Genomic DNA, 57,671 nt, shown 5'->3' with positions numbered 1-57,671 from the left:
CTCGTCGGCGTCGCCGCCGCGCCCCATGCGACGCACGGCGCGGTGCTGCTCGCGGCGGGTGCCGCGACAGTCGGCGGCGCCCTGTCGATGGCGGCGGGCGAATATGTCTCGGTCAGTTCCCAATCCGACACCGAACAGGCGGATCTGGCGCGCGAGCATCGCGAATTGCTGCGTGCGCCGGAACAGGAGACGGCGGAACTCGCCGCGATCTACGAGACCCGCGGCGTCGCGCCCGCCCTGGCGCGGCAGGTCGCCGAACAGATGATGGCGCATGACGCGCTCGGCGCCCACGCCCGCGACGAACTGGGTCTGAGCGACGATCTTGCCGCGCGACCGATCCAGGCGGCACTGTCCTCCGCTGCCGCCTTCACCGCCGGCGCGATCGTGCCGCTGGTGGTGGCGGTCACCACGCCGCGCTCGGCCGTCGCGTTGACGGTTTCGCTCGGTGCGCTGCTGGCGCTGGCCATCCTCGGCGCGATCGGGGCGCGGGTCGGCGGGGCGCGGCTGCTGCCAGCGGTGGTCCGCGTCACGTTATGGGGCGCGATCGCCATGGGCGTGACCGCCATGATCGGACGGCTGCTCGGCGCGAGCGTCTGATCGCCACTTCCGTACCCAAACTAACCTAAAGCAAATTTTAGGAAACGCAGCGCCCCCCGCCACGTTCTGGCTTGATGTGGATCAGGTTCGCCTGTCGCATGCCGGGTCGTCCGCATCGTCCGGCTGCGCGCCTGTTCCGCGCCATGAGCGATGCCGGAGCGTGCCTCAATGAATGATTACAAGGATGTCCTCGCCGGTAAGTGCCCGTTCGGCGGCGACCGCATCGGCGGGGCGCAGACCAGCAAGCCGACGTTGCAGGACTGGTACCCGAACCGGCTGCGGGTCGAGCAGCTCCACCGCAACGGCCCGCGCGCCAATCCGCTGGGTGAGGACTTTGACTATAAGGCGGCGTTCGAGGCGATCGACCTCCAAGCGCTGAAGGCGGAGATCAAGGCGTTCCTGACCAGTTCGGTGGCCTGGTGGCCGTCCGACTATGGCAATTACGGGCCGCAGATGATCCGCATGGCGTGGCATTCCGCCGGCACCTATCGCATCGCCGACGGCCGCGGCGGCGCCGGCGAGGCGATGCAGCGCTTTGCCCCGATCGACAGCTGGTGGGACAATGGCAACACCGACAAGTCGCGCCGGCTGATCTGGCCGATCAAGCAGAAATATGGCGCTGCCCTGTCCTGGGCAGACCTGATGGTGCTGACCGGCAATTGCGCGCTGGAGATCATGGGCTTCCCCACCTACGGCTTCGCCGGCGGCCGCCACGACGCCTGGGAAGCGGACGACGCGACCTATTGGGGGCCCGAACATGTCGACATGACGACGGTGAAGTCGTTCGATGAGATGGTGAACCGCGACAAGCGCTGGCGCGGGCGGAACGGCGATGCCGACTATGACTTGGAACAGCCACTCGCCGCGACGCACCAGGCGCTGATCTACGTCAATCCGGAAGGACCCTATGCCAGCGGCGACCCGATGGCATCGGCGCGCGACATCCGCGTCGCCTTCACCCGCATGGCGATGAACGATGAGGAAACCGTCGCGCTGATCGCCGGCGGCCATGCGTTCGGCAAGAGCCACGGGATGGTCAAGGCCGACCGCATCGGCGCGCCGCCGGAGATGGCGCCGATCGAGCAGATGGGCCTCGGCTGGCACAATCCGGAGGGCACCGGCGCCGGCGAATTCACCATGACCAACGGCATCGAGGGCAGTTGGACGCCGGATCCGACGACCTGGGACAACAGCTATCTGGAAAACTTGTTCAGGTTCGAATGGGAGCAGACGCGCAGCCCCGCCGGCGCGCTGCAGTGGACGCCGGTCGACAAGGATGCGCCACACACCCCCGACGCGCATATTGCGGGCAAGACGCATCCGCTGATGATGATGACCAGCGACATCGCGTTGAAGGTCGACCCGGTCTATCGCCCGATCTGTGAGCGGTTCCTGCATGATTTCGACTATTTCACCGAGCAATTCTCCAAGGCCTGGTACAAGCTGACGCACCGCGACATGGGCCCCAAGGAGCGCTACCTGGGCGAGGAACGGACGATCGAGGACGACCTGCTGTGGCAGGACCCGATCCCGCCGGTGAACCACCCGCTGATCGGCGACGCCGACATCGCGGCGCTGAAGCAGGCGATCTGGGCGGCCGGCCATTCGGTGTCGGACCTGGCCTATACCGCCTTCTCCGCCGCCTCGACCTTCCGCCACAGCGACAAGCGCGGCGGCGCCAACGGTGCACGCATCGCGCTGGCGCCGCAGAAGGATTGGGCGATCAACGCGCGCACCCGGCCGGTGATCGACAGCCTGAAGGCGATCGCCGCGGACTTCGCCGATCGCGCCGGCGGCGGCAAGGCGGTGTCGCTCGCCGACCTGATCGTGCTGGCCGGTTGCGCCGCGGTGGAGAAGGCGGCATCGGATGCCGGGAACAGCGTTGCGGTGCCGTTCGTGCCGGGCCGCATGGACACGACCGATGCGCTGACCGACGCCGACAGCTTCGAGTGGCTGCGGCCGGTGGTCGACGGCTTCCGCAACTATGTCGATCCCGCCTTCGACGAGGTCAACGTCGCCCATCTGTCGCCCGAGCAACTGTTCCTCGACCGCGCCGATTTGCTGTCGCTATCGGCCCCCGAATGGGTCGTGCTGACCGGCGGTCTTCGGGCGTTGGGCCTGAATTGGGACGGCTCGCGCCGCGGGCAGTTCACCGACCGGGTCGGCACATTGACCAACGATTTCTTCACCGTGCTGACCAGCATGGATTACGATTGGAAGAAGGCGGACGAGGGCGGCACGACCTTCCATCTGATCGCCCGCGACGGTGGCGAGACCCGGTTCGAGGCAAGCCGCTGCGACCTTATCTTCGGCGCCAACTCGCAATTGCGTGCGGTCGCGGAAGTCTATGCCGCGGCGGACGGTCAGGCCCGCTTCGTTCTCGACTTCGTCAAAGTGTGGGACAAGGTGATGATGCTCGATCGCTACGACGTCCATCAGTGATCGCCGCAGGCCGATCGGGGTCAGTACGGTTTAGTACAGGGCCCGAAGCGGTTTTATTAATCGCTTCGGGACCATCGGTGTGACGGCATCCCAGGCGGAGCTGGCCGGTCGTCGACCGCGCCGGCCGCTGCCGGCGATCGGGTTGTCGTGTACGAGGTGGCAAAGTGTCTCGCGAGTTCTATGACATTGCGTTCGACGAGCCGGCGGCGCTGCTGACCATCACGGCACGCGGCTTCTGGACGATCCCGGTGGTCAGCAAGTTCACTGCCGAGGTGTTGGCGCGGGGGACCGCGCTGCGGCTGCGCCATGGCGCATTCTGCACCCTCGCCGACCTGCGCCAGTCTACGGTGCACACCGGCCCGGTCGTCGACCTGCTGACTCTGTTCATGCCCAAGGCGATGAAGGTCACGTCCGCCCCGGTCGCAGCGGTGGCATCGTCCAGCCTCGCGAAGCTGCAGACCGAACGGTATTTGATCGGCGACAATTGCCGCACCTTCCTGTCGATCGACGAGGCCAGGGCGTGGATGCAGCAACGCTGGGCCGACCGGTGACGGCCATGATCGGACACTACGGCACCGCGGCGATGGACGCGGCGGCACAGCTTGCGGCCGTCATGGCGCATATCCGCCAGGGTGTCGTCGTCTATGACGGCGACGAGACGATCCTGCTGATCAATCCGCACGTCAGTGGCATATTCGGCTTCGCCGACGACGCGATCGCGGCTGGATCGACGCTGCCCGAATATATCGCCTGCGTCGGTCGCGCGGTCGGTTGGCCTCCGGAACGGATCATGCGTGTGCTCGCCAACCATCGCGCCTGGGCGGCCGAGGGGGCGGCGCAGCGGCTGGACCATCATTTCGACGACGGCAAGGTGTTCGAGATCACCTTCGATCCGCTAGCGTCGGGCGGTGCGGTGCTCACCTTCCTCGACGTCACCGACCAGCGGACGATGCAGCGGATCGGCGAGCGGCGTGACACGCTGATCCGGCAGTCGGGCGCGATGCTCGCCTCCGTGGGGAAGATCGCGACCGAGACGCGCATCCTCGCCTTCAATGCAAGCATCGAGGCCGCCAGATTGGGAGAGGCGGGCAGGGGCTTTGCGGTGATCGCCGAGGAGGTGCGCAACCTGTCCCGCCAAACATCGGCGGTGCTGGTCGATCTGGCCAGGGCGAATGAGGACTCGCTCAGCCTGATATGACGCCGGGTCGCGGTTGCGCGACATTATCGCACGATTGGTTGACTTGGTCGACGCCGTGCCGGACAAGGCGAGATACCTCACGATCGCACCGCGCACGGCGCTGCTCCGATCCGCCACGGCGACCGGCCCCGGTTTTCGGGAACTTCCATCAATGATCGACGTTATCGGCCTAACGGCCGGCGCTTCGGGGCATGCCTTTCTCTAGCGCCTGGATCCCATTTGGCCGACGCAACACCCGAAACCCCCCGAGGGGGGCCTCCGCCTCATCTGTCCGGGGCGGCGAATCACGACATGTCGGACGACAGCAACAGCATCTTCTTCGCGGCGGTGAAGACGACGCGCATGCCGATGATTGTCACCGATCCCAACTTGCCCGACAATCCGATCGTCTTCGCCAATCCCGCTTTCATGAACATGACCGGATATGGCTGGGACGAACTGATCGGCCGCAACTGCCGGCTGTTGCAGGGTCGGGATACCGATCCGGACACGATCAACGAATTGCGCCGCTCGATCGCGCAGCGCCGCGAAACCGCGGTGGAGATCCTCAATTACAAGAAGAACGGCGCTGCCTTCTGGAACGCGCTGTTCATGTCGCCGGTCTTCGACAGCAACGGCAAGCTGATCTATTATTTCGGCTCCCAGCTGGATGTGACACGGCGGCGCGACGCGGAAGAGGGGCTGCGCCAGGCGCAGAAGATGGAGGCGGTCGGCCAGCTGACCGGCGGCATCGCGCACGACTTCAATAATCTGCTCACCGTCATCCAGGGGTTCGCCGACGTCGTCCTCAATAACATGGAGCGCAGCGGCAGCGATTTCGACCGGCAGAAGGGCGCCAAGTCGATGCGCGCCATCCTGCAGGCGTCGGAACGCGGCGCGACGCTGACCCAGCAGCTGCTCGCCTTTTCGCGCAAGCAGAAGCTGCAGGGCCGGATCGTCAACCTCGTCGACATGGTCGACGATCTGCGCCCGCTGATCGAGCGCACGGCGGGTGGCCGCGTCGCGGTGCGCATCGTCCATCAGGAAACGACCTGCAATGCGCGGATAGATCCAACCCAGGCCGAACTGGCCATCATCAACATCCTGATCAACGCGCGCGACGCGATGCCCGACGGTGGCAAGGTGACGATCGAGGTGAGCAATCGCTCGGTCGAGGGCGGCGACAAGGGGTTCGGCGAGCTGGAACCCGGCAGCTACGTCATGGTGACCATCTCCGACGAGGGCACCGGCATGTCGCCGGAAGTGCTGGCGCGGGTGACCGAGCCCTTCTTCACGACCAAGGACCAGGGCAAGGGCACGGGCCTCGGCCTGTCGATGGTCTATGGCTTCATGAAGCAATCCGGCGGCGCGCTGCGCATCTATTCGGAAGAGGGGCATGGCACCACGGTGCGGATGCTCTTCCCCTGCGACAATGCCGCAGTCGAGCCGCAGGGGTCGCAGCCGTCGCGTCCGCTGGCCGCCGACAAGCGCGGCAATGAGACGGTGCTGGTGGTCGAGGATCAGGTCGACGTCGGCGACTATGCCGAGACCGTGCTGACCGAATTCGGCTACACCGTGTTGCGGGCCGAGAATGCCAGCGAGGCACTGGAGCTGCTCGACGGCGCGGGCAAGATCGACCTGCTGTTCAGCGACCTGATCATGCCGGGCGGCATGAACGGCGTGATGCTGGCGCGCGAGGTGAAGCGCCGGCGGCCGAACATGAATGTGCTGCTCACCACCGGTTACGCCGAATCCTCGATCGAGCGGGTCGACGCGCGCGGGGCGGAATTCGAACTGATCCAGAAGCCGTACAAGCGCACCGAGCTGGCGACCAAGGTCCGGCTGGTGATCGACGGCCCGACCGGCGTCGGCACGCACGGCGCCTAACGACGACGAGGGGACCATGGAAAGCTATTATCGCGATCAAGCGGCGAGCTGCGCCGCACAGGCGGACGCCGCGACGCTGCCCAATGTCGAGGCGCGGTTGCGCCGGTCGGAGGCGGTGTGGACGGCGATGGCCGACCGGGCCGCCCGCCACGCCGAGATCAAGACGACCGGGCGGGCGTGATCCGCGCCGGTTTGAATTTGTGATCCAGATCAATTAGCGTGTTCCCGCTTTGGACCGTGCTGCTGTAGATTCCCATCCCGTCCGCTCGTTCGTGCCGTCGCCGGAGGTTCAGGCGGCGATCGACGGCTATGCGCGCGGCCTCGACGCATGCGATCCGATGCAGGTCGGGTTCAACATGACGCCGGTGGCGATGGTGGTCAGCGATCCGACGCTGCCGGACTGCCCGCTGATCTACGTCAACGCCGCGTTCGAACGGCTGACCGGCTTTCCGGCGAGCGAGATCCTGGGGCGCAACTGCCGTTTCATGCAGGGGCCGCTGACCGATCCCGACGATGTCGCCCGGCTGCGTGCGGCGATCGCGCGACGCGAGCCGATCCAGCTCGACCTGCTCAACCACCGCCGCGACGGCACGCCGTTCTGGAACCGGCTGATGGTGGCGCCGGTGTTCTGCGACGACGGCGCGCTGCGCTATTTCGTCGCCTCGCAGATCGACGTGACGGTCGAACGGCATCGCGTCACTCAGCTCGAGCGCGACCGCGAGGCGCTGGCGTCGGAGATCGCCCAGCGCGACGCCGATCTCGCCACTAACAATGCGCGGCTGCAACTGGCGCTGCGGGCCGGCTCGCTCGGCATGTGGTCGGTGGACCTGCCCGATCTCACGCTTCACGCCTCGGCTGGCTGCAAGCGTATCTTCGGCCGCCCGCCAAGCGAGGATTTCACCTATGAGGCCTTGCTCGACGCCATCCATCCCGACGATCTGCCGCGAATGCAGGCGGCGTTGCGCCGCTCGCTCGACACGGGCGAATTCTATCAGCTCGAATATCGCATCCTCACCCCCGACGGGGAGCAGCGCTGGGTCGCGATTCAGGGCGAGATGCAATATCGCGCCGACGGGTCGCCGCTGTCGATGACCGGCTTCTCCACCGACATCTCGCAACGCAAGTTCGCCGAGGAACATCGGGCCGTGCTCGCTCGCGAGCTGACCCACCGCGTCAAGAATTCGCTCGCGACGGTCAATGCCGTGGTCAGCCAGACGTTGCGCGACGCGACCTCGCTGGCGGATGCGGCGGCCAGCGTGTCGGGGCGGATCGCCAGCCTCGGCGCGGCGCAGGAACTGCTGATCCAGGACGAGGTCGAGGGGGCGGCGATCGACGACATCGTGCGGCGCGCCCTGCTGCCGTTCATGGACCGCGACGGCAGCCGCTTTGCGATCGCGGGGCCATCGGTGCGGCTGTCGCCCGAGATCACGCTGGCGCTGAGCATGGCGCTGCACGAGCTCGCCACCAATGCGGTCAAATATGGCGCGCTGTCGGTGCCGGACGGCAAGGTGAGCATCGCCTGGGCGATCGAGACGGCTGACGGCGAACGGCGCCTGTGCTTCCGCTGGCAGGAGCAGGGCGGCCCGCCGGTGACGCCGCCGACGCGCACCGGTTTCGGCACGCGGATGATCGAGCGGATGCTACACCGGCATGTCCGCGGCGGCGCCGTGATCCGCTACCCCGCGACCGGCGTGTTGTTCGAGATCGAGACCACGATCTAGCGCAGGCGCGCATGGGTTGCGGCGATCGGGACCTTCGCGGCTCGCCGACGTTGTGAGGGTATGGCGCGGGCGCTGAAGGTCTTTCGTACGCCGATCGGCTTCCACGACGCCTATGTCGCGGCGACCAGCCGCAAGGCCGCACTGGCGGCCTGGGGGGCCGACGTCGACCTGTTCGCACGTGGCGCGGCGGAACAGGTCACCGATCCCGACCTGATCCGCGAGCCGCTCGCTCAGCCGGGGGTGGTGATCCGCAAGCTGCGCGGTTCGGTCGATGACCATCTCGCCGCCCTGCCGGACACGCCGCGCCGCCCAGCCGCCGCCAAGAAGGTCGGCGAGGAGGGGGCGCCAGCGAAAGCGAACGCCCAGCCGAAACCGAACCGCAAGCCGAAACCCAAGCCGCGTCCGAGTCGCGCCGACCTCGACGCGGCGGAGCAGGCGATCGCCGACGCCGACGCGCGCTTCGAGGCGGCGCGGCAGGACATCGCCGCCCGCGAGGCGGCGCTGGCGCGGGAGCGCCGCGCGCTCGACGCCAACCGTGAGCGGGAACGAGCGGCGCTGGAGTCACGGCGCCACGACCAGGAGGTCGCCTATCGCGAGGCGCTGGCGCGATGGCGGGCGGATCAGGATTGATCGCACCGGCCACGGAGCCAGCGTCCGATCGACCGGTCACGGAACCCGATCGCCGGTCGCGGGTCGAGCAGGGATGAACGCCAGCACCGCAACCCTCACCATCAGCCGGGTCATGCGGCCGGGCCACGAAGCGCAATATGATCCGTGGATCGAGCGGCTGATCCGCGATGCGACCGCTGCCCATGGTTACCGGTCCGCCATCCGCCTCGATCAGGCCGGCGGCCTGCATCACAGCGTGCTGCAATTCGATGACCGGCAGTCACTCGACGATTGGCGCGGCAGCAACGCCTTTAGCGGGCTTGCCGCCGAAGCCGACTCCTTCTCCGTCGCCCTTGCGCAGAGTAAGACGGGCGCGGAGGTCGGCTTCAGCCTGCCGAGCGAAGCGGCGGCGAAGAAGTGGAAGACGGCGATCGTCACCTGGGTCGGGGTGGTGCCGACGCTGCTCGCGGTCAGCGGGCTGGTTGGCTGGGCGCTACCGTCGTTGCCCCGCGTGGTGCAGCAGATCGTGTCGTCGGTCCTGCTGACCAGCGCGCTGACCTGGCTGATCCTGCCGCGTGTGCGATCATGGTCGCGCTTCTGGATGCTGCAGGATTCGGACGGTCGTCTGCGCAAGGCGGACGGCTGACCCGCTATTCGGAGGTCTTGCCCAGCGCGAGCAGGATCTGCCGCTCTTCGAGGTCCAACTCTTCGGTCAGCGTCATCAGTGTCTCGCCGTCGATCGCGTCGCGGCGGCTGCGCAGATCCTCGCGCGCCGCCTGGATACGCGCGAGTTTGTCCTGCAGCGTCGTGGCGAGCGGGATCGCGGACGGGCGGGTGCCTCGCTGCCTGGCGCGATCCTCCTGATGCTGCATCGCCTGCACTGGATGGCGTGCTGCGTCGGGCTGGCTCGGCCCCACGCCGGCGATCGCCGCCGCGACGATCTCGCGGGCGGTCTGGGTTGCGGGCGTGACCTCGTGGATCTGCGGATCGTCGATGTTGACCCAGCGGATCAGCAGCTTCAGCGTCGTGCCCTGCACCACCAGCGTGGTGAAGATCGCGCAGAAGGCGAGGAAGATGATCAGGTCGCGGCCCGGAAAGGACAGCGGCAGCGCCAGCGCCGCCGCCAGGCTGACGACGCCGCGCATCCCCGACCAGGAGATGATCGTCGGATAGCTGGGCGGCGGGGTGAACGATCCGCCGCGGATCACCGCCATGATCGCCGAGGCGGGGTAGAAGGTGGCGAATACCCAGAGGAAGCGCGACACGATCAGCACCAGCGACACGATCCCGCCCAGCATCAGCAGCTCGCCCGGCTGATAATGCGCGATCCGCGACAGGATGCCGCGCAGTTGCAAACCGACCAGCAGGAAGACGAGGCTCGACAGGGTAAATTCGACTAATTCCCAGGCGCTATTGGTTTCCAGGCGGGTCTGCGCGGAAAGCTTGAGCTGCGCCCGCCCGATCAGGCCGCCGCAGACCACCGCGGCCAGCACGCCCGACCCGTCGACCTGCTCCGCCGCGAGATAGCTCAGGAAGGCGGCGAGGAAGGAGGTGACGATTTCGAGGAACCGGTCGTTCAGACGGCGCATCAGCCAGTTGGTCACGATGCCGAACGCCGCACCGATCGCCACGCCGGAAAGCGCCGGGACGACGATCGCGCCGAACAGGCCCTTGGCGGGAACGGTACCGGCGATCGTCGCGGCGACGCCGACCCGATACAGGACCAGCGCCGAAGCGTCGTTGATCAGGCTCTCGCCCTCCAGCACCGCGAGGATCCGTTTGGGCAGGCGGAAGCGCTTGAGCACCGAAGCGGCGGCGACCGCATCGGGCGGGGCGACGATCGCACCCAAAGTGATGGCCGCCGCCCAGCTCAATTCGGGCAGCAGCTGCCGCGCCGCCACCGCCACGACCCCGGCGGTGAACAGCACCGCGCCGAAGGCGAGCAGACCGATGAACAGGATGTTCTCGCGAAAGGCGTTCCAGTCGGTGCGCAAGGCGCTCGCCTGCAGCAGCGGCGGCAGGAACAGCGCCAGCGCGAAGGTCGGCTCCAATTCGACGGTCGGCAGGCCGGGTAGAAAGGCGAGGACCATGCCGCCCAGGACGAGCAGCACCGCCGAGGGCAGTTGCAGGCGATTGGCGAGCAGGGTCAGGGCAAGCGATGCCGCCACCAGCAGCAGGATTAGTTCAAGCGTCTGCAATCGCCACCACGTCCTCTCCCACTTCGGCATCAAAGACGCGGCAGAAACGATTTCGTTCATATTACTGGTTTTACGACCGCTTCCTCGAGCCGATTCGATAAAGGACAGTGATACTGCGACACAATCATGCCGCTCGTCGATGTCGATCGGCGTCAGCATAAGACACAACCTGTTAGGTCAATGTGGTTGCTATATACATGCCGGCTTTGTCTCTTCACGCGTGACGAAAAGGCTGATTATCGCCTGATATACCAGACGCCGTAGTGCATCGATACTAGGATACATTGATCGGCGTTACGGTTGATCCTCGACATTCAGGGGAAAGACCATGATGAGGGCTAGATATCTCGTTGCGCCGTTGCTGGCGGCCTGTGCCGTGTCGGGCTGCGTCAATCCGTCGGCGCGGATCGCGTCGTCGCTGGAGGGCTATGGCTTCCAGCCGGCGCAATCGCAGTGCGTCGGCGATCGGCTGGAGGCGAATCTGTCGATCGGCCAGCTGCAGCAGCTGGGCCGCGCTGCCCGCGCCGCCCGCGAGGGCGACACCACGCCGGGTCGCCTGACCGCGAGCGATTTCGTCCGTGTCGCAGGACAGGTGAAGGATCCGAAGGTGGCGGTCGAGGTCGCCCGCGCCGCCGCCGGCTGCGGCATCCTTACCGAGATTCCCGCCGCGCTCTGACCCGCGGGCTTTCCCGATCCTGCGTAAAGGACCCGTATCTTCATGAATGACGTGACTTATGCCGGCGACACCGTGGTGTCGAACGGCCGCGAATTCGGCACGCAATTGCTTGTCTTCGCCGAACAATGGCTGCCGCGCATCCTCGCCGCGCTGATCATCCTGGTGATCGGCTGGGTCGTTGCGCGCGGCGCGAAATGGGCGGTTGCCAAGCTGGTCAACCGTACGCCGCTCGCCCGCCACGCCAACGAACCCGGCCTCGACGTGCGGCATCCGTCCAGCATCGGCGCCCAGGTCGGCGACGCCGCTTATTGGGTCGTGCTGCTGATCGCGCTGTTCCTCGCCACGCAGCCGCTCGGCCTGACCGGCGCGACCGGACCACTCGCCGACATGTTGCGCGGCTTCGGTCAGGCGGTGCCGCATATCATCGGCGCCAGCCTGATCTTCTTCCTCGGCTATGTGCTCGCCAAGGTGGCGCGCAAGGCGGTCGACGCGGTGGTGTCGGTCAGCCATGTCGAACGCTTCTCGGCGCGCCTGGGCGATTCCGCGCCCGCCGATCCGACGATGTTGTCGCGCACGCTCGGCGCGATCGTCTTTGCGCTGATCATCATCCCGGTGGCGATCGCGGCGCTCGACACGCTCAACATCGCGGCGATCTCGCAGCCGGCGACCGCGATGCTGCGCATCATCCTCGACGCCATTCCGCACGTCATCGCCGCGGCGCTGATCCTCGCGGTCGCCTATGCGATCGGCCGCTTCGCGTCGCGGCTGCTGGTCCAGTTCCTCGGCACCACCGGCTTCGACCGCGCCGTCATGTCGACGGGCATCTGGAACCAGTCGGGCGAGGCAGCGCGCTACCGTCCGTCGGCGCTGGTCGGCAACGGCGTGCTGGTCGCCGTGCTGATCTTCGGCCTGATGGAGGCCTTCCGCCAGCTGCAGTTCACCTATGGCTCGCGGATCATGGCCGAGGTGCTGACGCTGTTCGGCCAAGTCGTGTTCGGCTCGGTGATCATCTTTGCCGCGGTGGTCATCGCTCGGCTGATCGGCCGCGCGATCGAGCGCAGCGCCGACGACGGCACGCGCATCGCCGCCCCGGTGGTACGCGTCGCGATCATCATCCTCGGCACCGCGATCGGCCTACGCTTCATGGGTCTCGCCAACGACATCATCAACATGGCATTCGGCCTGCTGCTCGGCGCGCTGGCGGTGGCGTTCGCGCTCGCCTTCGGCCTGGGTGGCCGCGAACCGGCGAAGCGGGCGGTGGCCCGGCTGCTCGCCGGTCGCCACGACGACGCCGCGCCGCGCAACCAAACGGCCGATACGCGCTTTACGGCAGAGTCCGACACTGCCCTGTCCACCCCCTATCGTGATGGAGACGCACAATGAACCTCGACAGCATCGCCGGCCAGGCCACCGATCTTGGCGGCAAGATCAAGGAAGGCCTGGGATCGGCCACCGGTGACACGACGCTGAAGGCGGAAGGCAAGGCCGACCAGGCGACCGGCACCGCGCGCCAGGCCTATGGCGACGCCAAGGACATGGTCGAGGGGACGATCCGCCCCGTCGTCGACTATGCCCGCCAGTTCATCCATGAACGGCCGTTCACCGCCGCGGCGCTCGGCGGGGTGCTGGGCATCGCGGTGCTCAACACGCTGCGCGGCAAGTAATGGGTCGGGGCAGGCACGCGGTCGTTCCTGCCCCGCTCGCCATCGACCGGCTGCCGACCAAAGGCTCCCGATCGGCGCTGAAGCCGCCGCCCCATCTCGACTATCTTTAACCTATGTGTATGGTTTGAGTGGGCCGGGGGGCCAGAAGCCGGAATAACAGGGATTGCCGAACTTTACGGAAGAGGCGCGGATCGTCCGCGAATTGACACGGGCGGGCGGTGGGCCTGATCCCTTCTCGTCGGCCGTGCGCGCGACTCGGATGCCGATGCTGATCACCGATGCGCGGCTCGACGACAATCCGATCGTCTTCGCCAATGCCGCCTTCGCCCGGCTGACCGGCTATGATCGCGAGGCGATCCTCGGCCGCAATTGCCGGTTTCTGCAGGGGCCGGACACCGATCGTGCCGAGGTCGCCCGGCTTGCCGCCGCCATCGCCGATCGCGAGACGATCGAACTCGACCTGCTCAACTATCGCGCCGACGGCACCACCTTCTGGAACCGGCTGCTGGTCTCGCCGGTGTTCGACGAGGACGGCACGCTCACCTATTTCTTCGCATCGCAGCTCGACGTGACGCTGGAGCGCGAGCGGCTCGCGCTGCTCGAGCGCGATCGCAGCGAACTGGAAGGCGAGGTGGCGCTGCGGACGCTCGAACTGGTCGCGACCGAGCAGCGGCTGCGCTTTGCGCTGGAGGCCGGCCGGCTCGGCGTGTGGAGCATCGACCTCAGCGACAACAGCCTTTCCGCCTCCGACCAATGCAAGGCGATCTGCGGCCGCACGCCGGATGAGCCGCTGACGCTCGCCGATCTGCGCGCCTCGATCCACACCGACGACCTGGTCGGCCATGTCGAGGCGATGGACGCGGCGATCGCCGATCGCACCTTGCTCGACACCGAATATCGCGTGACGACCCCGGCGGGGGAGGAACGCTGGGTGCAGATCCGCGGCGAGGCGACCTATGCCGTCGACGGCACGCCGCTGGTGCTGGCGGGCACGACGCAGGACATCACCGCGCGGCGGTTGGTGCAGGAACAGCGCGTGCTGCAGGCGCGCGAGCTCGGCCATCGCGTCAAGAACACGCTGGCGGTGATGCAGGGTATGGTGTCGCAGACGTTGCGCCGGGCCGGATCGATCGAGGCGGCGGAGGATGCGATCCGTGCGCGTATCCAGGCGATGGCGGCGGCGCACGACCTGCTGGTCCGCGGCGATTTCGGCAGCATCTCGATGCGCGAATTGATCGAGCGGACGCTGGCGCCGTTCGGGGTGGAGGATGCGGCGCGCTTCACGCTGACCGGGCCCGATCTCGAACTGCCGCAGCGGCTGGTCACTGCATATGCGCTCGGCCTGCACGAACTCGCCACCAATTCGGTGAAATATGGCGCGCTGTCGGTCGCGGACGGCGGCATCGACGTCAGCTGGTCGATCGCCACCGACGACGATGGCGACCATCTCCACCTGACGTGGAGTGAACATGGCGGCCCGGCGGTCGCCGCGCCGGCCGGCGACGGTTTCGGGACACGGCTGTTGCGCATGCTGCTCGCCAAGGAGACGGGCGGCCGTGCCGAGGTCGAGTATCGCGCCAGCGGCGTGCTGTTCACCGCCGTGTCGCCGCTCGCCGCCTCGACCCGTCGCTGACACCGCCCGCCGGCGGTTATTCGCCCGGCCGGCCGACCAACCGGTCGACTGCCTCGGCAAGACGCTGGTCCAGCACCGGCAGCAGGGCGGTCCAGCCGTCGACGCCGTCGAGTTCGCCCGGCCCGTCCGACACGCCGCGCAGCCCGGCGAGCGGCACGCCGAACCGCTGGCAGGCGCGCAGCACGGCGAAGGTCTCCATGTCGACCAGTTCGGCGTCGATCGCGTCGTAGGCGGTGCCGACGACAATGTCGCTGCCGGTCGACAGCGTCGCCAAGCTCATGCCGGCGATCGGCGTCGCCAGCGGCATCACCGCCTGATGGTCGGCAAAGGGCGTGATGCCGCGCGGGAAGCCGATCGGCGAGGCGTCGATGTCGCGCCACGCGACGCTGGCGATCTGGTGTACCGAGGCGAGCGGCAACCGCCGCGATCCCGCCGACCCGAGCGAGACGACGAGGTTGGGCCGATCACCGGACGCCGCGAGCGTCTGCAGGCAGAGCGTCGTCCCGATCGCCGCCTCGATCGGGCCGACGCCGGTGATCAGCGGGTCGATCCGCGCACGCAGATGGGCGCCATATTCGTGATCGGTGGCCATCACGAACAGGATGCGGCGATCGCCCGCGGTCGTCAGTTGCATGGGTGTCGGTTCCCGGTTGGACGCGTGCTGCCTAGCCCTCAACGCGCGGCCACGCTCCTATCGCCGTTCTACCCTTTCGTCAGCCGGCGTGTCGCGGCGCACCCTCCGCCTCCGCCGGCGTCGTCCAATAGGCGACCATGCCGCGCAATTTGTGGCGCAGGCGGAAGAGGTGGAAGTGGCGGATGCCGCGGTGGGTGGTGATCGGCCGTGTCACGTCCTGCGCGACGCTGGCGACGTCGCGGAGCAAAAAGGCGCGCACTCGCCGGTCGCCGCGCCAGTGCTTGGCGTAGAGGGCGCCGTCACCGAAACTGTAGCCGGCGAGCAGCCGCGTCTCGTCCGGGATCGCGCGACGGCCGTGATGATGATCGACGGTGAAGCGCGGGTCGTACAGGATCGCGAAACCGGCATGCTGCACCCGCAGCAGGAAGTCGGTGTCCTCCGCGGCGACGAAGCGCGCGCCTGCGCCGAACCGCTCGTCGAAGCGCCCGACGCGCGCGATTACCTCGGCCGACAGGGCAAGATTGGCACCCATCACAAAGCCGCCGGGAAAGGCCTCGGGCGCGGCGACCATCGGATGATCCTCGGTCTTCAGCGTCACCGGCAGGTCGGCGGCGTTTCCGGGCAGGATGCGCCCGCCGATCACCGCTGGCCGGTCGATCTCGGCGAACACCCCGACCAGCCCCGCGAAATAATCCGGGTGGAGCACGCAATCGTCGTCGGTCATCGCGACGATCCGGCCACGCACCGCCGCCAGGCCGGCGTTGCGGGCGCGGGCGAGGCCGGGCCGTTCCTCCTGCAGCAGCCGTACCGGAAAGTGCTGATCCGCGGCCCAGCGGCGCAGGCGTTCGGCAGTGTCGTCGCGCGACCCGTTGTCGACGATCACCGCCTCAATCGCGATCGCCGGCGCCTGCGCGATGGCGCGCGCCACCGACGCCAGCAGCGTCGACAGGGCCGCCCCGCGATCGCGCGTGCAGACCAGCAGGCTGACGTCCGGCGTCATGGTCACGCCGCGGCCCGCACCGCCATCGCCTCCGCCCAGTCGCCGGCCTGGCGCGCGAGGGGCGAGGCCGCGGTCCAGGCGTCTCGATAGGCGCCGACCTTGCCGTAATGGTTGTCGAGCACGACGTGCGGGATGCCGAGCAGCAGCGCCAGGATATGGCCGTGCAGCCGGTCGGTGACGATCGTCTCGCCCTGCGCAAGCAGATCGAGCCCGCGGCGGACCCGCGCCGCTGCCTGCGCTTCGTGACTGCCCGTCGTCGGCGGTTCGTCGAGCCAGTCGACGATCGTCGCCTCGGGCGGTGGAGGGCCGCTGCGGTCGCTGCGCTCGCTGTCGGTGCGCAGCAGCGCGAGCAGCGGCACGGTCGCCACACCGCGCGGTTGCGCGCCGAGCGCGAAGGCGGAATCGGGCGCGAGCTGCGCGCGATCACCGATCATCGCGCGGGCGATGGCGAGGCTCGCGGCGTCGCGGACGTAGAGCGTCAGATCGGGGTGGGCGCGGGCGGTTTGGCGGAAGCGGTCGGCGGCGGCGGGATCGGCGAAATGGATCGACTGCGGCAACTGGACCACCCGCCGGTCGGCAAGGGTCGCGAGCACCGCCTCGCGCAGCCGCTGGTGATGCGGCCAGATATCGCCGAGATTGCCGCCGCCGTGCAGGAAGACGATGCCGTCGGGGCAGGCACGACGCAGCGCGGCGGGATCGAAGTCGTGCCAGCAGCACACGTAATCCGGCTCGCGTCCGGTGATGGCGCGCAGCATCGTCACTTCGCCGAGCCAGATCGCGCTGTCGCCGACATTGGCGTGATCGGGGAAGTCGAGCAGCGCATAGGCGTCGCCCGGGCCAACATGCGTGCGGTACATCCGGTCGAGGGCGGCCCGCTGCGTCGCGATCACGTCGCTCACGCAGCGAGGGCCGCGTCGCCATGGATGACGGCGTGATACAGGGCCTCGCAGCGGTCGAGCATATGGTCGTGCGTGAACATCCGCAGGACACGCTCGCGCGGCACCGACGCCGGGGTCGCCAGCGCGGCCTGGATTGCCCGCGCCAGGCCGTCGACGTCGCCGGGCGCGGCGAAGGCGCCGGCGTCGCCGATCACCTCGCGCGCGGCACCGGCGTCAAAGGCGGCGACGGGCAGGCCGCAGGCCATTGCCTCCGCCGCGACCAGACCGAAGGGCTCGTCCCAGCAGGGCGTGAACACGAACACCGAGGCACGGCCGAGCTCTGCGGCGAGCGCCTGCGCGTCGAGGTGGCCGCCATAGACGATGTCGGGGCCGATCAGCGGCGCCAGCTCCGCCTGCCAATACTCCGGGTCCTCGATCGCGCCGAACAGGGTCAGCCGCACGCCCGCTTGTCGCGCCGCGCGGGCGGCGAGATGCGGACCCTTGTTGGGGGTGATGCGACCGCACCAGACCGCCTCGCCATTGCCTCGCGGTACATAGGGCCAGCGCGCCACGTCGATGCCATTGTGCAGCACCGAGGCCTCGGGCGGCGCGCCCTCCGGCCACCAGGCGGCGAGCTGCCGCGCCGAGGTGACGGTCAGCCGGTGGCGCGGTGCGGGGCTCGACGACACGAACCAGTGGAGCGCGTCATAGGGCGGCACGTGCAGCGAGGTTACCGTCGGCACCATCGCGGTCCGCCGCTGCTCGAGCGGGAAGCGATGCAGGCTGTTGTTGTGGACGACGTCGAAGCCGCCGGCCGCGATCCGGTCGCAGGCGGCGGCATAGCCGGCGTCGAGATGCGCGATCAGCGGCTGCGATCCGCGATGCTCCGCCCAGGGGAAGGTCAGCTCGTAATGCTGCGTGACGACGGGATCGATGGTGAAGCGCGGGTCGCTGTCACCGGAGGCGAACAGGACGACGTCATGGCCGCGTGCCTGCAGCCCCGCCGCCAGTTGCCAGGCATGCGCCTCCATGCCGCCGGCGAACGGCTCGGCGATGCGCTGGCGGACATGGGCAAGGATCGCGATCCTCATGCCGCGACGATGGCCCGCGACGCCGCCTCCGCCTCCAGCAGCTGCAGCACGCGCGCGGTATTGGCATAGGGCTGGTGGCTCTGCTGGCCGGTCAGCGACAGGTCGCCGTCGTCCGGGCGGCGGACGATGCGGATCGGCCGGCCGGGCGTGTCGTCGATCAGTCCCATCAGGCGGAAGGCGTGCAGCCAATGGCCCATCGTCCGATAGCCCCATTTCGCCTCGAACAGCTGGGCGTTGCGCACGACGCTGTCGAGGTGGTGGACCGGCGGCATGTGATGCGGGTGATATTGATGATAGGCGAGGCCGCCCTTGATCCACGCGATCGGCACGCCGGCGGCGTCCAGCGTCTTGCCGAAATCGGTGTCCTCGCCGCCATAGCCGGCATAACGTTCGTCGAAGCCGCCGGTGCTGAGGAAGGTGTCGCGCCGCATCGCGAAATTGAGCGACCAGAAGCAGCGATAGTCGGTGCAAATCTCCCAGCCCTCCGGCGGCGGGCCGCGGCGATCGGAATGCTTCTCCGCCACCGCGGCGAACGCATCGTAGCGCCAGTCGCCCGCGGTTGCGCCGCCGGGCAGATACATCACCTCGCCCATCAGCAAGCCGTCGCATTCCGCCATCATCGCGACGTAATCTGCGACCAGCTCGGGCGCCGGGATGCAATCCATGTCGAGGAAGACGAGGATGTCGCCGCCCGACGCGCCCGCGGCGACGTTGCGCGCCATCGCCAGCGGCAGCGTCTCCGCCGTGACCTGCATCTGGCGGATCGGGAAGGGCGCATCCGGCAGCACGTAGAGTTGGTCCTGCATCACCGCGACGACTAGCTCGATCGGCAGATGCGTCTGCCGCGACAGGCCGATGACGACATTGGCGAGGTGATCGGGGCGGCCCTTCGCCAGCGTGACGACGGAAACGGATGTCATTGGGGGTGGCGCTCCATGGGCGTGAGGGGGAGGGGAAAGGGCAGCGGCGTCCACAGCCGGTCGGCGAGCGCTTCCAGCCAGAGGGCGATGCGATCGGCGGGGGCGTCGTCGATCATCGCGCGCTGGCGCAGCGGTCGGTGCGCGGCGAGCGTCTCGGTCAGCGCCGCGTCCCAGGCATGCGCCGACGAGGGCAGATGCGGGCGCACGGTGGCGACGCCGGCCGCGGCGAGTGCCTCCGCCTTGCGATGCTGTTCGTCAAAATAGCGCCATTCGGGGATCGCCAGCCACGGCCGCCCGGCGGCAAGGATCTGCTGGCAAGTGGTGTTGCCGGTCGAGGCGATGATCAGGTCGGCAGCGGCGATATGGTCGGCGGCATCCTCCACCCAGCCGCGATGTTCGATATTGGTCGGCTCGGTGGCATGCCAGTCGCGCTGCACCTTGCCGATCGTCACCCAGCGCGCTGCCGGCCGGGCACGGGCGCCGACGCCCAGCGGCGCCTGCGAAAAGCCCTCGCCGCCGCCGCCGGAAACGACCAGGATCATCTCCTCGTCGGCGCCGACGCCGATCCGCTGACGTGCCACCTCCCGCTCGGGTATTCGCACGTCGACGCCCAGCCCGCCCGCGAAGCAGGTCTTGGCGCGCAGACCCGCATCCCATTCGGGCTGGGCGAGCTCGGCATGGAAGGGCGCGAGCAGGCCCGCGGCGCCGTCATAAGCAGCGCGATGGCCGGGATCGTCGCGGTCGCCGTGCTGCAACACCTTGACGTGCGGCACCGAACAGATGCGCGCCAATTGCGCCACCTCCGCCGAGACGTCGCAGATCATCAGCGCCGGATCGGCGCGGTCGAACCAGGCGGCGAGCGTTGCCATCGCGCGGCGGATGCCGGGCCAGCCGAGCGGCGCGCAATGCAGCGTGACGGGCGTCGGCACCCAGTCCATCGTTCCCGGCTCCTCGCCGCTCGGCTCGAACAGCGAGGGCAGGCGGACGATGTCGACCTGCGCAGGCAATGGCGGAAAGATATCGTCGCGCGCGCAGAACACCGTCATCCGCCGGGTCGGCGGCAGCGCCTGCGCGATCGCGGCACATCGCTCGGCATGGCCGCGGCCTTGATGGTGGACGAAATAGCCGAACGGACGTGTCACGCCGCCACCGCCACCTGCGGCGGCGCGGCGCTATCGGCATCGGCCAGGCCCAGCGCGGCCAGACCCTGCAGCACCCCGGCGGCGTTGCGTGCGGCGACGCGATTCAATCCGGCGCGGACGGGCAGATCGGCAAGGTCGGCGCTCGCATTGCCGACGACGATAGCATGACCACAGGCGGTCAGCATGTCGGCGTCGTTGCCGCTGTCACCCGCGGCGATGCAGTCGGCGAGCGTCCACCCGAAGCGCGCGGCATAAGCGGCGATCGCCTGGGCCTTGCCACCGGTGGGTGCGAGCACGTCGATCAGCCGGTCGTGCGAGAAGATGACGCGGGCGGCGAGGTCGGCCTCGGTCAAGGTCGCACGAATACGGGCGGCGTCCGCGGCATCGCCGTAGAAGCTGATCTTGTGCGGCCCCTCCGTCGCCGGCGGCTGCGGCGTGATGCCGAGCGGGGCGAGCGCGGCGGCGACGCCCGCGCGGTCCCAGTCGGTGTCGAGGCTGGCGGCATAGTCCGCGCATTCGCGCCACCCGCCATGGCCGTCGGCGAGGATCAGCCGCGTGCCGACGTCGACGATGAAGGCATCCGGCTGCGGCAGACGCCAGCGACGCAGGATCATCCGTGCGGCATCGAAGCTACGCCCGGTAGCGACGACGAACGGCAACGCGCTGCCCGCGCGCCACGCTGCAAAGGCTTCTGCCGCTGCCGCATCGCCGGTCAGCGTATTGTCGATGTCGCTGGCGAGCAGACACGGTGCCGCCAGATCCGCGTAGATGCCGCGCGTCGCCGCCGCATAGCGGTGCCAGCAATACTGGTCAGCGCCCGCTGCGCCGGCTGCGGCAAGGGCGGCGTGGCGCGCCGGATTGGTGACGATCGCGGCGATGGCGGCGGCGATGGCCGCCGGGTCGGTGGGGTCGACAAGCAGGCCGTGGCCGATCGTCGCGACGATCTCGACCGGACCGCCATTGTGGGTGGCGACCACCGGCACGCCGGCCGCCGCCGCCTCGACCAGGGTCAGCCCGAACGGTTCGTGCAGCGCGGCATTGACGAACACGCCGCCCGCCGCGGCGCGCTGGTAGAGGGCGGCGACATCGTCGACGTCGTGCTGCCGCGGCAGCGCGACGCGTCCGGCCAGCCGCGGATCGGCGGCAAGGTCGCGCAATTCCGCCAGGACTGCGCGTTCGTCGTCGCAGCCATGGTCGTGCTGGCCGGCGACGATCACCAGATTGGCGGTGTCGCGCAGCACGGCGTCGTCACGATAGGCGCGTACCAGCATCGCGAGGTTCTTCTTGGCGACCGGACGGGCGATGGCGAGGATGATCGGCCGTTCGGGCTGGTCGAGCCAGTCGCCCAGCCGGTCGGCGATCGTCGGCGCCGCCGGTATCAGGTCGCGGCGCGGCACGCCCGGTGCGACGGGGTGGACGCGCTCGCCCACCTCTACCTGGTAGGCGCCGACCTGCCGCTCCGCCTCGTCGCGGGTCGACACGATGATCGCCGCGGCACCGGCGATGGCGCGCCGTTCGGCGGCGATACGTGCGTCCAGATCGGCGCCGTCGATGTTTTGGGCGCGCTTGTCGATGCCCAATGCGTGCGGGGTGTAGACGAAGGGGATGCCGAACCGGCGTTGCACGACAGTCGCGACGGCGGCCGCATCGGCGAAATGGGCGTGGATCACGTCCGGCCGGCGCGGCGCCATGGCGAGATAGTCGCAGAAGGCCTCGGCAAATGCGGGCAGCTCCGCGCCCAATGCTTCCTTTTCTAGGTAGCGTCGATCGGCGGTCGCGATGCGATGGATCGCCACCTTGGCCGCGACCGTCTCGCGCGCCACCGCATAGTCTGCGCCCAGCCGCGCGTCGTCGAAGGCGCGGGTCGCGATGATCACCTGCTCGACGTCGTCGCGCAGCGCCTGGTGGCACGCCGCGTCTAGGACGTAAGCGATATGACCGCCGGTATCAGCGGTGATGCCGAAATGGGTAGGGGGCGATTTCAGACAGCCGCCGAGCGCCAGATGAAGAATGATCACGAGCGCCCCTTTTCGCTGTTTTATGACGGGACGAACGCCACACGGGTTGAATCGGTCCCGAATTAATTACTTGGATCAGTTTCCCATGATGGGATCGCAGGGTCGCGCCGGCGCCGTGCGTCCACGGCGGCTTGTCAAATCGGCGGCCACCGCGCATCTCGCAAAGCTAACGTCGATCAGGACGGCATCGGGAGGATCATGGGCGAGAGGATGGTATCGCGGGGCTGGGCCGCGCCGATCGTCGTTGCCGCGATGCTGCTCACCGGCTGCCAGCGGCACCAGGGCCAGCCGCCGCGCGCCAACGATGCGATCACGGTGAAGCCGACTCCGTCCGAAATCGCGGTGCCGGTCGATGTCGACATGGGCGACCTGCAGCGGCTGCTCGACCGCAACGTCCCGCGCACGCTGTGGCGGGTCGACAAGCCCGATCAGATCTGCGCCGGACACAAGACGATCGACCTTGGCATTGCCAAGCTGAAGACCCCGAAGGTCAAATGCCATATCGTCGGTGACGTGACGCGCGGGGCGATCCGCATCGCCGGCAGCGGCCGGACGATCCGCGCCACGATTCCGCTCCACGCCGTCGTCCGCGCCGAGGATATCGGCGGCGTGCTGCACGAGACGGCGACGGCGGATGCGGTCGCGCATGCCGTGATCACGCTGTCGCTGGCGCGCGACTGGACGCCGCGCGGTACGCTCCGCCTCGACTATGACTGGACCGACACGCCGCATATCGACCTGCTCGGCGTCAAGATCGACCTGACCGAACAGGCCGACCGCAAGCTCGCCCCCGTCGTCGCCAAGCTGGAGCGCGAATTGCCCGGCGAGCTCGGCCGCATCGGCGTGCGCAAGGCGGTCGAACAGGCATGGCGCACCGCCTTCGCCACCGTCTCGCTCAACGCCGACCATCCGCCCGTGTGGATGCGGATCGAGCCGCAATCGTTCCAATATGGCGGCTACACGATCGACGGCGGGCGGATGCACCTCAACCTTGGCATGCGCGCGATCACCGCGACGCATATCGGCCCGCGACCGGCGCCGCCGACGCCGACGCCGCTGCCGCCGCTCGAACCGCTCGCCGCGCCGTCGGGCGACGCCGCCTTCTTCATCCCGGTCTTTTCCGACTATGCGGTGCTCGAGCCGGTGCTGATCCGCGCCCTGCGCAAGCGCGAGCAACGGCCCTTCGCCGTGCCCGGCCTCGATCCGGTGCGCGCGCATTTCCAGCGGGTGCAGATCTATGGCACCACCGGCGGCCGCATCGCCGTCGGCCTGACCTTCACCGCGGTCGAGGGGCAGGGCGGCAAGCCGGCGCGCGGCACCGTCTGGCTGACCGGCAAGCCGGTGACACGGCCCAATTCGCGCCGCGTCGGCTTCGACGGTCTCGCGGTCAGCGGCACCACCGACGTGACCGGCGGCGATCTGGTGCTCGACGTCGTCAACGCGCCGGGCATCGCGACGATGGTGGCGGAGACGCTCGCCCAGAATTTCGAGCGCGACTACGTCGAGCTGATCGGCAAGGTCGATCGCGCCATCGCCGAGAAACGCACCGGCAGCATCGTCATCCACGCCAACCTGCGCGAGGCGCGCACCGGCCAGCTGCAGGCGGCCGGCGCCGGCCTCTATTTGCCGGTCTGGGCGAAGGGCACGGCGTCGGTGACGATCAAGCCGTGACGGCGACGGGCGGCGGCGCGGAACGGGTGCCGAAGGTGAACATTCTCCCTCTATGATAACCAACCGGATCCGCACGATCCGGCATCAGAGTAACCGACGCGTGGCAGAAGAATGGGATGTGCGGGGCGCACACGAGGAAGCGGTCGAGGAGAGGGCGCAGCATCGCGAGCCGTTCGGCCAGCAGGTCGCGATCTTTTCCGCCTTGCTGGCGACGGTCGGGGCGATCGTCAGCTTCCTCGGTGGCCACGAGCAGAATGACGCGCTCTATTACAAGAACGAGGCGGTGCTGATGAAGGCGCGCGCCTCCGACGCCTGGGCCTATTATCAGGCGGAGGACATCAAGCGGCACCTTGCCGAAACGACGGCGGCGCTGTCACCGTCGGACCAGGCGCGTCATGCCGCCGATGTCGCCCGCTACGCCCGCCGTGGTCATGCGCTGCGCGCCACAGCCGAATCCTATGACCGGCGATCCGAAGCGGCGGACGAGGAGGCGCGCCGCGCGCTGCGCCCGCATACCAAGCTGGCGATCGCCATGTCGCTGTTGCAGATCGGCATCGCGCTCGCCTCGATCAGCGCGCTGACCCGGCGGCACTGGCTGTTGCGCGGGGCGGGGGTGTTCGCGCTGATCGGCATCGGCCTCAGCATCGGCGCCTGGTTCTGATCCCAATTCTGATCCCGGCACGCTATCGCCGGGGCCGACACGATGAACGGACGTAGCATGCAGCCAGACGTGATGACGCAGCCCAGGACGATCAGTGGCGATGACGCCCCGACGGTGCATGCGTCGATCACCCCGGCGCCGGCGCTGCGTCCGGAGGAACCCTATGCGCGCGACGAGCTGCTGCACGAGATTTTCGACGCGACCTGTCGTCAGCACGGCGGTGCGACCGCGCTGCAGCTGATCGGCGCCAGCGAGGAATTCGGCCGCAGCACCAGCTGGAGCTACGACATGCTCGCCCGGCGCAGCCTCGCGCTGGCCCATCGCCTGCGCGCGATGGGGATCGGCCGTGGCGACCGCGTCGTGCTGTGCCTGCCGCGCGGGCTCGACCAATATATGGCGATCCTCGGCGTGCTACGCGCCGGCGCCGCCTATGTCCCGGTCGACTGGGGCTATCCGCGCGACCGCATCGACTTCATCGTCGAGGATAGCGGCGCGGCGCTGATCCTTACCGTCGCCAGCCGGGCGGGCGACCTCGGCGGTACGACGCTGGCGATCGATGCGGAACTCGGCGATCTTGCCGCCGAACCCGTGCTGCCGCTCGGCCGCGCCGATACCGGCGCGACGCCCGACGACCTTGCCTATATCATCTATACCTCCGGCACGACGGGCCGGCCGAAAGGGGTGATGATCACCCAGGCCAATGCCTGCCATCTCGTCCGGTCCGAAAGCGCGATCCTGGCGCTGGAGACGACGGACGTCGTGTTCGGCGGCTTCAGCCTGGCGTTCGACATGTCGGTGGAGACGATGTGGAGCGCCTTCTTCATCGGTGCGCGCCTGCTCGTCGCGACCGAGGCGCTGGCGAGCAGCGGGCCGGACATCGCGATCGCGCTCGACGCGGCGGAAACGACGATCTGGCACGTCGTGCCGTCGCTGATCGCGCTGGTCGAACATCCCGTGCCGAGCCTGCGGTTGATCAACATGGGCGGCGAGGCGTGCCCGCCCGACCTGCCGCGGCGGCTGGCGCGGCCGGGGCTGCGCCTGCTCAACACCTATGGCCCGACCGAGACATCGGTCACCGCCACCTGGACCGAGGTCGCGCCCGGCCAGCGGATCACGATCGGCAAGCCCTTGCCCGGCTACACCGCGTGGATCGTCGACGAACATTTGCAGCCGGTGGCGGCGGGGCAGGAGGGCGAGCTGGTGATCGGTGGCCCCGGCGTCGGCGTCGGCTACGTCAACCGGCCCGACCTCACCGGCGAGAAGTTTACCATGACGCCGTTCATGACGCCGTCCGGCGCCGCGGAGCGGATCTATCGATCGGGCGACCTCGTGCGGCTCGACGCGGCGGGCGACATCGATTTCGTCGGACGCATCGACACCCAGGTCAAGATCCGCGGCTTCCGCGTCGAATTGGCGGAGATCGAGGCGGTGATCGGCGAGGCGCCGGGCGTCGCGCAGGCGGTGGTGCATTTGTTCACCGACGACGACGGATCGGAATTCCTCGCCGCCTTCATCGTCGCGCGCAATGGCGAGACGGTCGACGTCGACGCCATCAAGGCGAAGGTCACCGAACGCCTGCCGACCTATATGCGGCCCGCCGCCTACAAGCTGCTCGCCGCGATGCCGACGCTGCCCGCATCGGGCAAGGTCGATCGCAAGGCGCTGGTCCGGCCGGAGATCAGCGTCGACACCGGCCGCACCATCGTCGCCCCGGCGACACCGATGGAGGAGGCGCTGCACCGCGTCTGGGCAGAGGCCTTCGCGCCGCAACCGGTGTCGGTGACCGACGATCTGTTCGAGGATCTGGGCGGTCATTCGCTGAAGGCGGCGCGGCTGGTGTCGGCGGCGCGCAAGGTGCCGGGGCTCGCCGGCCTGTCGCTGGAAGACGTCTACGCCGCGCCGACGATCCGGACGCTCGCTGCGCGCGTCGCCGGCGCGGCACCCGCCGTCGTCCAGGATGCGGCGAGCTTCCACCGCATCGCGGCGTGGAAGCGGTGGCTGTGCGTCGCCGCGCAGACGATCGCGCTGTTGCCGATCTATGCGCTCGCCGGGCTGCAATGGTTCTCGCCCTATCTGGCCTACACCCACCTCGCCGGGCGGGTCGACCGGCTGACCGCGCTGGCGCTCAGCGCCGCCTTCTTCACCATCGTGCCGATCGCGGCGATGCTGTTTTCGATCGTCGCCAAATGGGTGATCGTCGGCCGGTTCAAGGCGGGCGACTATCCCTTGTGGGGCGGCTATTATTTCCGCTGGTGGCTGGTCCGGCGGATCATCGGCGTCACCGCCACGCCCTATCTCGCCGGCACGCCGATGATCCGTGGCTATTACCGGATGCTCGGTGCAAAGATCGGCAAGCGCGCGCATATCGGCGCGGGGACGATCGACACGGTCGACCTGTTCACCTGCGGCGACGATGCGATCGTCAGCGACCAGGCGGTGCTGGCGACCAGTTCGGTCGAGCGCGGCCTGCTGCGGCTTGGCACCGTCACGCTGGGGCTGGGCGCCTTCGTCGGCGCCCAGTCGGTGGTCGGCCGCAACGCCGCTCTGGGCGAGGATGCGGTACTCGACGACATGTCGGCGCTGCAGGCGGACACGGCGATCCCGGCGCGCCAGCGCTGGACCGGCTCGCCCGCGGCCTTCGCCGACCACGTGCCGGCGCGGCCGGTGCCGGCGCGCGGGGAATCGCCGCTGGCGACGGTCAGCCTGCTGATCGGCGCGCTGCTGCTGCCGATCATCGCGATCCTGCCGATCGCCCCCGGCCTGATCGCGCTGATCGAGCTCGACTGGGCGACGACCGGCTATGCCTATGTCCTCGTCTCGCCGCTGCTCGCGGTCACCTATGTGGTGATGATGTGCGTGCTGACCGTCGCGGCCAAACGGCTGATCCTCGGCAAGGTGCGTCCCGGCGTCTATGCCACCGACAGCGGCTTCTACGTCCGCTACTGGCTGGTGAAGCAGATCAACGATCTGGCGCTGCGGCTGCTGCATCCCATCTTCGCGACGCTCTACGTCATCCCCTGGTACCGCGCCCTGGGCGTCAAGGTCGGCCGCCGGGCGGAGATCTCCACCGCCAGCGCGATCGTCCCCGACCTGGTCGAGATCGGCGCGGAAAGCTTCATCGCCGACTCGGTGATCTTCGGCGCGGCGCGGATCGGCCACGGCACGATCGAGCTGGCGCACACCCGCATCGGCCGGCGCAGCTTCATCGGCAATTCGGCGCTGCTGCCGAGCGGCGCGCAGATCGGCGACGAGGTGCTGATCGGCGTCTTGTCCAAGCCGCCCGAGGATCCGAAGCTCGCCACCGACGGTGGCAGCACCTGGTTCGGCTCGCCGGCCATCCGCCTGCCGGTGCGCCAGGTCGCGACGATGTTCGACGAGGGCGCGCGCTTCAATCCGTCCAAGCGGCTGATCGCCACCCGTCTGGCGATCGAGGCGGTGCGCACGACGCTGTCGCTGACCGCCTTCCTTGTCTTCTTCAGCCTGTTGTTGTCTGTCGTCGGCGACCTCGACGACCTCGAACGCGGCGGGCTGATCATCGGCCTGAGCTTCCCCTTCCTCTATGTCGGCTTTTGCCTGGCCTGCGGCCTGTTCGTGCTGGCGCTGAAATGGCTCGTTGTCGGCCGTTACAAGGCGACCACCGCGCCACTGTGGAGCACCTTCGTCTGGCGCACCGAGCTGGTCACCGCGACGTATGAGAACCTTGCGGTCGCCAATTTGCTCGAGCCCTTGCGCGGCACGCCGTGGCTCGGCCTGTACCTCAGGCTGATGGGGGCGAAGGTCGGTCGGCGCTGCTACATCGACACGACGGACCTCACCGAGCACGATCTAGTGACGATCGGCGACGACGTCGCGCTCAACGATTTCGCCGGCTTGCAGACGCATCTGTTCGAAGACCGGGTGATGAAGGTCGGCGCGATCCGCGTCGGCGACCGCGCGACCATCGGCTCGCTGGCGATCGTGCTCTACGATGCGGAGGTCGGCGCCGACGCGCAACTCGGCGATCTGTCGGTGGTGATGAAGGGCGAGACGCTGCCCGACGGCACCAATTGGGAAGGCAGCCCGGCACGGCTCGCGACCGGCGGGTGACGCCTGTGTGGCACGACGGGCCTCTCGCCGCGATCGACCCCGCGGCGCGCGCCGTGGTCTGGGCCCTGGCGGACGAGGGGCCGATGGCGCGGCAGGCGGCGGCCCGGGCTTTGGTCGCGCATCTCGCTGGCGGCGAGGCCGACTGCGTCCGGCTGGCCCGCGATGTCGAGGGCGCGCCGCGCGTCGCCAGTCCCGGCGGCTGGCATATCAGCCTGTCGCGGCGCGATGGCATTTGTCTGGTCGCCGCTGCCGCCGTGCCGATCGCGGTCGACCGCGAGATCGTCGATGCGGCGCCGCCGCTGTGGGACATGCTGACCGCCGACGAGGCGGCGGCGGTGCGGGCGCTGCCCGCGCCCGAACGGCCGCGCGCCTGGCTGCGTCGCTGGACGATCAAGGAGGCGCACGCCAAGCTGGTCGGCACGCCGCGACGGCTGGCGGCGGAGGCGATCGCGACGCGGCTGGTCGACGCCGTCCACGCCACGGCGGAATGTCACGGCCGGTCGCGTTGCTGGACGCGCGACACCGGCACGGCGATCGAAACGGTCGCGATATGGGCGGCCGATGCAGGAGGAATGGCATGAGCCGGGTGGCGGTACGGGCCTATGATCCCGCGGACCGGGCGGCGGTGCTGGCGATCTTCGACAGCAACCTCCCCGAATATTTCGGCGCCGGCGACCGCGAGTGGCTGGAGGAGACGCTGGACGATCCGGATGGCCCGGCCTTCGTCGTCACCGTCGACGGTGCCGCCGCCGCCTTCGGCGGTTACGAGCTCTGGGAACATTACAACAAGGCGCTGCTCTATTGGGGCATGGCGTCGCGGCGCTTCCACCGCGCCGGGCTCGGGCGGCTGCTGCTGTTCGCGCGGCTGGCGCATGCAGCGCAGGCGGCGGAGCCGGCGACGCGCTGGGTCACTGTCGACACCTCGCCGCGGGTCGCGCCGTTCTTCGAACGCTGCGGCTTCGAGACCACGGCGGTGTGGCCGCAGGGTTATCGCTCCGGCATGACGATGCACGAGCTGCGCTTCGATCTGGCGGCGACGACGGCGGCGGCGCTGGTAACGGCGCGCGACGTGGCGCTGGCCGCGGCCGAGCGGCGCGTCGCCGACCTGTAGGGCGGGGCGGGTCGATCGCGCGGCACCTGCGTTGAGCCGGTAAGGAGAAGGTTCGATGCTCATTGTCACTCTGCTGCTCGCCGCCAGCTCGCCCCAGCTCGACCGCTGCCTCAACAGCGGCGAGGCGGCGCGTGGCGTCACGCCGGCGATGGCGGCCTGTTTCGGCGCCGATTACCGCCGCGCCGACGCCAGGCTCAACGCGACCTATCGCGCGACGCTGCGGCGGCTGCCGCCGGCACGGCAGGCGGCGCTGCGGCAGGCACAGCGCGGCTGGATCGCCCGGCGCGACGCCGCCTGCCCGCTGCAGACGGGGGATGGCGTCGGCACCATCGAGCGGCTCAATCATCCGGCCTGCCTGACCCGCGAGACCGATCGCCGCACCGCCTGGCTCGCCCGCTTCCGCTGACCCGCAGTGGCGGTCGCCGGTCCGGCGCGATAAGGCGGCACCGGCAACAACAACGGAGAAGTCCCGACATGCGGCTCAGCGCACGCAACCAGATCGCCGGCACGGTCACGTCCATTACCCCCGGTGCGGTCAATGGCACGGTGAAGGTCGACATCGGCAACGGCACGATCGTCACCGCCAGCATCACCGAGGAAGCGGTGCACGATCTCGGTCTCGCCGTCGGCGACACGGTCACCGTGGTGGTCAAGGCCAGCGACGTGATGATCGGCAAGTGACGTGAAGATCGGTCCGCTGTGGCTGAAGCTGCAGGTGGCGTGCGGCGACGCGCCGGCGATCGGCCCGGGCAAGGCGGCGCTGCTGGAGGCGATCGCTACCCACGGATCGATCTCCGCGGCGGGTCGCGCGCTCGGCATGAGCTATCGCCGGGCGTGGCTGCTGGTCGACGAGATGAATCGCTGCTTCGATCCGCCGCTGGTCGAGACGCAGCGCGGCGGCGGGCTGGAGCGCGGCGCCCGTCTCACCGAGACCGGCGGCGTCGTGCTCACCGCCTATCAGGCGCTGGAGCGCCGCGCCGCCGCCCAAGTCGCCGATGACCCCGCCTATGCGACGCTGCGCGGCTTGCTGCGCCCGGAACCGCTGCCGCCGACGACATAGCTGCATGCGATCGTCTATATACGGACGGATATAGCCTCGATATATCGACGGATATAACGAGCGGGGTGCCCCGCCACGATAGGGGTATCCGACCGATGACGAAGCGTTGTGCGTGGCTGCTGTGCGCCGCGGCCCTACCATTGAGCGCCGGCCAGGCCGGGGCACAGACGCAGATCCTCACCACCGAAGCCGACGGCAACGACAGCGCCCGCCCAGCGGAGGAGGGCGCCGTCCCCGACGTGATCGTCACCGCGCGCCGCCGCGCGGAAAGCGCGCAGCAGGTGCCCGCCGCGTTGTCGGTGGTCGACGGCGCGCTGCTCGACCGCAGCTACACGATCAATACCCAGGGGCTGACGACGCTGATCCCCAGCCTCAACTACAGTTCCGCCAATCCGCGCAACACCGCTTTCACCATCCGCGGCCTGGGATCGAGCGTCGTCGCGGTCAGCCAGGCGAACGACGGGCTGGAGCCGGGCGTCGGCGTCTATATCGACCAGGTCTATCATGCCCGTCCGGCGACCGCGGCGTTCGACTTCGCCGACATCGAGCGGGTCGAGGAGTTGCGCGGCCCGCAGGGAACGCTGTTCGGCAAGAACACCACCGCCGGCGCGCTCAACATCAGTTCGCGCGCGCCGACCTTCACGCGCGAGGGCTTTGCCGAATTGTCCTACGGCAGCTACGACACGGTCCAGGCGCGCGGCTGGGTGTCGGGGCCGATCAGCGACGCGATCGCCTATCGCCTGTCCGCCGTCTCGACCCGCCGTGACGGCGTGCTCGACAACGTCCGCACCGGCCGCGCCGCCAACACGCTGGGGACGCAGGCAGTGCGCGGGCAATTGCTGGTCAGGCCGGACGACACGATCCAGATGCGGGTCATCGCCGACTTCACCAATTTCCAGGCCTATTGCTGCACCCAGGTCTATCTGCGCACCGGCACGTCCCTGCGTGCCGCCAACCGGCAGTTCGGCGGCCCGAGCGGTCTCGCCGCGCAATTCGGCTACACGCCGGCGAGCACCGATCCTTACGATCGCAAGACCGATATCGACGGGCCGCTCGGCGTCGACACCAACGAGGGCGGGGTCAGCGCGATCACCGACTGGAACCTGGGGCCGGTCACGCTCACCTCGGTCAGCGCGTGGCGCTTCTGGAATTGGGATGCGGAAAACGACCGCGACTATACCGGCATCCCCGTCCAGCTGTCGCAGCATATCCCGTCGCGCCAGGACCAGTATAGCCAGGAATTGCGCCTCGCCTCGAACGGCGACGCGCGCTTGTCCTACGTCGTCGGCCTCTACGGCTTCCGCCAGCGGCTGACCGGCCGGCCGATCAGCATCTACGGGCCGGCCGCGGCACGCTATCTGATCGGCACCACCACCGGCACCGCCAATACGCCGGTGCCCGCCAATCTGCTCGACGGTTACGGCCAGGACGGCCGCACCGATTTCCGCAGCACCAGCTATGCCGCCTTCGGTGAGGCCAATTACCGGATCGTCCCGCGGCTGACCGCGACGCTCGGGCTGCGCTACACCCAGGAGGACAAGGACGGTTATTACGTCACCACCGTCTCCGGCGGACCCGCCACCACCAACGCCGCGCTGATCAGCGCGCGGCTCGGCGTGCTGCGGCCGCAGAGCTACCAGGCGCACGACAGCGACGGCAGCTTGTCCGGCCGCGGCAATCTCGCCTGGCAGGCGACCGACACCACGCTCGCCTACGCCAGCTATGCGCGCGGCTTCAAATCGGGTGGCATCAACATGTCGGGCCTGCCGCTCGACAATGCCAACCAGCCGGTGCTCGCCACGGCGGTCGTCCGCCCCGAACGCAACGAGACCTATGAGATCGGCCTGAAGAACGCGCTGTTCGATCGCCGCCTGATCGTCAACATCGACGGCTATTACACCAAGGTGCGCGACTTCCAGGCGACGGTGGTCGAGAATTCGCTGATCCAGACGGTGCAGTTGCGCGGCTATCTGTCGAACATACCCCAAGTGACGGTGAAGGGGGTCGAGGCGGATGTCACCGCCGTCCTGCTCCCCGGCCTCAGCCTGCGGGCCAATGCCGCTTACGCGGACGGCCGCTACAGCGACTATCCGGCCGGACCATGCCCGCTGGAGGTGCAGACCGCCGCCACCACCCGATGCAGCCTGACCGGCCGGCGGCTGGCGTCGTTGCCGCGCTTCGCGATCACCGCCGGCCTCGACTACGTCCGGGCGCTGGGCGATGGCCAGATCATGCTGCACGTCGATACCGCCTCGCGCAGCGGCTATAACGGCGACCCCAGCCTGTCGCGCTTCACCTACATTCGGGCCTATAATTTGACCAACGCCAACATCGGCTATCGCTTCGCCGATGGGGTTGAGGCGATCGTCTGGGCGCGCAATCTGCTCGCCGCCGACTATATCCAGAACCTGACCATCCAGGCGGGCAATTCCGGCCTGATCCTCGGCACCCCCAGCGATCCGCGCACGATCGGCGGGACGATAAGGTTCCACCTCTGAACGGGCACAGTTGAAAGAATAAAGCTTTGCGAGCGCGCTGCTTTTCCGACTAGATTGGCAACCTAGGCTAAGGAGGAAGCTGCATGTCGCTCATCATCAACGGGATGGCGGTGGCGGCCCCCGCCGACCCCCGCGTCTCACTGCTCGACCATCTGCGCGAGACGCTGCACCTGACCGGTACCAAGAAGGGCTGCAATCAGGGCGCATGCGGCGCCTGCACAGTGCTGGTCGACGGCGAGCGCATCCTGTCCTGCCTCGCACTGGCGGTGCAATATGACGGCCGCGCGATCACCACGATCGAAGGACTGGCGAACGACGACGGCCTTCACCCGTTGCAGGCCGCGTTCATCGAACATGACGGCTTCCAGTGCGGCTATTGCACGCCGGGCCAGATCTGTTCGGCGATCGGCATGGCGGCGGAGGCGAAGCGCGGCGTGCCCAGCCACGTCAGCGCCGATCTGGTCGGCGATGTCGCGCTGACCCGCGAGGAGGTGCAGGAGCGGATGAGCGGCAATCTGTGCCGCTGCGGCGCACACAACGGGATCATCGACGCGATCCGGCACACGCTGGTCGAGGAAGTGGCGGCATGACGCCGTTCGACTATGCCCGCGCCGGCGACACGGCGGAGGCGCTGCGCCTCGGCACGGGGCAGGGGGTCGCCTATCTCGGTGGCGGGACCAATCTGGTCGATCTGATGCGCGAGACGGTGGCGCGGCCCGACCGGCTGGTCGACGTCTCTGGCCTGTCGTCCGACATCACCGAGACGCCGGACGGCGGCCTGCTGATCGGCGCGGGCGTGCGCAACACCGCGCTCGCCGAACATCGCGTCGTGCGCGAACGTTATCCGGTGCTCGCCCGTGCGATCCTCGCCGGCGCCTCGGCCCAGATCCGCAACATGGCGACCGTCGGCGGCAATCTGCTGCAGCGGACGCGCTGCGCCTATTTCTACGACACCGACGGTTCGCGCTGCAACAAGCGCGCGCCGGGATCGGGCTGCGATGCGCGCGACGGCTTCAATCGTATCCACGCCGTGCTCGGCGCCTCCGACGCCTGCGTCGCGACGCATCCGTCGGACATGTGCGTTGCGCTGGCCGCGCTCGACGCGACCGTCCACGTCGAGGGCGCGGACGGCCGGCGTACGATCGCCTTCGGCGAACTGCACCGGCTGCCCGGCGATACGCCGGACCGCGACACCGTGCTGCAGCCCGGCGATCTGATTACCGCGGTGGAACTGCCGGCGCTGCCGCTGGCGGCGCGTTCGACCTATCGCAAGGTGCGCGACCGGGCGAGTTACGCCTTCGCGCTGATCTCCGTCGCCGCGGCGGTGGAGATGGACGGCGACCGCATCGCGGACCTGCGCATCGCCTTCGGCGGCGTCGCGCACAAGCCGTGGCGGGCGATCAAGGCTGAAGACGCGCTGCGTGGCGGTCCTGCGACCGAAGCGGCGATCCGTGCCGCGGCGGAGGCGGAATTCGCCGATGCGCGACCGCTGCGCGACAATGGCTTCAAACCCGCGCTGGCGGCGCGCACCTTGGCCGCCGTGATCGGCGACCTCGCACGAGGAGAAGCGGCATGAGCATCGTCGACACGGTCAAACAGGCGGCGCAGGGCGTCGCGCAGAGCGCGATGCAGAAGCTGGTGCCGCTCGCCCCCGACAGCTGGATCCCCGGCGGCGTTCCCGATCCGCTGATCGCCCGCAAGCACGGCCTGATCGGTTCGCCGGTGTCGCGCCTCGACGGCGCGCTCAAGGTGCAGGGCGAGGCGCGTTTCGCCGCCGAATATCGCTTCGACGACATGGTCTATGCCGCGCTCGCCTTCGCGACGATCGCACGCGGGCGGATCACCGCGATCGACAGCGCCGCCGCCGAAGCGGCGCCCGGCGTCGTGCTGGTGATGACCCACCGCAACGCGCCGCGGATGAATAAGCCGGGCGTGTTCGGCTCGTCGCCGACCGCGGTCGGCCCCGCCGATCTGCCGATCCTGCAGGACGATCGCATCCACTGGAACGGCCAGCCGATCGCCTGCGTCCTCGCCGAGACGCAGGAACAGGCGGATCATGCCGCCAGCCTGCTTCGCTTCACCTTCGCCGAGGAACCGTCGACCACCAGCCTTGAACAGGCGAAGGCGAACGGGATCGAAAAGGGCGTATTCATGGGCCGCCCGCTCGCCGACACGATCGGCGACGCCGATGCGGCGCTGGCCACGGCGGCGCACCGGGTCGACCAGCGCTACCACACGCCGCGCCACAACCATAACCCGATCGAACCGCATGCAGCGACGCTGGCATGGCAGGGCGACGAACTGATCATCCACGACGCCAGCCAGATGGTCACCGCACAGGCGCAGACGATCGGCGAGGTGTTCGACCTGAAGCCTGCACAGGTGCGCCTGACCTCGCCCTATGTCGGCGGCGGCTTCGGTTCGAAGGGCCTGTGGGATCATCAGATCATCGGCGCCGCCGCGGCCAAGCTGGCGGGACGGCCGGTGCGCATCACGCTGTCGCGCGAGGGCGTCTACCGCACCGTCGGCGGCCGCACCCTGACCGAACAACGGGTCGCGATCGGCGCCGACGCCGATGGCCGGTTCCAGGCGCTGATCCACACCGGCCTGTCGGTGATGACTCCGCACAACAACATGCCGGAACCGTTCATCCTCGGCACCCGCGCCGGCTATGCCGCGCCCAACATCACGCTGGGCGTCGAGGTGACGCGGATGAACATGCTCGCCAACACCTTCATGCGCGCGCCAGGCGAGGCGGTCGGCACCTTCGCGCTGGAATGCGCGATCGATGAACTGGCGGTCGACATGGGCATCGATCCGGTCGAACTGCGCCTGCGCAACGAACCGGACAAGGACCCGACCTCGGGCCTGCCCTTTTCGTCGCGCCATATCGTCGAGGCTTGGCGACAGGGGGCGGAGAAATTCGGCTGGGCCGATCGTCCGACCACCGCCGGTACGCGCCGCGATGGCGAATGGCAGATCGGCGTCGGCTGCGCGACCGGCACCTATCCCTATTACCGTATGCCGGGCGCGCAGGCGCGGATCACCCTGGTCCGCGACGGCGACGCGGTGCGCGCGCAGGTCGATGTCGCGGCAGCGGAAATGGGGATGGGGACGTCGACCACCACCGCGCTGGTCGCGGCGGAACGGCTCGGCCTGCCGCTCGACCGGGTCGCGGTCGACTACGGCGATTCGCTGATCCCCGGCGCGATCATGGCCGGCGGGTCGCAACAGACCGCGGCGATCGGCGCGGCGGTGATCGCCGCGCACAATGCGCTCGTGGCCGAGCTGCTCAAGCTCGCCGGCAACGATTCGCCGCTTGCCGGCCTGTCGCCGGACGAGGTCGGCAGCGAGGAGGGCGGGCTCACCAAGCTCGACGATCCGGCCCGGCGCGAAAGCTATGCCTCGATCCTCGCCCGCGCGCAGCGCGACCAGGTGCAGGTGACGCAGGCCGGTTCGCCGCCGCTCGAACTGATGCACTGGTCGATGCATTCGCACAGCGCCCTGTTCTGCGAGGTCCGGGTCAATGCGGTCACCGGCGAGACGCGGGTCAGCCGCTTCCTCGGCTCGTTCGACTGCGGCCGCATCCTCAACCCCAAGACGGCGCGCAGCCAGTTCCGCGGCGGCATCATCATGGGCCTCGGCATGGCGCTGATGGAGGAAACCCAGTTCGACGAGCGCAACGGCCGAATCATGAACCCCAGCCTCGCCGAATATCACGTCCCCGTGCACCTCGACGTGCCCGACATCGACGTGATCTGGACCGACATCGCCGATCCGCACACGCCGATGGGCGCGCATGGTATCGGCGAGATCGGCATCACCGGTGTCGCCGCGGCGGTCGCCAACGCGATCTACAACGCCACCGGCAAGCGCATCCGCGACCTGCCGATCACTCTGGATAAGCTGCTGTAATAGCCGGACAATTAGGCGGGGTGGCTATTTGGGCCACCCCGCCTGTGCGCGAACTTCGAGAACTTCGGACGCTAGCGGCCGTCCGTCGCCCAGTCGCCCCGGCGGCTCGCGTCGGTGGCTGCGGCGGGCCGTGCGGTCGCGGCGCCCTGCAGGCGCAGGATCGTCCAGTCGCCCCGCACGTCGCGCCCCGTCTCCCGCGCGCCCTGCGCCGCATAGGCCTCGACCACCTTCGCCGCCTGATTGGACAGCAGGCCGGCCAGCACGATCGTCGCGCCGGGGGCGGCGATGCCCGCGACCTCCGGCGCCATCGCGATCAGCGGCCCGGCCAGGATGTTGGCGATGACGAGGTCGTAGGGGCCGCCCGCGACGATCGCCGGGTCGCGCGTCCCGTCGGCGACGATCAGCGCGACCTCCTCGACCTCGTTGCACGCCATGTTCTCGCGCGTCACGTCGACCGCGATCGGGTCGATGTCGGTCGCCGTCACCGCCGCCTCCGGCCACAGGTGCCGCGCCGCGAAGGCGAGCAGGCCGGTGCCGGTGCCCAGATCGATGATCCGCGCAAAGCCGGCGCCCTCGACCGCCAGCCTGTCGAGCATCGCCAGGCAGCCGCTCGTCGTGCCGTGGTGGCCCGTGCCGAACGCCTGGCCGGCGTCGATCAGGAAGGCGCGCCCACCCTCCGGCGTCTCGACCGGATGTGCGCTGGTATGGACGACGAAGCGGCCCTCGCGGATCGGCTCCAGCCCGGCCTGGCTCATCGCCACCCAATCGGCGTCGGTCAGCGGCTCGACGACCGGGTCGCGCCCACTCGCGCTCGGCACCAGCGCGTGCAGCGACGCCAGCATTGCCGCATCGGGCTCGGCGTCCATATAGGCGTCGAGCCGCCAGCGCTCGACATCGTCCTCGACCTCTTCGGTAGTCATCAGCACCGCGTCGATCGCCAGGTCCGACGCGGCGTCGATCGCCTCCGCCTCGGCGCGGGTGCAGGGCAGGGTGACCTTCCAGCTGGTGACTTCAGCGGACATAGCTGGCTCCGTTCACGTCGAGCACCGCGCCGGTCATCGACGCAGGCGCCTCCAGTGCGCAGAAGCGCGCGACCTTGGCGACCTCCTCGGGCATCGCCACCTTGCCGAGCGGGATGTCGGCGAGCAGGCCCTCGCCGCCGCGGCTGGCGAGATAGTCGTCGGCCATGCCGGTCATCGTAAAGCCGGGGCAGATGGCGAAGGCATAGATGCCCTCGCGCGCATAGCCGCGGGCGATCGTCTTGGTCATCGCCACCATGCCGGCCTTGGCCGCGGCATAATGCCAGTGCGCCGGGCTGTCGCCGCGATAGGCGGCGCGGCTGGCGATGTTGACGATGCGGCCGTGCGTGCCGCGCTCCTGCCAGTGGCGCACCGCGAGCCGGGACAACTCCGCCGCCGCGGTCAGGTCGATGCGCAGGGTCCGTTCCCAGTCGCCGACCCAGTCGTCGTGGTCGCGGTCGAGCGGATTGGCCTCGAACACCCCAGCATTGTTGATCAGTACGTCGATCGTGCCATCTGCCTGCTCCAGCGCGGCCTGCCACAAGGCGCGTGGGCCGGCGGGGTCGGCGAAGTCGGCGGCGATGCCGCTCTGCGTGCCGTGGCCGATGACGGTCTGGCCGGCGTCGGTCAGCGCACCATGGATCGCGGCACCGATCCCGCGGCTCGATCCGGTGAGGAGGATAGTCATCGCCTGCCCTTACGGCGGGCCGGGACGACCGGCAACGCCTGTTCCCCTCCCGCGCACGGGAGAGGGCAGGGGCGTCAGGCGGCGACCTTGGCGACGAACTCGCCGGCGCTCGACTTCAGCGTCGCCAGCCGGCCGTCGAGGCGGTCGAAGCCGCGGCCGACGCTGTCGATCTCGGTCGCTACCGCCTCGGTATCCTCACGGATCGCGGCGATGGTGGTCGACATGGAGTCGGCGGCGAGCGCGGTCTCGTCGACCGCCGCGGTGATCGCGGTCACCGTCTGCGCCTGCGCCTCCATCGCATAACGGATGCGGTCGGCGCTTTCCTGCACCTCGGTCACCGTCGTCTTGATCGAGGCATTGGTGTCGACGGTCGATCGGGTCGCGGCCTGGATCGAGGCGATCTTGGCGGCAATGTCGTCGGTTGCGCGCGCGGTCTGGTTGGCGAGGCTCTTCACCTCCTGGGCGACCACCGCGAAGCCGCGGCCGGCGTCGCCGGCGCGCGCCGCCTCGATCGTCGCGTTGAGCGCGAGCAAATTGGTCTGGCCGGCGATGTCGCGGATCAGGCCCAGGATCGACTCGATCGACTTGGCATGGTCCGACAAAGCCTCCGACATGCCGACCGCATCGCTCGCCTGAACGCTCGCGCGCTGGGCGATCTCGGCGGCGGCCTCGACTTCGGTACGGGCATCCTCGATCGCACGGATCAGGCCGGCCGCAGTCTGCGCCGCCTCGCGCATCGCGACGGCGGACTGTTCGGCCGCGGCGGCGACCTCGCTTGCCTTGCCGAGCATGCCGCGCGCCGAACCCGAGCTGCGCTGCGCCTGCGAGCGGAGCGCCTGGCCCTCGTCGGTCGCGGTTTCGACGGCGCTGGCGATACCCTCGCGGAATTCCGAGGCCAGCCGGTCGCGGGCCACGCGGTTGCTATAGTCGTGGAAGCCGGCGAACAGCTCGACGGTCAGCTCGGTCTCCATGCCGAACAGGCGCATCAGCACGTCGACCAGCACCGATCGGCGCGGATCGTCGGTGGGCAGTCGTTGCATCAGGGCCTTGAGCGCGGCGCGATCGGATGCGCAGGACATCGCCAGCACCTCCATCGTCGATACGCCCGCCGCATAGGCGGAGGCCACGGCACGCTCGAGTGATTCGACCCATTCGCGGCCGCTGAGATTGCAGAAGCGGTTGCGCAGATAGGTAATGCCTACCGCGACGCGCCGCTCACGCTCGTGCAGCGACCATTCCGGTGCGCCGGGATTCTGCAGACGCCAATGGCCCCAATAGGCCTCGACGATATCGGCCGCATCGGGCTCGATGATCGACCACAGTTCGACGGCGCGCTGGACCAGCGTGTTCTCACCCCCGTCGAACGCCTTGATCCGACTGGTCAGGTCGATCGCGGCGGCGATCGTGGTCGGCTGGGGCAAAGCGATATCGGACAAGTCGGCACTCCGCGGCGCTGATTGAGGTTCTGTCCGCATCGCTATCGCCCATTGGTTAATGGTCGGTTAGAGCGCAGGCATACGGCTTGCATCATCGGCGCACGCGCCTAATAGGCAGGGCAATCATACCCGAGGACCGTCCATGGCATCCCGCACTCCGGCTCGTCCGAAGAGCCCACATCTCTTTGCCGGCTTTCTGAAGCTCCACTATGCCTGGGGACCGCACATGCTGGTCTCGATCCTTCATCGCGCGACCGGCACGGTGATGGCGACGCTCGGCACGGTGATGCTGGTGTGGTGGCTCGCGGCACTGGCGGGCGGGGCGGAAAGCTATGCGACCTTCCGCGACGTTTTCACGACGTCGGCGGGACACCTCAACATCATCGGCTGGCTGGTCGGTGTCGTGCTGAGCTGGGCGTTCTTCACGCACATGCTCAACGGCATCCGCCACCTGGTGATGGATGCGGGGGCCGCGTTCGAGCTGAAGCGCAACAAGATGTTCAGCCTGGTCGTGCTGGTTGGCGGCATTGCGCTGACCGCCGCCTTCTGGCTCTATCAGGGGATCAAGTGATGGGTTCGGGCACCAGCATCGGCCGCGTCCGCGGCCTCGGCAGCGCCAAGGAAGGCGCGCATCATTGGTGGCGCCAGCGGCTGACCGCCGGATCGAACCTGTTGCTGATGCTCTGGTTCGTCATCTCGATGGCGCGTCAACCCGCCTTCGACTACACGTCGATGCACCTGTGGCTGTCGTCGGCCTGGGTCGCCATTCCGATGATCCTGCTCGTCGTGTCGGTCTTCTATCACTTCCGCCTCGGCCTGCAGGTCGTGATCGAGGATTACCAGCACGATGAACAGCGCGTCGCCGCGCTGATCGCGCTCAACTTCTTCACGGTCGGCACCGCCGCCGTCGCCATCTTTGCGATCCTGCGGGTCGCTTTCGGAGCTGCCGCATAATGGCTGATGCGTACAAGATCATCGACCACACGTACGACGCGGTGGTCGTCGGCGCGGGCGGATCGGGCCTGCGCGCCGTCATGGAATGTGCGCAGAACGGTCTGAAGACCGCCTGCATCACCAAGGTGTTCCCGACGCGCAGCCACACCGTCGCGGCGCAGGGCGGCATCGCCGCGTCGCTCGGCAACATGGGTCCGGATCACTGGACCTGGCATATGTACGACACCGTTAAGGGTTCCGACTGGCTCGGCGACCAGGACGCGATCGAATATATGGTGCGCGAGGCACCGGCCGCCGTCTACGAGCTGGAACATGCCGGCATGCCGTTCAGCCGCACGGACGAGGGCCGCATCTACCAGCGCCCGTTCGGCGGCATGATGCAGAACATGGGCGAGGGCCCGCCCGCGCAGCGCACCTGCGCCGCGGCGGACCGTACCGGCCATGCGATGCTGCACACGCTCTACCAGCAGTCGCTGCGCTATGATGCCGACTTCTACGTCGAATATTTCGCGCTCGACCTGATCATGGACAATGGCGAGTGCCGGGGCGTCATCGCTCTGTGCATGGAAGACGGCAGCATCCACCGTTTCCGCAGCCACAACACCGTGCTCGCCACCGGCGGTTACGGCCGCTGCTATTTCTCCGCGACCTCGGCACATACCTGCACCGGTGACGGCGGCGGCATGGTGCTGCGCGCCGGCCTGCCGCTACAGGACATGGAGTTCGTCCAGTTCCATCCGACCGGCATCTACGGCGCGGGCGTGCTGATCACCGAGGGTGCGCGCGGCGAGGGCGGCTATCTGACCAATTCCGAGGGCGAGCGCTTCATGGAGCGCTATGCACCATCGGCGAAGGATCTGGCATCGCGCGACGTCGTGTCGCGCTCGATGGCGATGGAGATGCGGGAAGGCCGCGGCGTCGGCCCGCACAAGGACCACATCTTCCTGCACCTCGACCATATCGATCCCAAGGTGCTGCACGAGCGGCTGCCCGGTATCACCGAGACGGGCAAGATTTTCGCGGGCGTCGACCTGACCCGCCAGCCGCTGCCGGTGACGCCGACCGTGCACTACAACATGGGCGGCATCCCGACCAACTTCCACGGCGAGGTCGTTCAGCTCAAGGACGGCAATCCGGACAGCGTCGTCCCGGGCCTGTTCGCGGTCGGCGAGGCGGCGTGCGTCAGCGTCCACGGCGCCAACCGCCTCGGCTCCAATTCGCTGATCGATCTGGTCGTGTTCGGCCGGGCGACGGGCAAGCGGATTGCCGACATCACCAAGCCGAACACCAGCCACAATCCGCTGCCCAAGGGCTCGGAAGAGCTGGCCCTGGGCCGTCTCGACAAGTTCCGTCATGCCGCCGGCGGCTCGCCCACCGCGCAGATCCGTCTTGAGATGCAGCGCACCATGCAGAAGCATTGCGCGGTGTTCCGCGACAATGCGCTGCTGAGCGAGGGGCAGACGCTGATCAACGGCCTGTACAAGCGCATGGCCGATGTCGGCATCCAGGATCGCAGCCTGATCTGGAACACCGATCTGGTCGAGACGCTGGAACTCGACAATCTGATCAGCCAGGCCGTGGTGACGATGGAATCGGCTGCGAACCGTAAGGAATCGCGCGGGGCGCACGTCAACGAGGATCATCCGGACCGCGACGATGCGAACTGGATGAAGCACACGATCACGACCTTCGACGGCTGGGGTGGCGAGGGCGGCAGCACCGCGATCGATTATCGCCCTGTGCACGATTACACGCTGACCGACGAGGTCGAGTACATCAAGCCGAAGAAGCGGGTGTATTGATCACGTCGATCTGACACGTTCGTCGAGCGGCAAGGGGCGGGGGAGCGCAGGCCTCCCCCGCCCCTTTTCGTTTGTCGAAGGTGAAGCATTTCTGGCCTTGCTGAGGCTCCCTGGCTCTGCCATCGTATACGATCTACGAGGGGAGTTTCGATGCGCGTTCTGGCCCTGACACTGATTGCCTTCTCCTCCGCCGCCGCAGCGCAGACTCATCTCCAGGTTCCGGATTACGCCGCAACCGTTGTCACGGCGCCGCCGCCCGCGCTGAAACTCGATCGCTTCTACAGCCGCTATGTCGATGCCGCCGGTATTCCGGTCGCTGCCTCCTCGAAGGTGCCGCCGGTTGCCCTGCTGTTCGCGCGCGACGTCATCCGCGACATGCTGGTCGAGCGGCCCGACCTCCGCCATTGGCTGATCGCGCGCGGCTATCGCGTCGCGGTGATGTCTCCCGAAGAGGGGACGATGGATCTTCCCGAACAGCGCGACTGGAAGAAGCCGAAAGCCGACGATCCGGCTCTAACGGTCTGCGAACGCAAACATTATGACGAACGGATCGGGCGTCTTACCGACGCACAATATTGGAACGGCCGCGCCCGTGGCATGGGCGGCAAGCTGACCTCGGGAGCCGAGGAAAACCTTCTTGGGCTCGACCACGACCGCTATCGTGGCGAGAACATCTTCGTGCATGAATTCAGCCATGCGATCCTCGATGCGGTGATCGAGGCCGACCCCTTGCTCTACCAGCGCGTCGAGCGCGCCTATGCCGCGGCGCTGGCGGCCGGGCGGTGGAAGGGCGAATATGCCGCCACCACCGTCCAGGAATATTGGGCCGAGGGCACGCAATTCTGGTTCAACTCGAACAAGGTCGCCCGTTTCGGCGACGTCGTCGTGCTGTCCGACGCGGATCTGGTCCGGTACGATGCCGCCCTCGCCGACGCCCTGCGTGCCGTCTATGGCGATCGTCACCGGCTTGCGACGGACGTCTTCTGGAACAGTCCTGCCCGCGTGCCGCCGGGCGGCCCGCCGACATTCACCGCCGAGGTGTGCTGACGGTCACTCGGGCAGAAGATCGGCAAGTTGACGGATCGCCTGGCCTTCGAAGGCCGCGACCGCCTCGCCGTCCAGGTCCACAGGTCGCTCCGGCGTTAGCACCGCCTCGTTCTGCAGGCCGTTGTCGAGCGCGAGCCACGCCCGCACCGCCCCGGCGAGGTTGGTCACCTCCGGCACCTCACTGTCGCCGCGCTGCACGGCGTCAAGGGCGGCGCTCATCGTCCAGTCAATCTCAGCCAAGATCGTTCTCGCTGACGACGATCCGCTCCTGATCTGGATCGCGCGCCAAGGCGGCGGTGGCGGCGCGCTCCACCGCGGCACTGTGCAATTGGAAGACGGGCAGGGGATCGGTCGGTACCGCACCGGCCAGCGCCTCCAGGACGTCGTAGCGCAACGCGAAGTCGTAACGCCAGCCGCTCGCCTCGCCGGCGAACTCGATCTGCCGGTCGTCGACATTGTCGAACACGGTGGCGGTATCGATCGCCACATGGGATTCGGCCATAATTGTGCGTCCTTTCGATCAGTGTCGGGTGCGGTGGCGCGAGGCGATCAACGCGCCCAGCCCGGCGGCGAGGCCGACACCGATGACCGCGGTTGTGCCGGGATATTCCGCTGCGGTGGTGTAGAAACTGGTCCGGCGCGCGTGATGTTCGCCCGAGCGGATGCGTCCGGTGCGCACGCTGGCGAAGAGATTGTCCGGCCGCGGCTGCGGCCGCGCCGGGTCGATGAAGCTCGCTGCCGCCTTGGGCGCAAGGACTTCGAACAGCGCCGGAAAATGGGCGGCGAACAGCGCCTGCGCGCGCCCCGCACCGCCGACGGTGATCTCGCGCTTCACGTGCGTCGCGCAATGCAGGATCGCTTGGGCGACAAGCTTCGGATCGTAGACCGGCGGCGGGATCTGGGCCTCGCCCGGTTCGTGATTGGCGGCATGCTGCGCGATCGGCGTATCGATGCCCGACGGCTTGACCAGCGTCACCGAGATCGGCAGCCCGGCCTCGCCCAGCTCCATGCGCAGTGCCTCAACATAGGCCTTGATCGCATGTTTCGACGCCGCATAGGCGCCCATCAGCGGGCTCGGCATATCCCCGGCGATCGATCCGATGGTGATCAGGGCGCCGCCCCGTTCCAGATGCGGAATGGCGGCGAGGCAACCGTGGACCGTGCCAAAGTAGTTGGTGCGGAAGAGTTGCTCGTGTTCCTCGGCAGGTGTCTCGCGCAGCGCGGCGTAGATCGCGACCCCGGCGCCGTTGATCCAAGTGTCGATCCGCCCGAACCGCTGCACCGCATGGGCGGCCGCGGCCCGCAAACGCGCTGCGTCGCCGACGTCGGCGGCGAAGGCGTCGGCGGTGCCGCCGCTCGCCACGATCTCGGCAACGATCGGGCGCAGGTCCTTGTCCTCCCGCGCGATCAGCAGCACCCGCGCGCCGGCCTCCGCAGCCGCGCAAGCGGTAGCAAGTCCGATGCCGGAACTTGCGCCGGTGATGACGATGACCTGTTCCGCGAGCGGCTTGAGCGTCGGCTTCATGGGCGATTCCCGTGGGTTGCTTTGCGTCCCAAGCGTCTCAGCCGGGCGCGGGTTCCGCCGCGATCCGCGCGGAACCGGACAGTGATGCGAATGGTTCGCACGCCATGATCCAGGCCCCCAACACCGCCCGCGACTATCCGCTGCTCGCCCGCCCGCATGTCCAGCTGCACGGACCGGTGGACGAAGGAATGTACGATCGCTTCAAGAGCCAGCTCGCCGCGGCGCCCGCCGATGGCCCGCTGGTGGTCTCTTTGACCACACTTGGCGGCGACCCGGAAATGGGCCGGGCCATGGGCGACGACATCCGGCTGCTACGAGACCATAGCGGTCGAGACGCCCTGTTTCTGGGCAAGGTCGCCGTCTATTCCGCCGGCGCCACCTTCATGGCCGCATTTCCGGTCGAGCGCCGTTTCCTGACCCGCAACACCCGGCTGATGCTGCACGAACGCCAGATGACCGGCAGTCTCGATCTGTCGGGGCCGCTCACTACCTTGCCCGTTGTGCTCAAGGCCAAGCTGCACGAGATCGAACAGTCGATCCTGATTCAGGAAGAGGGTTTCCGCGCGATCGTCGCCGGCTCGCAGGTCACGTTCGAGCAGTTGCGCGATCGCGCGCGGAGCAACTGGTACGTCGAGGCCGAGGAGGCCAAGGCGCTGGGACTGGTGCTCGACGTGATCTAACCCCACCTTGGGGGTTGCACCCGCGCAGCGAAAGGCATAGCCGCAGGTGCAGCAATTCAAGGAGCGCTGCGGCGATGGCCGACTTCACCCTGCCCAAGAACAGCAAGGTTCGCGCCAAGGGCAAGGTCCATAAAGCGAATGGCGACGCCAAGCGCGTCAAGACCTTCAAGGTCTATCGCTACGACCCCGACACGGGCGAGAACCCGCGATACGACACGTTCGAGATCGACCTCGATAGCTGCGGGCCGATGGTGCTCGACGCGCTGATCAAGATGAAGGGCGAGCAGGACAGTTCGCTGACCTTCCGTCGTTCGTGCCGCGAAGGCATTTGCGGATCGTGCTCGATGAATATCGACGGCCGTAACGGCCTCGCCTGCACCACCGCGATCGAGGACATTCGCGGCGAGGTGAAGATCACGCCGTTGCCGTCGATGGACGTGATCAAGGACCTGGTGCCCGATTTCACGCATTTCTACGCGCAGTACAGCTCGATCAAGCCGTGGATGCAGACGGTTAGCCCGCCGCCGTCGGGCAAGGAGCGGCTGCAGTCGCCGGAGGACCGCGCCAAGCTGGACGGGCTGTATGAGTGCATCCTGTGCGCTTGCTGCTCGACGTCCTGCCCGAGCTATTGGTGGAATGCCGACAAGTTCCTCGGCCCGGCGATCCTGCTGCAGGCTTATCGCTGGCTTGCCGACAGCCGTGACGAGATGACCGGCGAGCGGCTCGACCAGCTGGAAGATCCCTTCCGCCTGTATCGCTGCCACACGATCATGAACTGCGCCAACACCTGCCCGAAGGGGTTGAACCCGGCCAAGGCGATCGCCGAGGTCAAGAAGATGGAAGCCGAGCGCATCCTGTAACTTGGCGCTCGAACACCCTCGTCCGGCCGACTCTGCGCCGGTCTCTGCCTCGCCCGACGGGAGTGGTACGGCGGCCTTTGGTGCGGCCGGGGCGACGGGCGGGGAGGGCAAGGCTGTGCCGTTCCGCTACGAAGCCGACCCTGACGTTCCCGGGTGGATGCTCTGGCAGTTGGGTGACAGCAGCCGCTTCAATGCCTTCCTCGGGCCCATCCATGTCAGGGTCGAGGACGGCATCGCGCGTGTCCGCATGACGCCGACGCGCGCGCACAGCAATCTACGCGACCAGACCCATGGCGGTGCGCTGCTCGGCTTCATCGATTGCGCCCTGTTCGCGGCGGCCCGGGGTTTCGGGGTGCTGCAGGCAGGCGGCGGAGTGACGCTCGACCTCGCGACGCAATTCATCGGCGGCGGGGCGATCGACCGTCCGGTCGAGGCACGGATCGAGCTTCTGCGGGAAACCGGCCGGTTGTTGTTCCTGCGCGGGTTGATCGTGCAGGACGACACCTCGACGATCGCCAGCTTCACCGCGACGCTGCGCAAATCGACCCCGCCCGCCATCGCCTAAGATGTTCACCATGCTCCCGGACCCGCGGGGGCGCCGTATGCGACAGGGCTGGCGGTCGAAGGGGCCGCGCCGTTTGGTCGCGCAGGAGATTGTCCGTGTCCGCTGTTCTCGCTGCCTATGACGCGCTGATCGCCGCCGGCGAGTTGCGCCCGGACGCGGAGCAGCGTTCCGCCGCGGAATGTCTCGATGCCCTCGCCGTCGCGCTCGAGCGGCCGCAACGGCGCGGCCTGCTCGCTCGCGTCACCGGCCGCGCGACGAGCGTGCGTGGTGTCTATCTGTGGGGCGACGTCGGACGCGGCAAGTCGATGCTGATGGACCTGTTCTTCGCCAATGTCGGTGTGGCGGCGAAGCGGCGGGTGCATTTCGCCGAATTCATGCTGGAGGTGCACGGCCGGATCGCGATCGAGCGGCGCCGCGAGGCCGGCGATCCGATCGCGCCGGTCGCGGCGGCACTGGCATCGGAGACGCGGCTGCTCGCGTTCGACGAGATGATGGTTACGAATTCGCCCGACGCTATGATCCTGTCGCGGCTGTTCACCGCGCTGATCGCGGCCGGCGTGACGATCGTCACCACGTCGAACCGCGCGCCGTCGGAGCTGTATCGCAACGGCCTCAATCGCGAGCATTTCCTGCCCTTCATCGCGTTGATCGAAAGCCGGCTGGACGTGCTCGCGCTCAACGGGCCGGTCGACTATCGGCGCGATCGGCTCGGCCAGCAGGACACCTGGCTGGTGCCGAACGGACCGCAGGTGACGGCGGAACTGTCCGCCGCCTTTTTCCGACTGACGGACCATGAAGTCAGCGAACCCATCCCCTCGGAGGACCTGAACGTGCAGGGGCGCACCTTGCATGTTCCCAAGACGCTGAAAGGCGTCGCGGTATTCTCCTTCAAGAAGCTGTGCGGCGAGGCGCGTGGCGCGGCGGACTATCTGGCGGTCGCGCGCCGGTACCACACGGTCATTCTGGTCGGCATTCCGAAGCTGGGGCCGGAGAATCGCAACGAGGCGGCGCGTTTCGTGCAACTGATCGACGCGCTCTACGAGCATAAGGTCAAGCTGCTCGCCGCCGCGGATGCGCAACCCGACGCGCTCTATCCCGAAGGCGACGGCCGCTTCGAATTTCAGCGCACCGTCAGCCGGTTGGAGGAAATGCGCTCGGACGACTATCTTGCCCAGGGGCATGGTGCAGCGGGGGAGGCGGCCTAGCACCGCTCCGCGGCAGTTGTCTGACGCTGGGGCACGGCTTTGGGTATACAGACCCGTTTTCGTCACGGGCGAAGACCGGAGCCTGGTTGAGGAGCGCTGCTGGTCAGGCACAGCGCCTTGTCGCGACTGCCTGTCCATCGGATCAGACCTTGCGCTGAGGAGAGGCAAATCCCCCTTATCGCTATCGCGAACGATTATCATCAATTATCTTAACCGGTGGTCGTTATGCGGTTGTGCCATCGCACCAATAGGCCTATGCGGCGTGACCAATTCACACGCCCTCATCACGGAGTAGGATTGGGATGGCCCGCAAGAAGATCGCGCTGATCGGCGCCGGCAATATCGGCGGCACGCTCGCGCACCTCGCAGCGCTCAAGGGACTGGGCGACATCGTCCTGTTCGACGTCGTCGAGGGCGTGCCGCAGGGCAAGGCGCTCGACCTGTCGCAGTGCGGCCCGGTCGAAGGCTTTGACGCCAGCATCAAGGGCTCGAACGATTACGCCGACATCGCTGGTGCGGACGTGATCATCGTCACCGCCGGGGTCGCGCGCAAGCCCGGCATGAGCCGCGACGACCTGCTCGGCATCAACCTCAAGGTGATGAAGGCGGTAGGCGAGGGCATCAAGGCCAATGCGCCTGACGCCTTCGTAATCTGCATCACCAACCCGCTCGACGCGATGGTCTGGGCGCTGCGCGAATTCTCCGGGCTGCCGGCGAATAAGGTCGTCGGCATGGCCGGCGTGCTCGACTCGGCGCGCTTCAGCCACTTCCTCGCCGAGGAATTCGGCGTGTCGGTGAAGGATGTGAACACCTTCGTGCTCGGCGGTCACGGCGACACGATGGTGCCGGTGCTCGAATATTCGACCGTCAGCGGCATTCCGGTCAGCGACCTGATCGAGATGGGCTTCTCGACCAAGGACAAGGTCGACGAGATCATCAAGCGCACGCGCGGCGGCGGTGGCGAGATCGTCGCGCTGCTCAAGACCGGCTCGGCCTATTACGCGCCCGCGACCAGCGGCATCGCGATGGCCGAGGCGTATCTCTATGACCAGAAGCGCATCCTGCCGGCCGCGGCGCATCTGTCGGGCGAGTACGGCATCGACAATCTCTATGTCGGCGTGCCGGTCGTGATCGGCGCCGGCGGCGTCGAGAAGGTCGTCGAGGTCAAGCTGTCGGACGAGGCCAAGGCCAACCTTCAGGTCTCGGTCGACGCGGTCAAGGAATTGCTCGTCGCCTGCAAGGGCATCGACGAGAGCCTCGCCTAATCTTCCAGCGCCGGCGGCCGGTGGTCGCCAGCGCCCTCTATCATGGCCTCCGCCGACGGAGGCTGTCACTCTCGGGAGCCTCCATGAGCATCCTCGTCAACAAGAACACCAAGGTCATCACCCAGGGCATGACCGGTGAGACCGGCAGCTTCCACACCAAGGCGGCGCTGGATTACGGCACGCAGATGGTCGGCGGCGTCACGCCGGGCAAGGGCGGTACCGAGCATCTCGGCCTGCCGGTGTTCGACACCGTCGCCGAGGCGGTGACCAAGACCGGCGCCGATGCGTCGGTGATCTACGTGCCGCCGCCCTTTGCCGCGGACTCGATCCTCGAGGCGATCGACGCGGAAGTGCCGCTGATCGTCTGCATCACTGAGGGTATTCCGGTGCTCGACATGGTCCGCGTCAAGCGCGCGCTGTCGGCGTCGAAGTCGCGGCTGATCGGCCCGAATTGCCCGGGCGTGCTGACGCCGGGCGAGTGCAAGATCGGCATCATGCCGGGTTCGATCTTCAAGAAGGGGTCGGTCGGCGTCGTGTCGCGCTCGGGCACGCTGACCTATGAGGCAGTGTTCCAGACCTCGAACGCCGGCCTCGGCCAGACCACCGCGGTCGGTATCGGCGGCGACCCGGTCAACGGCACCAACTTCATCGACGTGCTGGAGCTGTTCCTCGCCGACGACGCCACCGAATCGATCATCATGATCGGCGAGATCGGCGGTTCGGCCGAAGAGGAAGCGGCGCAGTTCCTGCGCGACGAGGCGAAGCGCGGACGCAGCAAGCCGATGGCGGGCTTCATCGCCGGCCGCACCGCGCCTCCGGGGCGCCGCATGGGTCACGCCGGTGCGATCGTGTCGGGCGGACAGGGTGGTGCCGAGGACAAGATCGCGGCGATGGAAGCCGCGGGCATCAAGGTCGCGGCCTCGCCGTCGGAGCTGGGCTCGACCCTGCTCGAGGTGCTGAAGGGTTGACGTTACACCCTCCCTCTCCCGCCGGGAGAGGGAGGGAGCCGCCGACAGGCGGCGGAAGGGTGAGGGTGTGGGGCACCCGTCACCCTCACCCTCCCACCCGCTATGCGGGCGGGCCCCTCCCTCTCCCGACGGGAGAGGGAAAGAAGGACGAAGACGATGGGCTACGAAGGCCAGGATTTCAGTGACATCGCGCAGGGCGTCAGCCCGGCGTTCATCGAGGCGCTCTATGCCAAGTTCCAGGCCGACCCCGCGTCGGTCGAGGGCGGCTGGCAGACCTTCTTCGAAGGGCTGGAGCGTGGGGCGGGCGGTCCGAGCTGGACCAACCAGCGCTGGCCGCTGACCACCACCGATGACCTGACTGCCGGCCTTGACCCGACGCAGATGGAGCCGGCGCCGAAGCCGGCCAAGGGCGGCAAGCCCGCCCCGGCCGCCGCCGCTGCACCGGCGCCGTCGAAGGACGAGATCATCCGCGCGGCCGGCGATGCGATCCGCGCCCAGCTGCTGATCCGCACCTATCGCGTCCGCGGCCACCTTGCCGCCAATCTCGATCCACTCGGCCTCGCCAAGCGCGAGATGCCCGAGGATTTGCGCACCGAATATCACGGCTTCACCGATGCCGACATTGATCGCCCCGTCTATCTGGGCGGTACGATGGGCTTCGAGTGGACGACGATCCGCCAGCTGGTCGACACGCTGCGCAAGAACTATTGCGGCAACGTCGGCCTCGAATACATGCACATCGTCGATGTCGAGGAACGCCGCTTCCTGCAGGAGCGGATGGAGGGCCAGAACAAGGCGATCGACTTCACCGTCGACGGCAAGAAGGCGATCCTCAACAAGGTCATCGAAGCCGAGCAGTGGGAGAAGTTCCTCGGCAAGAAGTATGTCGGGACGAAGCGTTTCGGTCTCGACGGCGGTGAATCGATGATCCCGGCGCTCGAAAGCGTCATCAAATACGGCGGCCAGTATGGCGTGCGCGAGATCGTCTTCGGCATGGCGCACCGCGGCCGGCTGAACGTGCTCGCCAATGTCATGGGCAAGCCGCTGCGCGTCATCTTCCACGAATTCGCCGGCGGCTCCGCCAATCCGGAGGACATCGGCGGCTCGGGCGACGTGAAATACCACCTCGGCACCTCGTCGGACCGCGAGTTCGACGGCCACAAGGTGCATATGAGCCTGGTCGCCAACCCGTCGCATCTCGAGGCGGTCAACCCGGTCGTGCTCGGCAAGACCCGCGCGATTCAGACGATCGCCGGCGACCTGACCGATCACACCGCCTCGCTGCCGGTGCTGATCCACGGCGACGCGGCTTTCGCGGGGCAGGGGATCGTCTGGGAATGCCTCGGCTTCTCCGGCATCCGCGGCTATAACACCGGCGGCTGCGTCCACTTCATCATCAACAATCAGGTCGGCTTCACCACCAGCCCGCAGTTCGCGCGTTCGTCGCCCTATCCGTCGGACGTGGCGAAGGGCGTGCAGGCGCCGGTCTTCCACGTCAACGGTGACGATCCTGAGGCGGTGACCTTCGCCACCAAGATGGCGATGGAATTCCGGCAGAAGTTCCACCGCGATATCGTCATCGACATGTGGTGCTACCGTCGGTTCGGCCACAACGAAGGCGACGAGCCGGGCTTCACCCAGCCGCTGATGTACAACATCATCCGCAAGCATCCCGGCGTCAGCGAGATCTACTCGAAGCGTCTGGTGGCGGAAGGCGTCGTCGACCAGGCGTGGGTCGACGAGAACATCAAGCAATATGTCACCGGCTGCGAGGGCGAGTTCGAAGCCGGTCAGGGCTACAAGCCCAACAAGGCGGACTGGTTCGCCGGTCGCTGGTCGGGCCTGTCGGCGCCGAAGGAAAGCGATCAGGGCCGCCGCAACGTCGAGACGGGTCTGGACCGCAAGCTGTTCGACGCGCTCGGCCGCAAACTGACGACGATCCCGGATTCGATCCAGGTCCACAAGACGCTGAGCCGCGTGCTCGACGCCAAGCGCCAGATGTTCGCAACGGGTGAGAACTTCGACTGGGCGACCGGTGAGGCGCTGGCCTTCGGCTCGCTGCTGTCGGAGGGCTATGGCGTGCGCCTGTCGGGTCAGGATTCGGGCCGCGGGACGTTCAGCCAGCGTCACGCCGTCTGGGTCGACCAGACCGACGAGCACAAGTACATCCCGCTGCAGACGGTGGAACACGGCCGCTTTGAGGTGCTCGACAGCCCGCTGTCCGAATATGGCGTGCTCGGATTCGAATATGGCTATGCGCTCGCCGACCCGAAGACGCTGGTGCTGTGGGAGGCGCAGTTCGGCGACTTCGTTAACGGCGCCCAGATCATGATTGACCAGTTCATCACCTCGGGCGAGTCCAAGTGGCTGCGTGCCAACGGCCTGGTGATGCTGCTGCCGCACGGCTACGAGGGGCAGGGGCCGGAGCACAGCTCCGCACGTCCTGAGCGCTTCCTGCAATCGTGCGCGGGCGACAATATCCAGGTCGCCAACGTCACCACGCCGGCGAATTATTTCCACCTGCTGCGTCGGCAGATGCATCGCAACTTCCGCAAGCCGCTGATCCTGTTCACGCCGAAGTCGCTGCTGCGTCACAAGCTGGCGGTGTCGAAGAGCGAGGACTTCCTCGGCGACAGCCACTTCCGCCGTCTGCTGTCCGACACCAACGGCGCACCCGATGCGGAGACGACCCGGTTGGTGCTGTGCACCGGCAAGGTTGCCTACGACCTGATCGAAGCGCGCGATGCCGCCGGCGACACGAATACGCAGATCGTCCGCGTCGAGCAGCTCTATCCCTTCCCCAGCGAGGCGCTGGCGGAGCGGATCGCGAAGATGCCAAACCTGCAGGACGTCGTCTGGGCGCAGGAAGAGCCGAAGAACAACGGCTATTGGTTCTTCGTCGAGCCGTTCATCGAAGAGGTGCTGCAGCAGGCCGGTGCGCGTGTCGCCCGCGCCCGCTATGCCGGCCGCGCCGGTGCGGCTTCGCCGGCGACCGGCCTGATGAAGCGCCACACCGCGGAGCAGGGCGCGCTGGTCGCCGACGCACTGGGCCATAACGTGCGTGAGGAGATTCGCCGGACGCGTGCAGAAGGCAGCACGACGACGGCACGGCCCACGCAGGCGCCGTCGAGCTAAGATGACGAGTGGCCCGGCCGTCGCTTCGGCCGGGTGATACGGTGAAACTGGCGCGGGTGACGACCGACCCGCGCGCGTGAAGCCCCCCGGGGCGGAGGAAGATGGGAATGGCGACTGAAGTTGTGGTGCCGACGCTCGGCGAATCGATCACCGAAGCGACGCTCGGCGAATGGCTCAAGCAGCCGGGCGATGCGGTCGCGGTCGATGAACCGATCGCCAGCCTGGAGACCGACAAGGTGTCGGTCGAGGTGCCGAGCCCGGTCGCGGGCGTGATGGGCCAGCATGCGGTCGAGGTCGGCGCGACGGTCGAGGTCGGCGCGATGCTGGCGACGATCGAGGCGGGCGACGGCGCTCCGGCCAAGACCCCGGCGGCCGAGCCCGCGGTGACTGCCAGCCCGGCGACGTCCGCGCCTGCCGCCGCCGCTGCGCCGAGCGGCGATGCGGCTGCGGCCCTGTCGCCGTCGGTCCGCCGTGCTGTGCTCGAGCATGGCGTCGATCCCTCGACGATCCAGGGGACTGGCAAGGACGGCCGCCTGACCAAGGAAGACGTCGCCGCCGCCGCATCGGCCAAGCCCTCTGCGTCTGCGCCGGCGACGCAGCCCGTTGCCGCCGCTCCGGCACCCACCGGCGGCCGCAAGGAAGAACGCGTCAAGATGACGCGCCTGCGCCAGACGATCGCCAAGCGCCTCAAGGAAGCGCAGAACACCGCCGCGATGCTGACGACGTTCAACGACGTCGACATGACCGCGGTGATCGAGGCGCGCGCCAAGTACAAGGACCTGTTCGAGAAGAAGCATGGCGTCCGGCTGGGCTTCATGGGCTTCTTCGTGAAGGCCGCAACGATGGCGCTGAAGGACATCCCGTCGGTCAACGCCAGCATCGAGGGCGACGAGATCGTCTACCACGATTATGCCGACATCTCGGTCGCGGTCTCCGCGCCGAACGGCCTGGTCGTGCCGGTGATCCGCGACGCCCAGGACCTGTCGGTTGCCGGCATCGAGAAGACGATCGGCGACTTCGGCAAGCGCGCCAAGGACGGCACGCTCAAGATGGACGAGATGAAGGGCGGCACCTTCACCATCTCGAACGGCGGCGTGTTCGGTTCGCTGATGTCGACCCCGATCATCAACCCGCCGCAGTCGGCGGTGCTCGGTCTGCACCGGATCGAGGAGCGTCCGGTCGTGGTAAACGGCCAGGTCGTGGTACGCCCGATGATGTATCTGGCGCTCAGCTACGACCACCGCCTGATCGACGGCCGCGAGGCGGTGACCTTCCTGGTCGCGCTGAAGAATGCGATCGAGGATCCGACCCGCATCCTGATCGACCTGTAAGACTGGCGCGTCCTACCACCCCGGCGCAGGCCGGGGGTGGGGCGGCGACTGATGCAACCGGGGCCATGCGTGCCTATATCCGCCCCGTAACTGGCCCCCGGCAAGCGCCGGGGTGGAGACAAGACCATGGCTGACGAACAGCAGTACGACTATGACGTCCTCGTGATCGGCGCGGGCCCCGGCGGCTATGTCGCCGCGATCCGCGCGGCGCAGCTCGGCCTGAAAACGGCCTGTGCGGAAAGCCGCGAGACGCTGGGCGGCACCTGTCTGAACGTCGGCTGCATCCCGTCCAAGGCGATGCTGCACGCGTCCGAATATTTCGAGGGCGTCGCCGGCGGCGCCTTCGCCAAGCTCGGCATCAAGGCGACGGGCGTCGAGCTCGACCTCGACGCAATGCACGGCCAGCGCCGCGACGCCGTCAAGCAACTGACCGGCGGCATCGAATATCTGTTCAAGAAGAACAAGGTCGAGTGGCTGAAGGGCCGCGCCAGCTTCACCGGCAAGGACACGGTCGAAGTTGCGGGCCGGACGGTGCGCGCCAAGAACATCGTCATCGCCACCGGCTCCAGCGTCACGCCGCTGCCCGGCGTGACCGTCGACCAGAAGGTCGTCGTCGACTCGACCGGCGCGCTGGAGCTGGCCAAGGTGCCGCAGCACCTCGTCGTCATTGGCGGCGGCGTGATCGGCCTGGAGCTCGGCAGCGTGTGGCGGCGTCTCGGCGCCAAGGTCACCGTCGTCGAATTCCTCGACCAGATCCTGCCCGGCTTCGATGGCGACGTGCGTAAGGAAGCCAACAAGATCTTCAAGAAACAGGGCATCGAGTTCAAGCTGTCGACCAAGGTCACCGGCGTTGCCGTCAACGGCGACACGGCGACGCTGACCGTCGAGCCCGCGGCCGGCGGCGAAGCGCAGTCGATCGAGGCGGACGCCGTGCTGGTCGCGATCGGCCGCAAGCCCAATACCGACGGCCTCAACCTCGAAGCGGCGGGCGTCGCGCTGAACGGCCGCGGCCAGGTGGAGATCGACCACGATTTCCGCACCAACGTTCCCGGCGTCTGGGCGATCGGCGACGTCGCGCCGGGCCTGATGCTCGCGCACAAGGCGGAGGATGAGGGGATCGCGGTCGCCGAGAATATCGCCGGCCAGCATGGCATCGTGAACCACGACGTCATCCCATCGGTCGTCTACACCATGCCGGAATTCGCCGGGGTCGGCCTGACCGAGGAAGCGGCGAAGGCACGCGGCGAGGTGAAGATCGGCAAGTTCCCGATGATGGCGAACAGCCGCGCCAAGACCAACCACGAGCCCGACGGCTTCGTGAAGATCATCGCCGATGCCAAGACCGATCGCGTCGTCGGCGTCTGGGCGATCGCCAGCGTCGCCGGCACGATGATCGCGCAGGCGGCGCAGGCAATGGAATTCGGCGCGACCAGCGAGGATATCGCCTATACCTGCCACGCCCATCCGACCCATTCGGAGGCGATCAAGGAAGCCGCCATGGCGGTGACCGGCAAGCCGATCCACATCTGATGCCCCGCGGCGCGGTTCCGGCTTCCGATCCGGACCGTGCCGCCTTGGAGGCGGCGTGGCTGACGCTGACGCGGGTCACGCTGCCTGCGCTCGCTGCCGAGCGACGCTGGCCGGTGCGCGCGGATCATTGCTTCCAGCGCATCCTGCTCGATAACGCGCTCGGCGGCCGGTGGTACGATGCCGTGACCGGCCGCCCGGCCTATCGCCACATCGACGCGGCAGCTCTGGCCAGGGCCGTCGCGCTCGGGCAGGCGGCGATCGACGGTGACTCGGATATGGCGGCGATGAACGGCCGCTCATTGGCTTGGCGCGTCGGGCGGACCGATGCTGCGCGCTAGCTCTGCTTCCTAGAACAATTTGCGAACCCCGAGC

At 68.2% G+C, this 57,671-nt stretch carries 54 protein-coding genes (2 of these 54 only partly in view); 39 read left to right on the top strand and 15 right to left on the bottom strand.

From position 1 onward, the window contains the following. The 9 genes from ACU5AX_RS14470 to ACU5AX_RS14430 form a co-directional block, all read left to right on the top strand. Positions 1-597: the 3' portion of a VIT1/CCC1 transporter family protein gene (locus tag ACU5AX_RS14470; protein ID WP_446691512.1), read on the top strand. The gene continues 147 nt to the left of window position 1, outside the view; the window shows 597 of its 744 coding nt (coding positions 148-744); its start codon lies beyond the left edge, outside the window; the stop codon is at positions 595-597. 168 nt (positions 598-765) lie between these two features. Then, entirely contained in the window at positions 766-3,039 is a 2,274-nt protein-coding gene (gene katG, locus ACU5AX_RS14465; RefSeq protein ID WP_446691511.1) for a catalase/peroxidase HPI, read from the top strand. A 164-nt stretch (positions 3,040-3,203) separates the two neighbouring features. Next, positions 3,204-3,590, top strand: a complete 387-nt coding sequence (locus ACU5AX_RS14460; protein ID WP_198354687.1) for a hypothetical protein — start codon at positions 3,204-3,206, stop codon at positions 3,588-3,590. A 5-nt stretch (positions 3,591-3,595) separates the two neighbouring features. Beyond that, entirely contained in the window at positions 3,596-4,237 is a 642-nt protein-coding gene (locus ACU5AX_RS14455; RefSeq protein ID WP_446691510.1) for a methyl-accepting chemotaxis protein, read from the top strand. 219 nt (positions 4,238-4,456) lie between these two features. Beyond that, entirely contained in the window at positions 4,457-6,103 is a 1,647-nt protein-coding gene (locus tag ACU5AX_RS14450; protein ID WP_446691509.1) for a histidine kinase famiy protein, read from the top strand. 16 nt (positions 6,104-6,119) lie between these two features. Continuing rightward, complete coding sequence (locus ACU5AX_RS14445) at positions 6,120-6,284, top strand: hypothetical protein (protein WP_446691508.1); 165 nt, start codon at positions 6,120-6,122, stop codon at positions 6,282-6,284. 49 nt (positions 6,285-6,333) lie between these two features. Further along, a complete protein-coding gene (locus ACU5AX_RS14440; protein ID WP_446691507.1) occupies positions 6,334-7,824 on the top strand; it encodes a PAS domain-containing protein in 1,491 nt (496 codons plus the stop codon). 60 nt (positions 7,825-7,884) lie between these two features. Next, positions 7,885-8,454, top strand: coding sequence for a hypothetical protein (locus ACU5AX_RS14435; RefSeq protein WP_446691506.1), 570 nt, complete (start codon positions 7,885-7,887; stop codon positions 8,452-8,454). Between the two features lie 73 nt (positions 8,455-8,527). Beyond that, the gene (locus ACU5AX_RS14430; RefSeq protein WP_446691505.1) at positions 8,528-9,079 is read left to right on the top strand and encodes a putative antibiotic biosynthesis monooxygenase; all 552 of its coding nucleotides are present in this window, start codon (positions 8,528-8,530) and stop codon (positions 9,077-9,079) included. 4 nt (positions 9,080-9,083) lie between these two features. On the opposite strand, the gene ACU5AX_RS14425 is transcribed toward ACU5AX_RS14430, so the two are convergent. Further along, on the bottom strand, positions 9,084-10,631 hold the full coding sequence (locus ACU5AX_RS14425) for a cation:proton antiporter (protein WP_446691504.1): 1,548 nt from the start codon (positions 10,629-10,631) through the stop codon (positions 9,084-9,086). 328 nt (positions 10,632-10,959) lie between these two features. Here ACU5AX_RS14425 and ACU5AX_RS14420 point away from each other — a divergent pair, with 328 nt between their 5' ends. From ACU5AX_RS14420 to ACU5AX_RS14405, 4 genes are all read left to right on the top strand, one after another. Next, entirely contained in the window at positions 10,960-11,307 is a 348-nt protein-coding gene (locus ACU5AX_RS14420) for a hypothetical protein (protein WP_198354694.1), read from the top strand. Positions 11,308-11,349: 42 nt separating this feature from the next. Continuing rightward, positions 11,350-12,690 (top strand): mechanosensitive ion channel, encoded by a 1,341-nt coding sequence (locus tag ACU5AX_RS14415; RefSeq protein ID WP_446691503.1) that lies wholly within the window; start codon positions 11,350-11,352, stop codon positions 12,688-12,690. Further along, positions 12,687-12,971 carry a CsbD family protein gene (locus ACU5AX_RS14410; protein ID WP_446691502.1) on the top strand — a complete coding sequence of 95 codons (285 nt, stop codon included), beginning with the start codon at positions 12,687-12,689 and terminating at the stop codon, positions 12,969-12,971. The genes ACU5AX_RS14415 and ACU5AX_RS14410 overlap by 4 nt, the downstream gene beginning before the upstream one ends. Positions 12,972-13,134: 163 nt before the next feature. Then, entirely contained in the window at positions 13,135-14,604 is a 1,470-nt protein-coding gene (locus ACU5AX_RS14405) for an HWE histidine kinase domain-containing protein (protein ID WP_446691501.1), read from the top strand. A gap of 16 nt (positions 14,605-14,620) precedes the next feature. Here ACU5AX_RS14405 and ACU5AX_RS14400 read toward each other — a convergent pair whose 3' ends face one another. From ACU5AX_RS14400 to ACU5AX_RS14370, 7 genes are all read right to left on the bottom strand, one after another. Next, the gene (locus ACU5AX_RS14400; RefSeq protein ID WP_446691500.1) at positions 14,621-15,238 is read right to left on the bottom strand and encodes a 5'-methylthioadenosine/S-adenosylhomocysteine nucleosidase; all 618 of its coding nucleotides are present in this window, start codon (positions 15,236-15,238) and stop codon (positions 14,621-14,623) included. Positions 15,239-15,317: 79 nt separating this feature from the next. Continuing rightward, positions 15,318-16,238, bottom strand: a complete 921-nt coding sequence (locus tag ACU5AX_RS14395; RefSeq protein WP_446691629.1) for a glycosyltransferase family 2 protein — start codon at positions 16,236-16,238, stop codon at positions 15,318-15,320. Between the two features lie 2 nt (positions 16,239-16,240). Further along, positions 16,241-17,137, bottom strand: coding sequence for a polysaccharide pyruvyl transferase family protein (locus ACU5AX_RS14390; RefSeq protein WP_446691499.1), 897 nt, complete (start codon positions 17,135-17,137; stop codon positions 16,241-16,243). Beyond that, complete coding sequence (locus ACU5AX_RS14385) at positions 17,134-18,207, bottom strand: glycosyltransferase (protein ID WP_446691498.1); 1,074 nt, start codon at positions 18,205-18,207, stop codon at positions 17,134-17,136. Before ACU5AX_RS14385 ends, ACU5AX_RS14390 begins: the two co-directional genes overlap by 4 nt. Then, complete coding sequence (locus tag ACU5AX_RS14380) at positions 18,204-19,127, bottom strand: glycosyltransferase family 2 protein (RefSeq protein ID WP_446691497.1); 924 nt, start codon at positions 19,125-19,127, stop codon at positions 18,204-18,206. Before ACU5AX_RS14380 ends, ACU5AX_RS14385 begins: the two co-directional genes overlap by 4 nt. Continuing rightward, positions 19,124-20,269: a glycosyltransferase gene (locus tag ACU5AX_RS14375; RefSeq protein WP_446691496.1), complete on the bottom strand. Its 1,146-nt coding sequence runs from the start codon at positions 20,267-20,269 to the stop codon at positions 19,124-19,126. The genes ACU5AX_RS14380 and ACU5AX_RS14375 overlap by 4 nt, the downstream gene beginning before the upstream one ends. Beyond that, positions 20,266-22,287 (bottom strand): HAD family hydrolase, encoded by a 2,022-nt coding sequence (locus ACU5AX_RS14370; protein WP_446691495.1) that lies wholly within the window; start codon positions 22,285-22,287, stop codon positions 20,266-20,268. Before ACU5AX_RS14370 ends, ACU5AX_RS14375 begins: the two co-directional genes overlap by 4 nt. Positions 22,288-22,485: 198 nt before the next feature. Here ACU5AX_RS14370 and ACU5AX_RS14365 point away from each other — a divergent pair, with 198 nt between their 5' ends. From ACU5AX_RS14365 to ACU5AX_RS14310, 12 genes are all read left to right on the top strand, one after another. Then, positions 22,486-23,958 (top strand): DUF4403 family protein, encoded by a 1,473-nt coding sequence (locus ACU5AX_RS14365; protein WP_446691494.1) that lies wholly within the window; start codon positions 22,486-22,488, stop codon positions 23,956-23,958. Between the two features lie 100 nt (positions 23,959-24,058). Then, positions 24,059-24,619 (top strand): DUF4337 domain-containing protein, encoded by a 561-nt coding sequence (locus ACU5AX_RS14360; protein WP_446691493.1) that lies wholly within the window; start codon positions 24,059-24,061, stop codon positions 24,617-24,619. 57 nt (positions 24,620-24,676) lie between these two features. Then, positions 24,677-28,705 (top strand): Pls/PosA family non-ribosomal peptide synthetase, encoded by a 4,029-nt coding sequence (locus ACU5AX_RS14355; protein WP_446691492.1) that lies wholly within the window; start codon positions 24,677-24,679, stop codon positions 28,703-28,705. Then, entirely contained in the window at positions 28,702-29,286 is a 585-nt protein-coding gene (locus tag ACU5AX_RS14350) for a 4'-phosphopantetheinyl transferase family protein (protein ID WP_446691491.1), read from the top strand. Before ACU5AX_RS14355 ends, ACU5AX_RS14350 begins: the two co-directional genes overlap by 4 nt. Further along, a complete protein-coding gene (locus tag ACU5AX_RS14345; protein ID WP_446691490.1) occupies positions 29,283-29,816 on the top strand; it encodes a GNAT family N-acetyltransferase in 534 nt (177 codons plus the stop codon). Before ACU5AX_RS14350 ends, ACU5AX_RS14345 begins: the two co-directional genes overlap by 4 nt. Before the next feature lie 55 nt (positions 29,817-29,871). Continuing rightward, entirely contained in the window at positions 29,872-30,222 is a 351-nt protein-coding gene (locus tag ACU5AX_RS14340) for a lysozyme inhibitor LprI family protein (RefSeq protein WP_446691489.1), read from the top strand. A 68-nt stretch (positions 30,223-30,290) separates the two neighbouring features. Further along, entirely contained in the window at positions 30,291-30,497 is a 207-nt protein-coding gene (locus ACU5AX_RS14335) for a TOBE domain-containing protein (RefSeq protein ID WP_198354707.1), read from the top strand. Position 30,498: 1 nt separating this feature from the next. Further along, entirely contained in the window at positions 30,499-30,876 is a 378-nt protein-coding gene (locus tag ACU5AX_RS14330; RefSeq protein WP_446691488.1) for a winged helix-turn-helix domain-containing protein, read from the top strand. A gap of 95 nt (positions 30,877-30,971) precedes the next feature. Further along, positions 30,972-33,374: a TonB-dependent receptor gene (locus ACU5AX_RS14325; RefSeq protein ID WP_446691487.1), complete on the top strand. Its 2,403-nt coding sequence runs from the start codon at positions 30,972-30,974 to the stop codon at positions 33,372-33,374. A gap of 83 nt (positions 33,375-33,457) precedes the next feature. Continuing rightward, positions 33,458-33,964: a 2Fe-2S iron-sulfur cluster-binding protein gene (locus ACU5AX_RS14320; RefSeq protein WP_198354710.1), complete on the top strand. Its 507-nt coding sequence runs from the start codon at positions 33,458-33,460 to the stop codon at positions 33,962-33,964. After that, positions 33,961-34,950, top strand: a complete 990-nt coding sequence (locus tag ACU5AX_RS14315) for an FAD binding domain-containing protein (protein ID WP_446691486.1) — start codon at positions 33,961-33,963, stop codon at positions 34,948-34,950. Before ACU5AX_RS14320 ends, ACU5AX_RS14315 begins: the two co-directional genes overlap by 4 nt. After that, a complete protein-coding gene (locus ACU5AX_RS14310) occupies positions 34,947-37,289 on the top strand; it encodes a xanthine dehydrogenase family protein molybdopterin-binding subunit (protein WP_446691485.1) in 2,343 nt (780 codons plus the stop codon). Before ACU5AX_RS14315 ends, ACU5AX_RS14310 begins: the two co-directional genes overlap by 4 nt. Positions 37,290-37,360: 71 nt before the next feature. Here ACU5AX_RS14310 and ACU5AX_RS14305 read toward each other — a convergent pair whose 3' ends face one another. The 3 genes from ACU5AX_RS14305 to ACU5AX_RS14295 form a co-directional block, all read right to left on the bottom strand. After that, complete coding sequence (locus tag ACU5AX_RS14305) at positions 37,361-38,311, bottom strand: 50S ribosomal protein L11 methyltransferase (protein ID WP_446691484.1); 951 nt, start codon at positions 38,309-38,311, stop codon at positions 37,361-37,363. Beyond that, positions 38,301-38,996, bottom strand: a complete 696-nt coding sequence (locus ACU5AX_RS14300) for an SDR family NAD(P)-dependent oxidoreductase (RefSeq protein ID WP_446691483.1) — start codon at positions 38,994-38,996, stop codon at positions 38,301-38,303. Before ACU5AX_RS14300 ends, ACU5AX_RS14305 begins: the two co-directional genes overlap by 11 nt. A 74-nt stretch (positions 38,997-39,070) precedes the next feature. After that, positions 39,071-40,471 (bottom strand): methyl-accepting chemotaxis protein, encoded by a 1,401-nt coding sequence (locus ACU5AX_RS14295; protein WP_446691482.1) that lies wholly within the window; start codon positions 40,469-40,471, stop codon positions 39,071-39,073. A gap of 103 nt (positions 40,472-40,574) precedes the next feature. Here ACU5AX_RS14295 and sdhC point away from each other — a divergent pair, with 103 nt between their 5' ends. The 4 genes from sdhC to ACU5AX_RS14275 all read left to right on the top strand — a co-directional run bounded on the left by sdhC (position 40,575) and on the right by ACU5AX_RS14275 (position 44,235). Continuing rightward, positions 40,575-41,003: a succinate dehydrogenase, cytochrome b556 subunit gene (gene sdhC, locus ACU5AX_RS14290; RefSeq protein WP_446691481.1), complete on the top strand. Its 429-nt coding sequence runs from the start codon at positions 40,575-40,577 to the stop codon at positions 41,001-41,003. Beyond that, positions 41,003-41,386, top strand: a complete 384-nt coding sequence (gene sdhD, locus ACU5AX_RS14285) for a succinate dehydrogenase, hydrophobic membrane anchor protein (RefSeq protein ID WP_198354913.1) — start codon at positions 41,003-41,005, stop codon at positions 41,384-41,386. The genes sdhC and sdhD overlap by 1 nt, the downstream gene beginning before the upstream one ends. Beyond that, positions 41,386-43,188, top strand: coding sequence for a succinate dehydrogenase flavoprotein subunit (sdhA, locus tag ACU5AX_RS14280; RefSeq protein ID WP_446691480.1), 1,803 nt, complete (start codon positions 41,386-41,388; stop codon positions 43,186-43,188). Before sdhD ends, sdhA begins: the two co-directional genes overlap by 1 nt. A 150-nt stretch (positions 43,189-43,338) precedes the next feature. Further along, complete coding sequence (locus tag ACU5AX_RS14275; protein WP_446691479.1) at positions 43,339-44,235, top strand: glycoside hydrolase; 897 nt, start codon at positions 43,339-43,341, stop codon at positions 44,233-44,235. Positions 44,236-44,238: 3 nt separating this feature from the next. Here the strand turns inward: ACU5AX_RS14275 and ACU5AX_RS14270 are convergent, their stop codons facing one another. The 3 genes from ACU5AX_RS14270 to ACU5AX_RS14260 are packed head-to-tail and all read right to left on the bottom strand — an operon-like array spanning position 44,239 to position 45,760. Further along, the gene (locus ACU5AX_RS14270) at positions 44,239-44,475 is read right to left on the bottom strand and encodes a hypothetical protein (RefSeq protein ID WP_198354718.1); all 237 of its coding nucleotides are present in this window, start codon (positions 44,473-44,475) and stop codon (positions 44,239-44,241) included. After that, complete coding sequence (locus ACU5AX_RS14265) at positions 44,468-44,737, bottom strand: hypothetical protein (RefSeq protein WP_446691478.1); 270 nt, start codon at positions 44,735-44,737, stop codon at positions 44,468-44,470. The genes ACU5AX_RS14270 and ACU5AX_RS14265 overlap by 8 nt, the downstream gene beginning before the upstream one ends. Before the next feature lie 18 nt (positions 44,738-44,755). Then, positions 44,756-45,760 carry an SDR family oxidoreductase gene (locus ACU5AX_RS14260; protein WP_446691477.1) on the bottom strand — a complete coding sequence of 335 codons (1,005 nt, stop codon included), beginning with the start codon at positions 45,758-45,760 and terminating at the stop codon, positions 44,756-44,758. Positions 45,761-45,864: 104 nt separating this feature from the next. Between ACU5AX_RS14260 and ACU5AX_RS14255 the strand changes: the two genes are divergently transcribed. The 10 genes from ACU5AX_RS14255 to ACU5AX_RS14210 all read left to right on the top strand — a co-directional run bounded on the left by ACU5AX_RS14255 (position 45,865) and on the right by ACU5AX_RS14210 (position 57,637). Then, positions 45,865-46,440, top strand: a complete 576-nt coding sequence (locus ACU5AX_RS14255; RefSeq protein WP_446691476.1) for a ClpP family protease — start codon at positions 45,865-45,867, stop codon at positions 46,438-46,440. 74 nt (positions 46,441-46,514) lie between these two features. Beyond that, the gene (locus ACU5AX_RS14250) at positions 46,515-47,300 is read left to right on the top strand and encodes a succinate dehydrogenase iron-sulfur subunit (protein ID WP_198354722.1); all 786 of its coding nucleotides are present in this window, start codon (positions 46,515-46,517) and stop codon (positions 47,298-47,300) included. 1 nt (position 47,301) lies between these two features. After that, positions 47,302-47,865, top strand: coding sequence for a PaaI family thioesterase (locus tag ACU5AX_RS14245; RefSeq protein ID WP_446691475.1), 564 nt, complete (start codon positions 47,302-47,304; stop codon positions 47,863-47,865). 95 nt (positions 47,866-47,960) lie between these two features. Beyond that, positions 47,961-49,070: a cell division protein ZapE gene (gene zapE, locus ACU5AX_RS14240; RefSeq protein ID WP_446691474.1), complete on the top strand. Its 1,110-nt coding sequence runs from the start codon at positions 47,961-47,963 to the stop codon at positions 49,068-49,070. Positions 49,071-49,372: 302 nt separating this feature from the next. Then, on the top strand, positions 49,373-50,335 hold the full coding sequence (gene mdh, locus ACU5AX_RS14235) for a malate dehydrogenase (protein WP_446691473.1): 963 nt from the start codon (positions 49,373-49,375) through the stop codon (positions 50,333-50,335). 83 nt (positions 50,336-50,418) lie between these two features. After that, positions 50,419-51,303 carry a succinate--CoA ligase subunit alpha gene (gene sucD, locus ACU5AX_RS14230; protein ID WP_115379064.1) on the top strand — a complete coding sequence of 295 codons (885 nt, stop codon included), beginning with the start codon at positions 50,419-50,421 and terminating at the stop codon, positions 51,301-51,303. 156 nt (positions 51,304-51,459) lie between these two features. Next, positions 51,460-54,438: a 2-oxoglutarate dehydrogenase E1 component gene (locus ACU5AX_RS14225; RefSeq protein WP_446691472.1), complete on the top strand. Its 2,979-nt coding sequence runs from the start codon at positions 51,460-51,462 to the stop codon at positions 54,436-54,438. Positions 54,439-54,545: 107 nt separating this feature from the next. After that, positions 54,546-55,769: a 2-oxoglutarate dehydrogenase complex dihydrolipoyllysine-residue succinyltransferase gene (odhB, locus tag ACU5AX_RS14220; RefSeq protein ID WP_446691471.1), complete on the top strand. Its 1,224-nt coding sequence runs from the start codon at positions 54,546-54,548 to the stop codon at positions 55,767-55,769. A 126-nt stretch (positions 55,770-55,895) separates the two neighbouring features. After that, a complete protein-coding gene (gene lpdA, locus ACU5AX_RS14215; RefSeq protein WP_446691470.1) occupies positions 55,896-57,299 on the top strand; it encodes a dihydrolipoyl dehydrogenase in 1,404 nt (467 codons plus the stop codon). Next, a complete protein-coding gene (locus ACU5AX_RS14210) occupies positions 57,299-57,637 on the top strand; it encodes a GCN5-related N-acetyltransferase (protein ID WP_446691469.1) in 339 nt (112 codons plus the stop codon). Before lpdA ends, ACU5AX_RS14210 begins: the two co-directional genes overlap by 1 nt. Positions 57,638-57,646: 9 nt before the next feature. On the opposite strand, the gene ACU5AX_RS14205 is transcribed toward ACU5AX_RS14210, so the two are convergent. Next, positions 57,647-57,671 carry the end of a porin family protein gene (locus ACU5AX_RS14205; RefSeq protein ID WP_446691468.1) on the bottom strand. The gene runs 2,411 nt beyond the window's last position, so 25 of the gene's 2,436 nt are visible here — the last part of the coding sequence; its start codon lies beyond the right edge, outside the window — the gene reads right to left on this strand; the stop codon is at positions 57,647-57,649.

Source organism: Sphingomonas benefaciens (genome assembly GCF_052907485.1).
Note: the sequence above shows the minus strand (reverse complement) of the source record. Positions and strands in the feature narration are given on the sequence as shown.

Bases quoted from the DNA above. Each gene is read 5' to 3' on its own strand.
- ACU5AX_RS14445 (WP_446691508.1), top strand. From the start codon at position 6,120: ATGGAAAGCTATTATCGCGATCAAGCGGCGAGCTGCGCCGCACAGGCG.
- sdhC (WP_446691481.1), top strand. From the start codon at position 40,575: ATGGCATCCCGCACTCCGGCTCGTCCGAAGAGCCCACATCTCTTTGCC.
- ACU5AX_RS14300 (WP_446691483.1), bottom strand. From the start codon at position 38,996: ATGACTATCCTCCTCACCGGATCGAGCCGCGGGATCGGTGCCGCGATC.
- ACU5AX_RS14305 (WP_446691484.1), bottom strand. From the start codon at position 38,311: ATGTCCGCTGAAGTCACCAGCTGGAAGGTCACCCTGCCCTGCACCCGC.
- ACU5AX_RS14225 (WP_446691472.1), top strand. From the start codon at position 51,460: ATGGGCTACGAAGGCCAGGATTTCAGTGACATCGCGCAGGGCGTCAGC.
- ACU5AX_RS14325 (WP_446691487.1), top strand. From the start codon at position 30,972: ATGACGAAGCGTTGTGCGTGGCTGCTGTGCGCCGCGGCCCTACCATTG.
- ACU5AX_RS14435 (WP_446691506.1), top strand. From the start codon at position 7,885: ATGGCGCGGGCGCTGAAGGTCTTTCGTACGCCGATCGGCTTCCACGAC.
- ACU5AX_RS14385 (WP_446691498.1), bottom strand. From the start codon at position 18,207: ATGAGGATCGCGATCCTTGCCCATGTCCGCCAGCGCATCGCCGAGCCG.
- ACU5AX_RS14395 (WP_446691629.1), bottom strand. From the start codon at position 16,238: ATGACGCCGGACGTCAGCCTGCTGGTCTGCACGCGCGATCGCGGGGCG.
- ACU5AX_RS14310 (WP_446691485.1), top strand. From the start codon at position 34,947: ATGAGCATCGTCGACACGGTCAAACAGGCGGCGCAGGGCGTCGCGCAG.
- ACU5AX_RS14355 (WP_446691492.1), top strand. From the start codon at position 24,677: ATGCAGCCAGACGTGATGACGCAGCCCAGGACGATCAGTGGCGATGAC.
- ACU5AX_RS14340 (WP_446691489.1), top strand. From the start codon at position 29,872: ATGCTCATTGTCACTCTGCTGCTCGCCGCCAGCTCGCCCCAGCTCGAC.
- ACU5AX_RS14410 (WP_446691502.1), top strand. From the start codon at position 12,687: ATGAACCTCGACAGCATCGCCGGCCAGGCCACCGATCTTGGCGGCAAG.
- ACU5AX_RS14400 (WP_446691500.1), bottom strand. From the start codon at position 15,238: ATGCAACTGACGACCGCGGGCGATCGCCGCATCCTGTTCGTGATGGCC.
- ACU5AX_RS14345 (WP_446691490.1), top strand. From the start codon at position 29,283: ATGAGCCGGGTGGCGGTACGGGCCTATGATCCCGCGGACCGGGCGGCG.
- ACU5AX_RS14295 (WP_446691482.1), bottom strand. From the start codon at position 40,471: ATGCGGACAGAACCTCAATCAGCGCCGCGGAGTGCCGACTTGTCCGAT.
- ACU5AX_RS14380 (WP_446691497.1), bottom strand. From the start codon at position 19,127: ATGACATCCGTTTCCGTCGTCACGCTGGCGAAGGGCCGCCCCGATCAC.
- ACU5AX_RS14320 (WP_198354710.1), top strand. From the start codon at position 33,458: ATGTCGCTCATCATCAACGGGATGGCGGTGGCGGCCCCCGCCGACCCC.
- ACU5AX_RS14275 (WP_446691479.1), top strand. From the start codon at position 43,339: ATGCGCGTTCTGGCCCTGACACTGATTGCCTTCTCCTCCGCCGCCGCA.
- ACU5AX_RS14455 (WP_446691510.1), top strand. From the start codon at position 3,596: ATGATCGGACACTACGGCACCGCGGCGATGGACGCGGCGGCACAGCTT.
- ACU5AX_RS14210 (WP_446691469.1), top strand. From the start codon at position 57,299: ATGCCCCGCGGCGCGGTTCCGGCTTCCGATCCGGACCGTGCCGCCTTG.
- ACU5AX_RS14365 (WP_446691494.1), top strand. From the start codon at position 22,486: ATGGGCGAGAGGATGGTATCGCGGGGCTGGGCCGCGCCGATCGTCGTT.
- katG (WP_446691511.1), top strand. From the start codon at position 766: ATGAATGATTACAAGGATGTCCTCGCCGGTAAGTGCCCGTTCGGCGGC.
- ACU5AX_RS14315 (WP_446691486.1), top strand. From the start codon at position 33,961: ATGACGCCGTTCGACTATGCCCGCGCCGGCGACACGGCGGAGGCGCTG.
- odhB (WP_446691471.1), top strand. From the start codon at position 54,546: ATGGCGACTGAAGTTGTGGTGCCGACGCTCGGCGAATCGATCACCGAA.
- ACU5AX_RS14335 (WP_198354707.1), top strand. From the start codon at position 30,291: ATGCGGCTCAGCGCACGCAACCAGATCGCCGGCACGGTCACGTCCATT.
- lpdA (WP_446691470.1), top strand. From the start codon at position 55,896: ATGGCTGACGAACAGCAGTACGACTATGACGTCCTCGTGATCGGCGCG.
- sucD (WP_115379064.1), top strand. From the start codon at position 50,419: ATGAGCATCCTCGTCAACAAGAACACCAAGGTCATCACCCAGGGCATG.
- ACU5AX_RS14265 (WP_446691478.1), bottom strand. From the start codon at position 44,737: ATGGCCGAATCCCATGTGGCGATCGATACCGCCACCGTGTTCGACAAT.
- ACU5AX_RS14430 (WP_446691505.1), top strand. From the start codon at position 8,528: ATGAACGCCAGCACCGCAACCCTCACCATCAGCCGGGTCATGCGGCCG.
- ACU5AX_RS14420 (WP_198354694.1), top strand. From the start codon at position 10,960: ATGATGAGGGCTAGATATCTCGTTGCGCCGTTGCTGGCGGCCTGTGCC.
- mdh (WP_446691473.1), top strand. From the start codon at position 49,373: ATGGCCCGCAAGAAGATCGCGCTGATCGGCGCCGGCAATATCGGCGGC.
- sdhA (WP_446691480.1), top strand. From the start codon at position 41,386: ATGGCTGATGCGTACAAGATCATCGACCACACGTACGACGCGGTGGTC.
- ACU5AX_RS14415 (WP_446691503.1), top strand. From the start codon at position 11,350: ATGAATGACGTGACTTATGCCGGCGACACCGTGGTGTCGAACGGCCGC.
- ACU5AX_RS14255 (WP_446691476.1), top strand. From the start codon at position 45,865: ATGATCCAGGCCCCCAACACCGCCCGCGACTATCCGCTGCTCGCCCGC.
- ACU5AX_RS14260 (WP_446691477.1), bottom strand. From the start codon at position 45,760: ATGAAGCCGACGCTCAAGCCGCTCGCGGAACAGGTCATCGTCATCACC.
- ACU5AX_RS14250 (WP_198354722.1), top strand. From the start codon at position 46,515: ATGGCCGACTTCACCCTGCCCAAGAACAGCAAGGTTCGCGCCAAGGGC.
- sdhD (WP_198354913.1), top strand. From the start codon at position 41,003: ATGGGTTCGGGCACCAGCATCGGCCGCGTCCGCGGCCTCGGCAGCGCC.